The organism is Legionella stuttgartensis, assembly GCF_977063405.2.
This window is the reverse complement of record NZ_CDRUHA020000055.1, coordinates 173014-230684: the sequence shown is the minus strand read 5'-3', so window position 1 is coordinate 230684 and position 57671 is coordinate 173014. Positions and strand designations below refer to the sequence as shown.

The window sequence follows — 57671 nt, the reverse complement described above, 5'->3', positions numbered from 1 at the left end:
AGAGGGGAAATAAATGATTTGCTTGGATACGAAGGCTTGTTTCATACAACACAATTATCTCCCTATGATGTGAATCGCAAAGTGTAATTTATTACTAATAAGCAAGCAACTAATTATGTCCTTCACTAAGCAATTTAGTAATCTTCTTTTTCAGATCAATTTCCTGCAATTCCTTTAGGTATTGAAAACGATTCAACGACAACTGGCGCTTATGTTGATAAAATTCCCGATCATGATAAAGGCGCAGAATTTTTGCACAAAACTCCACCTGATTACCTAAACTAAAATATTCAGCAGCCATACCTCCCACTTCAATAAGTGATGACAAGGCCGTACAGCAAACTGGAGTACCATGCTCCATTGCCTCCAATACCGGCATGCCAAACCCTTCTGAACGAGTAGGATAAACAAAGACAAAAGCATTTTTATATAATATGGCTAACTCATCCGCCGAAATATAACCCGTAATCACTACGTGTGATGATTTCTTAAAGCGGTTAACAAGGAAATTATTTTTTGTCTCACCACAAGCAAAAATTTTCAAAGGTAAATCATGCTCTTTCAACAACCGATATAAATTTTCCAAAGCGAAATAGACATTTTTTTCGATACGCCCTAAGGAAACAAGAAGAAAATAAGCTCCTGCCTCAAGATTATATTTTTTTAAAACACGCTGCTGGTTTGCTAAAGACAACATATCCTTGTTTGGAACAAGAGTTTTCGCAGAAGTATATAAAGTTTCTATACCTAGTGTTTTTAATTGAGGACACAAAGCAATTAATTTATCTCTGGTGTCGTGCGAGGTTGCGACCAATTTAACGTGTTCAGGTTTTTGGGCAAATAATTGTTGGTAATTTTTAACGATCGTCCGGCGCATAAAATACCTCATAAAATAATTTTTAAGGATAAATACTTTATCTCTTGGACGATTAGGTAGAAAAATATCTTTAAAATGTACGGTCAACTCATATCGACGTATTCCATGGATCACGATCATCGTATGTTTTGATTGTAATTGACGCCGATAAACCCATTGTAATCCTTCGATTCCACTAGAATAGATTCCTGCAAAAAGTTCTTTTTTCCTTAAGTCATCCAAATCCTTATCTGAAACCAATTTAAAATTAGAATAAGTGCTTTCTAAAAAATTAATATCATGGGTAAATGCAGCACCCTGCACATAATGACCATATACTTTCCAATTCGATTTATTACCTATAGCATTGAGCACAGCCAGTAATACCGTATAATCATTTTCTCCTCCACCATGATAAATCGCCCACTTTTTCGACTGCATAAACTGTATATCAAATAATATTATATTCATTAGCATTCAATCTCAAAAAAATTGGAACGTGTTGACAAGTCATACTCCACCGCTACGTGCCGCGACTAGTTCGCGGCGTCCCGCTTAACTAAATTAGTGGCAAATTCCTTAGCTATAAAGATTCCAACATAGCAAGAATTTCTGAAGGATGTTGTTTGGGTCTGATATGCGTAATCCTTTGCTTTAGCTGCTGATAATCTTCAATATGATTAAGCCAGTGATTTAATATAGTGCATAAATCTTTTGGCGTTCGCAAACGGGAAGAAATTTTATGTTTTATAGCAAAGCGCTCATTAATCATTTCTTGAGGCATTAAGCCGTTTAATTTATTAATAATCAGTGGGCAACCCGCTTGAATTGCTTCATTACTCAACCCAGCCCCCGGACGTCCTACTATTGCCATAGCACCATGCATCAAAAGCGACATCTTATTGGTTGTTGTTAACGGACGAATCGATAAATCAGAGGATTGATTACGCTGCGCATATTGAAGGATGCTCTCTTTCTTTTTTTGTGACTTCCCGCACAAAACGACGAGTTGTAAAGGAGCCTTAAAATTTTGAATTGCTTTTAGAAGTGGAAGATGATGGTTTGCACCATTTGCTCCCGTTCCTAAAATCACCGTATTGATAGAGGGGTCCAATAGCAGTTGTTCTTGCCAAAAACTGGAGCGTTCTGCGGCGGTGGGAGGATTATAAAAATCAGGATGTAAAAGAAAGCCACCTAAGCGGATTCTCTGTTCGGGCATACGAAGCCGAATTGCTCCTTCGATTGTTTCTGGCAGGGAAGCGATAAATAAATCTGCATCTGGATTTACCCAGTGTCGACTCATCCCATAACCGCCATGCATTTCCGAACAATAAATAACACATCGTACTTTAGTACCCAAGACCTTTCGTGCAACTTCAAAAAAACAATGATTCGTTGAATCGTGTACACTAAAAATAAGATCCGGCTTATATTCTTCTAAAAGTTCAATATAACGCGCTTGACCAAGCATGGCTTTCCCACTACTCATCACGCCCGCTAACTCAAGAAAATTATAATAAATATGATGTAAGGGAGGCCAGGTACGTTGAATGAAATTATATAATTCAACGCCAAATTTATAGACCCCGTGAGAGTCTTCCAAGGCATGGTGAATCTTGGTAGTCCAGGAAGGTTTTGTGGTACGAATCCACGCCTCTAGGGCACGAGCTCGCATATCATGCCCGCCACCTGTTGCAGAAGTAAGAATTAAAATACGCATGGGAATCCTTTAATTACTGTATCTTAGTTTACTTAGTATCCACTGAGAAAATCCAGGCCTTAAGATGGATAAACACCATGCACCAAAATTTAACGGAAAAGGAAAACTAAAACGTGATTTATTTTTGCTTACTGCTTTTTGAATCGCTGCAGCAGCTTGTTCTGGCGTCCATAGAAACGGCTTAGGGCCAGGCATTTTATTGCACATCTCGGAGGTCACATAACCTGGAAAAATGACATGAATTTTAATTCCATCTGAACGCACCCATCCTTGCAAAGCCTCACCATATGCTTTAATTGCCGCTTTGCTTGCAGAATAACTAGGAGTGAGTGCCAGCCCAAAATAAGCAGCTAAAGAACTCATTAAAACAATTTTGCCTTTTTTTCGTGCTCGCATAGCAGGTAAAGTAGCATGAACAGTTGCCATAACAGCTAATATATTGATGTCTACTAAAGCCTCCACTTCATCCCAAGGTTCTGGCTCTCCTTCCGGTCCAGTATGAGTATTCATCCCCGCATTGATCATCACTAAGTCAAGTTCTTCTTGCGCCATGTGCTGCAGCCAAGTTTTATATTCTTCATGACGAACATCTACGGCTTTGATGGATACTTGTGCCCCTTGGTCTTCACACAACATTTTCAATTCATCTAAACGTTCTTGCTTACGTCCTTGCAATATTAGTTTTACTCCAGGTTTGGCATAAGCCAAAGCTAAAGCGCCACCAATGGCTCCTGTCGCTCCGGTAATTAATATTGTTTTGGGTGTATCTCGTGACATATAAATCCCTATCCTTCAGTCTTGGTTCATCACATCTTCGGTATGTGCCCTATTATTGGTTGGTTATATGAAATTGATGATCACTGTTCTCACAGCGGTGCGGCGATATTTAAAAACAGTTCATGCTATTTGCAATATATTCATGTAGTAATCGCGATACCAGTTAACAAAACGTTTGATTCCTAAAGCAATGGGGGTACTGGGTTTAAACGCAACCCACTCCTCAAGTGCTGAAATATCCGCAGCAGTGGCAAATACATCTCCAGGTTGCATAGGCAAATAATTTTTTAGGGCTACAATACCAAGCTCGTTTTCTAGCGTCTCGATATAAGTAATTAAATCAATAGGATGATTATTTCCTATATTAAAAATACGATATGGGATGCCAGTTTCAGCAGAGCTTTTTTCTGTGACCCTTACAATTCCCTCCACTATATCATCAACATAGGTAAAATCGCGCAGCATTTCTCCATTGTTATATATATCGATAGGTTTTCCTGTAGTAATCGCCTGCGTGAATTTGAAGAACGCCATGTCGGGTCTTCCCCAAGGGCCGTATACTGTAAAGAAACGTAGCCCTGTTGTCGGTAACTGATAGAGATGACTGTATACATGGGCCATTAGCTCATTAGATTTTTTTGTTGCGGCATAAAGACTGATAGGGTGAGATGTATCACATGACTCATCAAATGGAATGAGCTTGTTATTGCCATAAACACTAGAGCTACTGGCATAAACTAGATGCTCAATTGAATGATGTCGACAGGCTTCTAATATATTCATAAAACCTTGAATATTTGAGTCGATATAGGATTGAGGATTTACGAGTGAGTACCGTACTCCAACCTGAGCAGCCAGGTGCACTACGAGGCATGGTTTTTCTTCAACAAATAATTTGCTGATTAACTGATAATCTCCTATATCAAATTGATAGAATTTAAAATTGGAGTGAGAAGTAAGTTTTGCTAAGCGGGCTTTTTTTAATCTAACGTCATAATAATTTGTTAAATTATCCACGCCAATCACCTCTACCTCTCGCTCTAGAAAGCGTAGGGCCGTATGCATACCAATAAACCCTGCACAACCTGTAACTAAAATTCTCATCTTCTTCTTTTCTTCCTTCTAGAGTTCTTTCCAGGAGCAGAATCAAACTTTGAACGTTTAATTAAGCAACGAGGCAAATGACCATATACGTGTGTGGTTTTAATGAAACTATTTAGTATAACTAAAAAAATTGCTAGACTTAACCCCATTCAAGGAGCTTCCTATTAAAGAAGTTACCAGCTGTTTGAAAATTGGTGTAATTTAAGGTTCCAGTTTATAAATACATAATCCTCATGCGCTAATTTCAATCTGACTTAATAAAAAGGGAATAGTAGGTACATGAGTAGCAAAAGGAAAAATGGAATAGCTATAGTGGGAATGGCATTTCGCCTACCTGGCGACATCTCTACAGTCCCTCAATTATGGGATGCGCTAAGTGAAGGAAAAGATCTTATTTCCTCCGTTGACGATCAGCGTTGGCCTATTAAAAATTATCTGCATCCTAGGAAAACTGAACTGGGTAAAAGTTATACCTTCAGTGCCGGCGTTTTATCAAAAATTGATGAGTTTGATGCCAGTTTTTTTAATATCACTCCCAGGGAAGCGCGTCAGATGGATCCACAACAGCGGATCCTCCTCGAAACAACATGGGAAGCCTTGGAAAACGGTTGCCAAAATGTAGAGCAATTAGATGGTTCTAATTGTGCTGTGTATGTAGGTATTGGTAGCAATGAGCACACGTTCAAATACATTAATGATTGTTCGGTCCTCTATGCTCATGCGATGCTCGGAAGCTGCGTGAGTATTGCTGCCAATCGTCTGTCTTATATTTTTAACTTACGAGGTCCTAGTATCGCAATTGATACAGCATGTTCCTCATCGATGGTTGCGTTACATCAAGCCTGTAATAGTATTTGGAGTGGGGAGTCTTCAACAGCGATTGTTGCCGGAGTTAATTTATTGATGTCACCAATTTCTTTTATTGGTTTCTCAAAAGCATCAATGCTTTCTCCTTCCGGACGTTGTAAAAGTTTTGATGCGACCGCCGATGGCTATGTTCGCTCTGAAGGGTGTGTCGTTTTATTTTTAAAACCATTGGCTGATGCTGAACGAGATGGTGATCCTATTCATGCTGTGATTCTTAATACCGGTGTAAATAGTGATGGACGAACTAGAAACATTGCTATGCCTAGTTCCGAATTACAAGCGCAATTGATCACTAAGGTTCACAAGGAAGCAAACATTTCACCAGAAGACATTGTTTACTTGGAGGCTCATGGCACGGGAACCACAATAGGTGATCCTATTGAGGCATTGGCAATTGGTACCGCTCTAGGAAAAAAACGACAAAAAAAAAATAAAACACCCCTATTAATCGGTTCAATTAAAAGTAATTTGGGACATCTGGAAGTCGCTTCTGGTCTGGTAGGAATATTAAAAACTGTATTGTGTCTGCAAAATAATGCGGTACCAGCAACTCTCCACTATAAAACTCCTAACCCAAATATTGATTTAACGGAATTGCATTTACAGGTTGTTGATCAACTTACAGATTTGTCACCTAGCGGACTTCCTCATATTATGGCCGTTAATTCATTTGGCTTTGGCGGTACCAATGCGCATGTGGTTTTGCAAGCTTATGCCTCACGTGCCAAGTCCACTTCGGAACGAGCTCAGCATTTAAACGATTTACCGCCTTTGTTATTATCTGCACATGATGAACGTGTTCTACCTGAAAGGGCGAAACAATACGCTCAATTGCTTCGCCTAAAGCCAGAGCTTTATCATGATCTGGCGTATACTTTAGCTAATCGTCATGTTTTGCTAAATAAAAGCTTGCTCATCGACGGAGCGACTATTCCCGAAATTATTGACGTGCTTGAACAAATTAGCGTTGGCCATGGAGTAGTCCATCATAATGCAATACAGGGACAATATGTGGGAAAAAGTGCCCCTGTTGCTCTAGTTTATTGCGGAAATGGTGCTCAATGGCAGGAAATGGGATGCACGTTGTTGGCGGGTAATCCCTTATTCAGAGAGACCATTGAAGAAATAGATTCCTTATTACCAGCACAAATTGGTTTTTCAATTAAAGAGGAATTATTAAATACGCAAAAAAATTCGCGTTATCTTGCCACAGAAATTGCTCAGCCTTGTTTATTTGCCTTGCAGGTAGCACTCACTCGTTGTCTTATTGCTCAAGGAGTAAAAGTTAATGCAGTAGTAGGTCATAGTGTAGGCGAAGTTGCTGCTGCATGGGCATGTGGTGCTTTAACACTTGAACATGCTTGCCAGGTTATTTTTCAACGCAGCTTTTGGCAAGGGAAAACCCATGGGCAAGGGAAAATGATTGCGCTTGCATTAAGTGCTGGTGAGGCAACAAAGTTAATTAAGGATCTCAAGTTATCTTCTTCTTTGGAAGTTTGTGCGGTCAATAGCCCCAAAGGATGTACTATTTCCGGAAAAAAATCGGCCATTAACCAAGTACACAATTTTTGCATTCAGCAAAACATCTTACATTGGCCACTGGATCTTGATTATGCATTTCATAGTCAACAAATGGAGCCTTTAAAAGCGAATTTTCTTTCTGGAGTGAATAATATCCATCCACAAGCGAATCCAATTAATTTCTTCTCCACTGTAACGGGCACTAAACGTCGGGGTAAGAAACTCGATGCAAATTATTGGTGGGATAACATTCGTCAACCAGTACAATTTGAAAAAGCAATTAATCAATTAATTGATGATGGCGTAAAAGTTTTCCTTGAAGTTGGGCCGCAACCCGTTTTAAAACGCTACATTGAAGATATTTTGCACACTAGAAAAGCATCAGGAGCAGTTTTTACCACGTTAAAACGACATGGGGATGAATCTTTTGATCTCAAACAATCCATTTATAAAGTCTTACTTAGTGGCGCAAATTTTGATAAATCATGTTTATTTCCGGTCGTAGGAAAAGCAATTTCTTTACCTGCGTATCCTTGGATTAAAGAGGTTCATCGACAACAACCAACTAATGAGAATAATAACCTGACCGATTTACGCATCGAGCATCCCTTATTGGGTTGGAGAATCCGACCTCAGGAATTCATTTGGGAAAATCATCTAGATACTCAGCTTGTGAGTTACCTTGCTGATCATGTAGTTGATGGAACTCCGGTCATGCCAGCAGCTGGTTTTGCTGAAATGGCTCTGGCTGCTTCTCGTTTATGGTATGGCAATTACCACCATGATGTCCGAGATATTGACATCCTCGTACCTATGGTTTTTGAAGAAAAAAAATGTCGTATTACTCGTTTTGAGCTACAACCACAGGATGGTAGTTTCAATATTAAAAGTCGTAATCGACATTCAGATGAATCTTGGATTGTTCATGCGGTCGGGCGTTTAATTAATGAACCTGTAGTTTCTGAACCTGATCATATCGATATCATGCATTTGCGGAAAGCGGCTAATTCCCCTATTGAGGGAGAGGTTCTTTATGCCATGGCTCGTTCAATAGGGCTAGATTATGGACAAACCTTTCAAGGTATTTTGTATCTTTGGTTACAAAAACGATGTGCTTTAGCGCAAACCACAATTCATCCGAGTATATTTGCTGGTCTCGAGCAATATTGTATCCCACCAACTATTCTTGATAGTTGTTTTCAGCTACTTATTGGTGTCCTACATCGCCAAGGCTATTCAAGCCAAGCAGCACTTCCCGTACGAATAGGCCGTATTCGGATGTTCGCTCAGTTACCTGAACAAATTTATCTTTACGCTGAGATCTTAACGATCACCAAACAGGGAATTCATGCCCAATTCAAGATTATTGACAATTTAGGTAGGTTAATTGCTTTAATTGATGATTGTCGCTTTAAAAATATATCTTTTTCGAGGCAAGGGGATGCCATGAAAATGTATGTTAATAAGGCCCATTTATTATCCTGTGCTGCACCCTTAAGCATCGATTTCTCAACATTGACCATGATTAGGCAACACGTGCAGGATATTGCCTACACAAAAAAAGAAGATCGGGTTCGCCATTTTGAAGAGGTAATGCCTCTATTTGATGTGATGATTGCCCAGTTTATTTATCGTGCAATTAAAACAATTGCAGCACAAAAACAAACCTTCTCCTTAGACTCTTTATGTGATTATGGAGGAGTGATTAAGTCGCAACAACCTTTATTAAAGCAATACCTGAGAGTTCTTGTTGAAGATGGCTTATTATTAAAAACACAATCTCAAGAGTACACTTTTGTTGAACCCAAAGAACAATATGATGCAGAGTTCATTTGGAACGCACTTTTAAATCACTATCCAAATTACCTCTCGGAATTATCAATTGTTGGTCGCTGGAGCTTGCATTTAACATCCCTTTTGCAAGGGAAAATTACTACCGAGGAGTTTTTACCTTCATTACACGATGATACTTTTCATTATTTTCTAAACAGCGCTCCTTCTGCAGATGGGATTCATATTCTTGTTAGAGAGTCTATTCAAGCAATAGTAGCTCGTTGGCCCAGTGAACGACGACTTCGTATTCTAGAAATTGGTCAAGGCTTCAGTAGTTTAACTCTTAATCTATTAGAATCTCTCCCTGCAGAAAGAACGGATTATTTAATCGCTCTAGGAGATGAAACAGCGTCTTACGAAGCAAAACATTATCTAAGTAAATATTTGTTTGCGAAAACGACAACACTAGCTCTTGACTCTGATTTCATTAATCAGAGCTCTTTGGCAGAGCAATCGTTTGATATTATTTTACTCCGCAATTGTTTGCATGCAGTTGACAATGTATTGCATCCTTTGACGATGTTGCGTTCTTTATTAAGTAAGAACGGTATTTTACTTCTCATGGAAAGACATAGCGATCGTCTTTATGATATGAGTTTAGGGTTGAGGCCAGAATGGTGGCGTCTTAATGACGAAAATGAACCCTTATCTCGTTTTTATTCCTTGCCAACCTGGGGCAAGCTCTTGCAGGATGCTGGTTTTCAATATACGGAAGCGTTACCTGAGCCAGGGGCAGCTCAGCGAGAAGGCAGTTTTTTATTTTTGGCTCAACCCCTTAGTGATACCACGACGGTTTTCGCTCCTCAAATAAGGCCGCAACCGATAGATATTATCGTAGTTACATCTCAGCATAAAGCCAAGGACTATTTGACTCAGGCAATAGAGAACAAAGGAGCGATAGCTGACATTTATTTCGTCAGCAATGATAACGAAGCGTTTGATTGTTCCTCGAAACTTTTGCAACAATCATTAGCGCCTTTTATTAAAAAATCAACCCGATTACGACTGGTGGTTCTTCTTGATGCGCGCATTGAAATGGAGCAGGCTGGGGTTAAGTGTAATGAAGTGATTGATTTAATCAAAACGATTGAACGTTATAATTGGACGGTGCAACCTCAAGTTATACTGGTAACTTCCAATGCTGCTCCTTGTGATCTTATCCCCACAACAATCGCTGATAACCCGGTACAGGCCACTTTGTGGGGGCTGGGCCGTGTGTTAATTAATGAGTATCCAGGCTTTGACTGCAAGCTCATTGATTTACAAGGTGATATCACCCCAGAGCTGGCAGCCAATCTGGCAAATGAATTGGTCCTAAATGATGGCGAAGATGAAATTATTCTTACTGCAACCGCCAGATATGGCATCCGCCTTATGATGCCGACGGCAGCTCATTTAGAGCAAAGTGTTTTACAAGAGTATCGTCTTGATTTCGAGCGCTCTGGTTCGCTTCATCATTTAAAATGGTTTCCAGTTCAGGAGATAAAACTTGCAGATGACGAGGTGCAAATTAAACCTCATGCTACGGGACTTAATTTTCGCGACCTCATGTACACAATGGGTTTTATACCTGATGAGGCGGTACAAGATGGATTTTTGGGAGCAACCTTAGGTATGGAGTTTGCCGGCGAAATTCTTGCTACGGGAAAAAAAGTTTCCAACTTTAAAGTGGGTGATCGGGTAATGGGATTTGCTCCGGCAAGCTTTAGTACCACGACCAGTACCAAGGCATATGCCATAGCCCATTTACCTTCTCAATGGGATTACTCAGCAGGAGCAGGTGTCCCCATTGCTTTTTTCACAGCCTATTATGCTTTGCATCATCTCGCTCATTTACAACCTGGTGAGCGGATTTTAATCCATGGAGCGGCGGGTGGTGTAGGGATTGCAGCAATTCAACTTGCTCGCAACATTGGTGCGGAAATTTATACTACGGCGGGTTCAGCATCAAAAAGGGATTTTCTTCGCCTTCTAGGAGTTAGGAATATTTTTGATTCCCGTTCACTCGTTTTTGCCGAGCAGATTATGCAAGAAACCGCCAACGAGGGGGTTGATGTCATTTTAAATTGCCTGTCAGGAGAGGCTATCAATGCAAATCTAACTATTTTAAAACCTTTCGGCAGATTTTTAGAGTTAGGGAAACGAGATTTTTATCTCAACAGTAAAATTGGTTTAAGACCATTTAAAAACAACATCGCATATTTTGGGATTGATGCCGATCAATTAATCATTAAAAATCCCCAATTATGTTCCCAGATTTTTGGAAATATACTGGTTTTATTCGAACAAAATGTACTTTCACCTTTGCCCTATCGCGAATTTGCTAATAACAGTATTCATGATGCTTTTCGGTACATGCAGCAATCAAAACATATAGGCAAAATTATTGTTCGTTTTACAGAAAAACCAAATGATCATTTATTAAATTTCAAATCGCTTTCTTCATTATCCTTATGTCCAAATTCTGCTTATTTAATCACCGGAGGTTTTAGTGGATTTGGCTTGAAATCGGCGCAATACCTGGCGGAAAAAGGTGCACGGCATTTAATTCTGCTGGGAAGACAAGGACTCGTAAAAGAGGAAGCTAAAAACGCAGTTTCGCGTTTGACTGAGCAAGGAATTAAAGTCGATATCCATGCACTGGATATCAGTGATCCTATGCAAATACAACAGCTTATTAATTCATTGCAGCAGAACAAGGTTTTATTGAAAGGCATCATTCATGCGGCAACCGTGTATGAAGATGCATTGATTAAAAATCTGGATACGCAAAAAATGAATAATGTTTTTGCTGCTAAAGTAAAAGGGGCTTGGAATTTGCATCACAGCACCAAGAATTTATTATTAGATTTTTTTGTGGTTTATTCATCGGTTACTACTCTTTTTGGTAATCCAGGACAGGGTAATTATGTTGCAGCAAATCATTATTTAGAAAAACTGATCTCCCTTCGTAGAAAACAAGGTTTAAGTGGTTTATTTGTTGCCTGGGGACCAATTTATGACGCAGGCTATTTGGCCAGAAATGAAAAACTTAGAGCTTTATTGATGACCCAAATGGGCGGTCAGATTTTTACTTCAGAACATGCTTTGAATTGGCTGGAACAATTAATTCTTAATAAAGAAATGGGCGCGGCTATTGCTGATCTTAACTTGAGAAAAATGCAGCGCGCTTTTCCCAAGATGAATGCTCCCAAATATAGTAAACTGCTTAGCATAGAGGAGCACAAAAACTCAAAATATACGAAACAAACAGACATTCATGAGCTCCTTTCTGGCAAATCAACCCAAGAAGCTTTGGAAATTGTTAGTAATATTTTAGCCGATGAAGTAGCACGAATTTTGCGGTTACCTAAAGAAAAAATAGATAGAAAAGAATCCTTGCTTAATATTGGCCTGGATTCTTTAGTTGGGGCTGAGTTAAGCAATGCTATAGAGCAGCGCTTTAATTTTCCGCTACCCATGATGACCCTTTCTCAAGGGTTTTCATTAGATACTTTAACAGAACGCATTGTTAGCCAATTAAGTAATCAAAATGAAATTAACGAAGAACATGAGAGTCCTGTACTTAGGGTAATGCATGAGGCAGCACGCCACGGTGAGATTATTTCTGTTAAAGAAGCAATAGAACTCGAACAGGAATCAAGAATAATTGAGAGTACAGTCCAATGAGCAAGATAAAGGATAGTCTAATCAAAATGGCGTTAGGTCAACGCCAACTTCGTTTAAAAGACTCTGCTAATACTACTCAGAATGAGTTGCTTCAAGCTCATAATTCAGCTGTTCAAATTCCTGAGCGATTTTGTAATTTTGAAGATTATCCAAACTACCAAACAATAAAACAAAAACAAATTTATTTGCGAAAATTAAAAATTGACACTCCATTTTTTTTAACGCATGAAGGAACAGCCTCAGCGACTTCGATTATTGATGGAGAGTCGTTCCTTAATTTTTCCAGTTACAATTATCTGAATTTAAATGGCGATTCTCGAGTCAATGCCGCAGCACAAGAAGCCATCCAACGTTATGGAACTTCTGCATCTGCCAGTCGACTGGTGTCTGGAGAGAGGCCTATTCATCAACAATTGGAGAATGCATTAGCGAAAATGTATGGAGTTGAAGATGCATTGATTTTTGTTAGTGGGCATGCAACTAATGTCACCACCATTGGTTATTTATTTGGCCCCAAGGATTTAATTATCCATGATGAGTTAATTCATGATAGTTCCTTACAGGGGATCAAATTATCCGGTGCCTTTAGAATGTCGTTTCCTCATAATAATTGGCAAGCTTTAGAGCATATATTAATAACACGTCGCCATCAGTTTGAGCGAGTACTTATTATCATTGAAGGCTTATACAGTATGGATGGTGATTATCCGGATTTGCCAGCGTTCATAGAAATAAAAAAGCGGCACAAAGCTTTTTTGATGGTTGACGAGGCTCACTCAATAGGCGTCCTTGGAAAAAGTGGCAAAGGCATTCATGAGTTTTTCGAGATAAATGGGCGCGAAATTGATATTTGGATGGGGACACTGAGCAAAACTTTAGCCGGTTGTGGCGGATACATTGCTGGAAGCCATGCATTAGTGGAGCATCTTAAATTCTCCGCCCCTGGTTTTTTATACAGCGTAGGTATGGCGCCGCCGCTTGCTGCTGCGTCCTTAAAAGCCTTGGAAATTATGTTAGATGAACCTGAACGAGTTACTGCTCTGAATGCGCGTTCAACGCAATTTTTAGAAGAAGCGAAGGCATTAAATCTGAATACAGGATTTAGCCTAGGATTGGGAATAATTCCAATCCTTTGTGGTAGCTCTAAAAAAGCAATTATATTATCGCGTCAACTTTATGATAAAAAAATCAACGTGCAACCTATTATATATCCTGCGGTTCCTGATAATCAGGCTCGATTAAGATTTTTTATAAGTAGTGTCCATAGCTCAGAACAAATAAGTTATGCAGTCAATGAAATAGCATCTCACGTTTAGAATCATCTTTGACCCACTAGATACATTCAACCTTCGCGGTAGCCGTTGCGGTAACGGCGGCAGGACGTCCTACTGAATAATAATTAAATTGCAGCTTGTTCATCATGTCTAAGTTATAGCAATTACGACCATCGAATAAAGGCGTGTCTTGTAAATGTTCTTTTAATTGTACTAACGGATACTGAACAAATTCGTCCCATTCAGTCAGCAGAAGCAATGCATCAATGTCATATTGAAACACCTCATCGCAGTGTTCAAGCCACGTAATATTATCGTAACAACCTAACATTTCTTTGGTATTAGGTATGGCTTTAGGATCATAGATGAGTAAATCAACCCCAGCTTTACTTAATTCATGGATGGTGACTAAACTACTTGCTTCACGAATATCATCTGTTCCAGGTTTAAATGCGATACCCCAAATACCGATATGTAATCCAGTAAGTTGCTTTTTAAAATATTGATTGAGCTGTGTCATAACCCATTTTTTTTGATGGTGATTTACCTGCTCAATTGCTTCAAAAAATGAAGCGTCTATGCCTGCTGATTTAGATGTTTGAATAAGAGAATGTATATCCTTTGACAAACAGGAGCCACCATAACCAATTCCGGCTTTTAAGAAATGTGGTCCAATGCGATGATCCAAAGAAATACCTCGAGCAATCTGATTAATATCGGCATCAAATGCGTGCGATAATTCACTAATTTTATTAATAAAACTAATTTTGCATGCTAATAAGATATTGGCAGCATATTTGGTAAGTTCAGCAGAACACGGATCCATAGTTAATAATGGTATACCCAAATCACTTAATGGTTTATAAATATTTTTTAATATCGCAGTAACTTGCTCATCACCACCGATAACAATACGATCCGCATTTAAAAAATCATTAATCGCTGTCCCTTCACGTAAAAACTCTGGATTTGCTCCTACTGAGATAGTAATTTTTTTAGAGTGTTCCGATAGAAATTTCTGAATTGTATGTTTAATTTGATTGCTAGTTCCCACAGGAACCGTAGACTTGATAACAATAGAACACGACTGGGTAACACGGTGTGAAATATATTCGATTACGTCAAACAATTGGGTTAAGTCAGTGCTGCCATCAGGTAAACGGGGTGTGCCTAAAGCAATAAGGTGTACGGTAGAAAAATGAACTGCTTCCTCTAAATCTGCAGTAAAAAATAATTGTTTTTTTTCTAATTGTTGCTGTAACAGTAAATCGATGTCTTTTTCAAAAATAGGAGAATGTCCTTTTTTAAGTAACGCAATACGTGCTTGACACTTATCCATACAACACACTCGGTGGCCTATTTTGGCAAGACATAATGCTGTAACTAATCCCACATAACCAGCACCATACACAGTAATATCCATAATACTCTCAAAATTAAAGCTAATTAAAAAACAATACCAAACTTAGACACATCTATTTGTAAAAAAGCATTAGTACTGTGCTCCTCCTGGAACCCTTCAGCTATATCATAACAATAATGATAATTGCTGAATATAATTTACTTCATCGTATAAAAGTAAAAACCTTAAATAAATCGCTATAGGATGGTATTAAGATGACTTCAATATTCGAAAATCATCTTCAAGAAAATGCAGCTAAAGATGCTTTAATTCGCTCATTGTCCTTAAAAAAGCAGTCGTTTGAACTTTAACTGAAATTCTTTAGATTCAAGGAGGCGAGTTCTTAATCGTTCAAATGATTTATATGATTTTTTAATGTTCTTCAGCTCATCTGGTTCAGGATCTCGAGCAAGGATTAGGTTAAATGCAAGAGTAATATCTTCTTCTTGGGGGGCGTTGGAACAAAGCGTGTCAGAAAATACGCTGAACTTATTTTGTAATAATTGATTTTTAAATTCTTCAGACGTAAACAAGCATTTTCTTAACTTTTCGACGGTTTCACAAGCTGACTGTTGATATTCAATTGCATATTCACTTTCGGGCTCGCGTCCGAGAATAAAGCGATAGCCAGCAATGACATGTTCTCTGGTTGGCGCATTGATTCGTGTTGATTGATAAAAATCGTAGGCTTCATTTATTTTATCGAAAGAATAGAGTCGGCCTTTGCTGAGGACCGCTGCTGATTCACAATGTGTTTTTATATAAGTTGGATCATGAGACACTATAACAAGTGCCCGGTCTTTTCTTTTTTCAAATAATTCTTCATAACACTTTTTATGAAATCGATCATCACCCACCGCAATCACTTCATCAATTAAGAAACAATCAAACTCGACAGCCATTGAAATTGCGAAACTTAAACGCGCACGCATTCCAGATGAATAGGATTTAATGGGTTCATGAAAATAGAGGCCAAGCTCGGCAAAATCATTTACAAACTCGATCTTATCGTGCATGGCTTCTTTTTTAATGCCATAAATTCTGCATATAAATCGAAGACAATCGAGTCCTGTTTGATTGTCTTGAAATGCATCACCAAAAGCGAGGGGCCATGAAACGCTCATGCCCCGATGTATTTTTCCGGCACTAGGCTGTTCGGCGCCACTAATGAGACGGATTAAGGTTGACTTCCCAGAGCCGTTGCGTCCTAAAATCCCTATTTTTTGACCGGGGTCAATGGTTAAATTGATCTTATCAAGAACAGTACGTACGCCTTGGCGAATAGGGTAAATCTTGCTGATATTATGAATATGAATCATTCTGAGCCTACGCGTCTACTCGCTTCTTTTACCATAGCAAGACTAAAAAGGCTTAAGACCAGGCAAAAAGAGGACATATATTGAATTGAGTAATGAGTATGTAACGCGGATCCAAAAAATCCCTCCCGCACTAATTCAACCCCATGAATCATTGGTAACCATAAAACAACTTCCTGTGCTTTTTGAGGCAGCCAGTCGACCATGAACGCAGCACCTGACATTGGAAAAAGTAAGTATGCTACGGTATGCCATAATCGCTCAACTGTTTCAAAGTGTTCGCTAATCGCACCAATCATCAATGCCAGGGCGATAGCAAACCACATAAGCAAGAACCAGCCGAATAAAATTGTTAAAATATTATCTGGGAAATCCATTAAACCCATGCTGATAAATGCTATGGATAAAATCAAAAAGGACATCGTTACGCTGCTAATCTCAAGGATTATGCGGGCTAAAAACAAGTGCAGTACTTTAATATATCGGTGATGCAACAGACTGCGATTTGAACGTACCGCCATAGTACATCGACTTACTGTATTTCGCCACACAAGAACCGATGAATACCCTGTGAGTGCGAAGGCGGTGATGGGTAAACTGGAGCCGTGGGTGAGCTTGGTTAATGTCCATAATGTAGTGACTCCCAAGGTAAATAGCATGGGCTCTACGATGATCCATAAAAATCCAATATTGTGTCGGCCATAGCGAATCAAGATTTCGCGCATAAGCAGTGCGCCTATTACCCGAGCTTGTATTTTGAGTAATGAGTCTTTTGGCAATGACATAAAAAATCCTATTTAATGGCACGTTCCTAACGATAAATAGAGGGGATAGAGTCTTTAACTTCGAGCTAAAACGATTGTTATTTTTAATTGAAAAAGTATAATGGATTCACAAAAACAGGACAAGACTTATACTTTTGAACTCTTTTGAAAAGGTTTAATAGTATCTGTCGGAAGAAGTCAATTTAACGGCTTGGCATTAAATTAAAGGGATTCTTATGAGCTTCGTGTCTTTTGCACAAAATTTTGAAGACATTATGTTATGGCGGGCACTAAAACATGTGCAGAAGGGATTTTATATTGATATTGGTGCTCAACATCCGGTAATCGATTCGGTTAGTAAAGCATTTTATGATAAAGGTTGGCGGGGTATTCATATTGAACCCGTTCCTGAATTTGTTGAGCTTTTGCGACACGCACGACCTGATGAAACAGTATTACAGATCGCCCTATCAGACCATAATGGATTACTTGATTTTAATATTATTCCTGGAACCGGCTTAAGTACAGCCATTGACCACATTGCAGAAACTCATTCCAATGAATTAGGCTTACCTTGCCATAAAGTACAAGTGCCAACGCTCACATTGCAATCAGCAATGAATACTTTAGCTGAGAATGACATTCATTGGATGAAAATTGATGTTGAAGGGTTTGAAAAAGAAGTGCTTAACGGCTGGGATCCCACACGGTTACGTCCTTGGATAATATTAATTGAAGCCACAGTCCCTAATTCACCTGAAACAAATCATGCTCAATGGGAATCATTACTTATCTCCGCCGACTATCTCTTTGTGTATGCTGATGGGCTTAACCGTTTTTATGTTGCGAAAGAGCACCCGGAACTTCTCGATGCGTTCACTAGTCCGCCTAATATATTTGATAAATGGCAGATTACCGAGAATTCATGGCTTTGCCAAGAATTAGTCGCCAATTATAAAGTAAAAATTAATATGTTACTGGAGCAAACAGCAAGCGAACTTAATTTAGCAAAAGAATATCAGGCACAACAGCAAAACGATGCCTATCGTGTACAACAAGAAAAGAATGCATTAGTCCAAGAATTGAACTTACAAAAAGAATACCGCGTTCATCAGCAAGGATTTGTTCAAAATTTACAAAATGAATTAAATAAGCTTAATCAACAATTAGGTTCTTTAAGCGAAGAGCTGATTACCATTAAAGAACATCGTAGGGAAGAGCATATACATACTCAAAATTTACAGCTTGAATTAAATAAGGCCAACCAAAAATTAGTTGTTCTTAGCGATGGGCTTATTGCGGAAAAAGAATTTCGTAGAAAAGAACAAGCACATATTCAAAATTTACAGAATGAATTAAATAGCGCCAACCAAAAACTGGACTCCTTAAATGCAGAACTTATTGAGGAAAAAGAATCGCGTAGAAAAGAGCATGCACTTACTCAAATGCAACAGCAAAATCAGCTCGTTCAAGCTTCAATAAAGAACTCAAGCGATATCAACTTACTTTTACATCGACAAGGAGAGGATTTTATTTACCATGCCTACCTTGCCGCATTGAATAGAGAACCCGATCCCGAGGGTATGCAGTATTATCTGAGCCATCTATCTGCAGGTCGGAATAAGACGTTAATAATAAAAGATTTATTAAAATCACCCGAAGGACAGAGTAAAAAAATTCGCATCAAGGGACTTAACAAGGCTTTTCGTTGTTATAAAAGACAAAATTGGCCGATGATTGGAGCGTATTTTAGAAAGGTTTATGAAAAGCAAAATAATAAAATCAAGCAACATTTATTAGCTACAGGTACGAATGAAGTTGAGCCCGAATTACATCATTTATCGGAACATGAACGTCATGTTTTTTATCAACTCAAAAAATGTATTGATTAGATGCTTAATAAAAGCACCTGCAGAAAAACTTCGTAAACTATTTAAATTGGATGTTAACAAAGGATTGCAATAATGTTAGAAAATGCCAGTAGTTGGAAAACGGATTTGACAGAAAATCAGATTTATTTAGGATATACCTTTGACGATTTAAAACGACTCGAAAAATATCAGGCCCACTCAGAATTGGAAAAAGGGTTTTATACCGACTATTTTGGCATTAAAACCGATTTATCTTTTTTTTCACTTAATAATACCCACCATGAGCAATCTATTGGTAGGCTCCCTTTCCCTTGCGACACCCTTCATGCTGAGGCCCTTGAATACATTGGCGCCGTTAAGGCCATAGAGGCTGCTAAAAATCGATTCGTAGGCATTGAATTGGGTGCAGGTTATGGGCCGTGGCTGGTGTTTGCTGCAAAAATTGCGCAACAAAATGGAATAAATGACATTACTCTTGTCGGAGTTGAGGCCGATATAGAACGGCTTGCCTTGATGAGAGCCCATTTTATTAAAAATGGTCTGCCTATTTCGGAACCTGATAATATTAAAACCGAAAACCAGATCAATACGCGTTGCATTTATGGTGGAATTAGTGAGAGCAAAGAGCCTTTATTTTATGGCGCGAGTGGAATTGCTGATTGGGGCGGGGCCGTCTCGAATGATTCATCTGCAATGGATTATCGTGGACAAGAGCTCTCCAAGAGTCAGATCCCATCCTATACGATCGAAGACATTTTAGATGATTTTAACTATGTTGATTATGTCCATATGGATATTCAAGGTAGTGAATTTAAATCACTAAGACATTCAATTGGATCAATTAATAAAAAAGTTCGTTTTATGCTTATAGCAACCCATAGTCGAAAAATCGAAGGTGAAGTATTGGAACTGTTCATCCAAAATAAATGGACTTTACTTCATGAAAAACCCTGTAAATTTGATTTCAATCCAAAACTTTCTAATCTAACGGGCATGACAACCTTGGATGGGATTCAGGTCTGGTTCAACGAAAATTTATATGAAGATATGACGGTATATTAAATTAAGTGGACCAATCTGTACTCGAGTTTCTAATTTTATTTTAAATTAAAAATCCATTTGGATTGTATTGAAGGAGTTGTTTTATGCGTATTGTCTTGGATCTGCAAGGAGCACAAGCACCCAATACTCGTTTTCGTGGCATTGGCCGTTATGTACTTTCCCTCGCCTTAGCGATTGTCAAAAATCGCGGAGAACACGAAATTTTTATTGCGCTCAATGGACAATTTCCAGGTAGTATTGAACCGATACGCGCTGTATTTGATGGAATATTGCCGCAGGAGCATATTCGTGTGTGGTACAGTACAACTGAAAATGATGAAACAGCCGAACTGATACAAGAGGCATTCATTGCTCAACTAAAACCTGATGTAGTCCTGATAGGTAGTTTTTTTGAAGGAACAAATGGAGGCGGGGTTGTCACGAGTATCGGCCGACTCAGCAAAATAATACCTGTAGCTGTTGTGATGCACGACTTAATTCCTCTTGTTTATGCTGAGCATTACCTACACGATTCAAAAACAAAAAAATGGTACTTTAAAAAACTCGACTCTTTGGGGCAAGCGGATTTACTGTTATCTAACTCCGAGCACTCCAGACAGGAGGCGTTAAAATATTTAAATTTTTCAGAAGACAAAGTTGTTAATATTTCTTCAGCTGTGGATAATTATTTTAAACCCATAAAAGTAAATAATGCAGAGAGTTTGAAAAAACGATATGGATTAACCCGTCCATTTGTTTTATATACAGGCGGAATTGATTTTCGCAAAAACATTGACGGATTAATTCGCGCTTATGCGAAATTACCATTCGATGTTCGTGATCAGCATCAATTAATGATTGTGTGCTCTATAACACGTACAGAAAAGAAAAATCTTCTTTCATTGTCGGCCTCGCATGGTTTAGCTACTGACGAATTAATACTCCCCGGATTTATACCCAACGATGATCTGCTGAGCTTGTATAATTTATGCAAAATTTTTGTTTTTCCTTCATTGCATGAGGGATTTGGCTTACCTGTTCTTGAGGCAATGTCTTGCGGTCAAGCGGTAATTGGCTCTAATACAAGCAGTATCCCGGAAGTGATTGGAAGAGAAGATAATCTTTTTGATCCTCGCGACGATGAATCAATTGCCAACATGCTATTAAAGGTCTTGGATAATGATGACTTCCGATGTGAGTTGCGACATGCAGCACTTGAGCAAGCTAAATTATTTTCCTGGGATATTAGTGCCCGCAGAGCAATTAAAGCACTGGAATCCTTAGATGTTGAACAAAAAAAACAACAAAGTCTCTCATTGAATTCACACCAACGACCGAAGTTAGCCTATGTTTCCCCCCTTCCTCCAGAACGTAGTGGAATAAGCTATTACAGTGCGGAGCTTTTACCCTTCTTGAGTCGATTTTATGACATTGAGGTTGTTGTCGCTCAAAATGAAGTGAGTGATCCTTGGATTTCCGCCAATCATCGTATTCGATCAGCAAGTTGGTTCCAGGAGCATGGCCTTGGTTATTACGATCGGGTTATTTATCATTTTGGTAACTCGATGTTTCATCGACATATGTTTGAGTTGATTCAAGAAATACCGGGTATTATTGTGTTGCATGATTTTTTCCTTTCAGGTGTCGTTGATTATATTGCTTATCATGGTAAAGCTAAGAATTTTTTAAATTTAGAATTATATTATTCCCACGGCTATAAAGGGTGTCTGGATAGAGTAAATGATCATGATGCTGCGATCTCTAAATATCCTTGTAATCTTCGAATCCTACAACAGGCAACAGGCATTATTGTTCATTCAGAATATTCTCGTTATTTAGCGAACCATTTTTATGGTACCAATACCGCAAGGGATTGGGCGGTTATTCCTCATTTAAGAAAACCTGTCGAACTCATTGATAAAATGGCAGCGCGCGAACAATTAGGTCTTAACCCTGATGCATTTATAGTCTGTAGTTTTGGCATTTTAGGCCCTAATAAAGTAAACCATAGGTTATTAGAGGCTTGGTTGGATTCCAAACTCGCGCACAGTAAACAATGCAAACTTATCTTTGTAGGAATAAACAATTCTAAAAGTTCTTATGGGAAACAATTATTAGCCACCATTAATGCTGGTGTGGGAACCAATGTAACTATTACTGGATGGTGCGATGAGCCAACGTACCAGTTGTATCTAGCAGCTGCTGATCTAGCGGTTCAACTTCGGAGCAACTCGCGGGGAGAAACATCTGGAACAGTGTTAGATTGTATGAATTACGGTGTTCCTACTATTATCAATGCGCATGGAAGTCTCTGCGAATTACCTGATAACTGTGTGTGGAAGGTACCAGAAGATTTTACTGATCACCAATTGAAGGAATCCCTAGAACTTCTTTGGAACGATAAAAATCGTCGATTAGCACTAGGCGATTTAGCACAAAAACATATAAGAGTTCAGCATGCACCTTATGATTGTGCACGGAACTATTATCATTCTATCGAAAAAATGTATGACCTCGCTTCAGCTGATATGTTTTCTTTAGGTAGGTCAATAGCGCAACTTACATCTTATTCTCCAGATACGCGCGATTTAATGCAATTAGCCAGAGATGTAGCTCAGTCCATTCCTAAATCAATTCCTACCCGACAATTTTTGATTGATGTGTCATTGCTCATTGTTAAAGATGTGAAATCAGGGATTCAAAGAGTGACACGAAGTATTGTAAAAAGTTTATTGGAGTCCCCTCCATCCGGTTATAGAGTAGAGCCTGTTTATGCTTCTGAGAGTCACACATATCGCTATGCTCGCAATTTCACGCTTAATTTATTATCGTGTTCTGCTGATGGTTTTGACGACACTCCCATTGATACCAACGCAGGAGATATTTTTTTAGGTTTGGATTTAAGTCCCAATATTGTTCCTAAACATAAGGACTATTTGCTGAATCTTCATCGTAAGGGCGTTTCTATTAATTTTGTTATTTATGATTTACTACCCATATTAATGCCTGAAATGTTCAATCCCAAAACGGAAAAAATGCACCACAACTGGATGAATACGGTTGCAATGTTTGATGGTGCATTATGCATCTCTAAAGCAGTGGCTGACACGGTGTGTGACTACTTAAAGAGTTTTAAATTTGAAAATTCTCGCCCCTTCAAGATAGGCTATTTTCACCTTGGCGCCGATATTGAAAACTCGTTGCCAACCCATGGGATAAATAGTAATGAGGAGCAAATTCTTCAACAATTGAAACACGATCCTACTTTTATTATGGTTGGAACGGTTGAGCCACGAAAAGGGCACACACAAGTGCTCAATGCATTTGAATTATTATGGTCGCAAGGACATCGAGTTAATTTAGTGATTATAGGAAAGCAAGGGTGGAATGTAGAAAAACTAGTCCAAAAATTGCGAAAACACCCGGAATTATTTAAAAATTTATTCTGGCTAGAACAGGTGAGTGATGAGTATTTAGAAAAGATATACGCCTCTTCATCTTGTATGTTGGCTGCGAGCGAAGGGGAGGGATTTGGTTTACCTTTAATTGAGGCAGCGAAATATAAACTTCCAATTATAGCACGTGATCTAGAGGTTTTTCGTGAGGTCGCTGGCAATTATGCTACCTATTTTAACTCTAATGATCCTTCTGCTTTGGCAGAGGCTATTCTTTCTTGGTTGGATGATTTTAAAGAAAAGACGCATATTTTATCGGAAGACATGCCTTGGCTTACCTGGGAACAAAGTACGCAGCAACTCTTGGAGGTATTGTTTAATGAGCGGTGGTATACCCAATTAAGCTCAGATCATTGTGAATTTGATTGGAATCAATGTTTAGTGATGAATGAAAACGCATTAGAAGAGGAGGGGCAATGCAACTAACTAAATCTCCTAAAATCGCATTGATCACAGGGATAACCGGCCAAGATGGTGCTTATTTGGCTGAGTTATTATTAGAAAAAAAATACGTGGTCTATGGTGCTTATCGCCGGGCTAGTGCAACTAATTTTTGGCGAATTCAAGAATTAGGTATCGATAAGCATCCTAATTTACATTTGGTTGAATTTGATTTAACTGATTTAAGTTCCATTGTTGGTTTACTTAGGAAAAGCCAAGCGACCGAAGTGTATAACTTAGCGGCACAGAGTTTCGTCACTTCTTCTTTTGACCAACCCATTATGACCTCTTCAATTACTGCGCTTGGGGCTTTAAATATTTTAGAAGCAATTCGTATGGTGAATCCGATGATTCGTTTTTACCAAGCAAGTACTTCGGAGATGTTTGGGAAAGCGCAAACTGTGCCGCAAACTGAATTAACACCATTCTATCCTCGTAGTCCTTATGGGGTTGCCAAATTATATGCTCATTGGATGACTGTTAATTATCGTGAAAGTTACAATCTGTTTGCATGTAGCGGCATCTTGTTTAATCACGAATCGCCTCTGCGAGGCAGTGAATTTATTACTAGAAAAATAACCAACGGTATTGCAAAAATCAGACTGGGAATGCTCGATGTCTTAGAAATAGGAAACTTGGATGCAAAACGAGATTGGGGGTTTGCTAGAGAGTATGTAGAAGGGATGTGGCGTATGCTGCAAGCAGAGGAACCTGATACCTATGTATTGGCAACTCAACGAACTGAAAGTGTTCGATATTTTGTAAACTTAGCGGCACAAGCAGCAGATTTTGATCTTGCTTGGGAAGGAAGTGGTGCTCATGAAATAGCTGTTGATCAACGAACTGGGAAAACTATAGTGAAAGTTAATCCTCAATTCTATCGTCCAGCAGAAGTCGATTTGCTAATTGGTGATGCCTCCAAAGCCAAAAAATGCTTGGGGTGGGAGCCTAAAATAACTTTAGAACATTTATGTCAAATGATGTTCGAAGCGGATCTTGAGCGAAATAAGCGTGGGGTAGCCTTATAATGAAGAAGGTTATTATTACCGGCGCCTCAGGGTTTACCGGTTATTATCTGTCGCAGGAGCTGGTTCGTTCTGGAATGAACGTAATCGGTCTTTGCCAGCGTCTACCGCTTCACCCTATTCCGGATGTGCGTTATTTTCCATGTGATCTTTTAAATAAAGATGAGCTGAGCAAGATCATTAAAGAAATAGAACCTACCGTGGTTGTTCATTTGGCAGCGATTTCTTTTATAGGCCAGAATAATGCGGAAACAATGTATCGGACGAATATCATCGGTACCCGAAATTTATTAGAGGCCTTAGCTCGATTATCCAAACGTCCGGAACACATTTTTTTAGCCAGTAGTGGAAATATTTATGGTAATACAGATCGCGAATTCATTGATGAAACAGCACCCGCCGCACCGGTCAATGATTATTCAGTGAGTAAATTATCTATGGAGCACATGGCAAGACTCTGGATGAGCGAGCTTCCTATTACCATTGTACGTCCATTTAATTATACGGGAGTGGAACAATCATCTTTATTTTTGGTGCCAAAAATAGTAACTCATTTTTCCCAGCGTGCTGATTCTTTGGAGTTAGGTAATTTAGATATTGTACGCGATTTTTCTGACGTCCGTGATGTTGCACACGCCTATCGACGCCTAATTGAAGTAGGTGGGGTTGCAAATGAAGTTGTGAATATTTGTACGGGCCAAGGATACTCTTTGCAGCAGTTACTTTCTATGCTGAGCAAATTAACAGGTCATACTCCGGAAATTCGTGTTAATTCCGCGTTTGTTCGCAGCCAGGAAGTAAAGCACTTAGTTGGATGTAAACAAAAACTTGAGCAAATTATCGGTCCCTTTTCGCGTTTTACTTTAGAAGAGACCTTAAACTGGATGCTGGAAGCTTAATGTTTAAAGGTAGCAACTCATCCCCACTGCCTACATGCCGCGACGCGTTCGCGGCATCCAGATGCTTTTAATCAAAGGTAAATATCTTCAAATAGATCACGCCATTCTGGATTTAGGTTCTCAATCAAATTCAATTTCCACTGTCTGCGCCAATTTTTGAAACGTTTTTCTCGTCGAGCAGCTTCCACATAGGTTTCATGAGTCTCATAATAAACCAGCATATGAACATTGTACCTAGCAGTAAATCCAGGAGTTAAGTTATTTTTATGCTCCCAGACTCTCTTAATTAAATCTGATGTTGAACCAGCGTATAATGTACCATTTCGCTTGCTTGCCATAATATAGGCATAAAATGACCTCATCTTGCTTCCTTGTTTTTGATTAGAGTATTGGACTCAATGCGATAATATCACTTAAATTACTCTGATTACACGGAGAGCCAAATATAGGAACAGGCATTGAGGCTTAGGCTCATAATTTCTCTTTTTCAATAAGACCTTAATCTTTTACACATCGATGAAAAAACAGTCCTTCTATATTCCTATGTCCCGCGGCTTGTTCCTAAGCGTTCCGGACGAAATTTAAACCCCTACGTACCCCGCTTTATGCGCGATATCAGAACAATCTATCCTAATCAGAACTTTTTGTGCCTCAACAAACATCCTCTGGATACCGCGCATAAAGCGCGGCACGCAGGCCTCGATTGAGATGAGAAGTCAACACATCTACTTTTAATGCTTAATTTACGCACACTATGAAGGTATAATCACTTCTCTATTTGAAGCATTTTAAAGTTGTGGGAATTGTTATGCCTTTTTTGTCACGAGAACAGTTTGTAAATATATGTACAGAAGCTATTTTAAACACTAGAGGAAAAGTAGCGATCGGAAATCAAAAAAGTGGATATGTAAAATATCACTGTGAGATTAAAGAAAATGACTACTTCACTAAAAATGTCCGCACCCCTCTTGTTGCTACCAAAGAAGATGATTATATGTATCGACATGATCTTATTGGACATGTGGGTTTAGGAAATTGTCATGAGCTTGCAGATTATCTTCTGGTAGAGATTGGTAAAGAAATTATGCGTCAAGGGGCGGTTGCAAGAATTCGCATCCTTAACTCGCTCAAATATGATCATGTTTATTTAGAAATATTAATTCAGTTAAGAGGAGAAAGAAATTACTCTATCTGGGAGGTTGATGCTTGGGACCCACGGATCATTGATATCAGTACTCGACCTGATGGTTCAATTAAAAATTACGAGTCGCTTACATACGGATACTCAGCCGACGCTCATAATTCGGTATATACCGATCAGATTAATTACAATCGCAGATACACCTTTTTTAATGCAATACCAAAGCCATTAGCTGGCGGGCCTCCCGCTGGAAGTGCGACACCGGAGCGAGACATGTTGGAGAAGCACCCTACAATGTATGACGATTACACTTTAGAAGAGTCTATGGACGCTGGGATGTTTGATGCTGCTGGAGACATTCATTATTTACAAAAAGCTTCTAACTGGCAGTATTAATATAAGGAGCGTTAAAAATCCTTTTGTCACGGAGAGATGTCAAACTCTGGTTGCACGCTTAGCCAGGAGGAGTGCTGAAACTCAAGTTTGCTTTTAAGATTCAGTATCAAAAATAGGCTACCAGTTAAACTGCAGTTCGTTATCTTCATCACGCCGTCGCTCTTGAACTTCATTTTTTTTGATTTTAGTTTCAATGATGTGAATATCTTTAGCGGGTATTAAAACACCCGCTTGCTTTTTGAGTTTGTTGAAATTTTCTTGTAGGATCTGTTGGTGATTACTTAATGTATCATACTCCTGCGTCCTATCTTGCTCCATAAGTTTTCTTGTTAAAAAATCAGATTCTTTTTTAAGTTCTTGCTGGATTGCTTTAAGGCCCTTAACTTCAGCTATTAAAGTATTACGATGGTGATAATCAGTCCATGTACTTTTTGCCTCATCGATTAATTTTTTATTTACAAATAATAAGAAAAAACGTTTAAAAATACCGGGTTGTTCATCTGCAAAAATACGGACCCAAAACCCTGGTGTCTCCCGAGACAGACGGTTTATTTCTGTTTCTTTATCAGTAATCTTTTTTTCATGGTCTTTGTGCTGTTTTTCTAAAAGCTGAACCTTTGAATGGTCGCCCATCAGGTTTTTTTGGTGCTCATGAATCTGCTTAAGCTCTGACTGAATTTTGAGGAATCCTTTTTCAAATTTAAGAATGATCTCAATTAAATTATCGTCTGTTAGCGTATCTAAAATAGACTCATAGTAATTATGCTCGGCGACCATTTGAGCGGTTCTTAATTGATCAAAAGCTTCATAGCAGAGGAGGCTAACATATTCTTCCTCTAATTCTAGAATTTTTTCAACAGCATATATAATTTCTCTGCCAGCCCTTTGGTTTCCCATTGTAAGTCGATAAAGTGCCGCGCCCATTTTTATCTCAGACATTATTTCTTTATTAGTATAATTTTAATACAAAAAAATTAATGATTTATTAAATAGGCTTGGAATAATACTTGTTCTCGATCACAGAATAATTGAGCGACTCAGCCCTCAATTGAGAGCAGGGATTTATAAGGTTAAATTTACCCATTAATTATATTTTAAATTTGGATGCTATTGCTTTCTTGTTCTTTCAAAATATATAGTGGTGCTGGGGTTGGTTACAAGTCCATGGTAAACATCATCTCGTCAGGCTCCTCAGGTTTAACTTGAGCTGTTTTTTGTTTTTTATTTGCTGTCATTTTAGGAATTAAAGCACTAGCATTTTCTTCTAATTTTTCGATACTGGTTCGTAACACACTATGATACAGATCTAATTCCCCAACTTTCTTGGTTCGAGTTGTAACTTTTTCCTCACTGGCGCCGACTTCTTTTTCTAGTTGTTTCTTGGTTAAATCGAGGTCGTCATTATTTTTGATTAAATCAATGCGGTTTTGATAATCAGCACGTTTTCTCTTGGCTGCATCAATTGACTCTTGGGATACGAACAATAAGAGGAATCTTGTAATCAAACCAGGTTGTTCATCTGCAATTGTATTTTCCCAGATTCCGGGTTTCTCTGGTGATAGATTTTTTATTTTATATTGATTTGAAAGAATTTCCCTAGAGGTTTTTTCGAGCTGATATGCTTTTCTATCTCCCTCACGGATAGCTTCTTGTAGCATCTCTCTTTCTTTATTAAGCTTATTAGAAATTTTAGGTAACATTTCTTTAAATGTCTTAATGATACCCATTAATTCATCATCTTCAAGATGTTCTAAAATAGAACCTTTTTTCCTAAAGGCCTCACCTCGAGCACCTTTTAATTGTTGAAAAACTTGCTTAAGGATATCATCTATATCTTCATTCTCTAATTCCTCCAATGCTAAGATCGATGAAATTTGCCTTTCAATTTCTTTACCAGCTTCTCGATTTTTCGTAGCAAGTTTACTAAGTAAAACACCCATGTTGTTCACATCAATTATATATACTAATAGTATTATTTTAGCTCAAAAAGATTATAAATTTATTAATTTGAGCTTTAATAATACTTTTTCGCCTTAAGAATGATAAAATGAGTGAGTCAGCTCTCGATTGAGAGCAAGGAATTTATAGCTAGAATTTACCCATTAATTATATTTAAATTTGGATGCTATTGCCCTTTCTTGTTGTTTCAAAATATATTAATAGACTGGGTTCATGAATTAATGGTCACCAATGAAACTTATAATCAATAAAAAAAATAGCGGGGAGTCTGTAACCCTGGAGCTGGAGTCAACAACCGCTGTGAAGGATTTGTTGTTCATTCTTTATAGTCATAGAAGTAAAATTTATGAGCGTTTTTCTTTTCAAGAGTATCAAAAATATATTTCCGTATATCAGTGCCTTTTATATGGGGATCGATTCAAAAATAAATTGTTTCCAGAGACCATTTTGGCAGATTATCAGCTTGAGGACCCCTGTCATTTAAGTTGGGAAGAATTCACCGAGGCCCGTTGTCTTTTATCCCATATAGAGCCTAAAGATAATAGAGTTCTTTTTTGGCAAGGAAGTATAAGGGTTAGTAAATCCGATCTTGAAGAGAAAGCTTTGTCAGCTCAGAGTGAGAGTATTAAGTCCACTATGCTTTGAGATATCGTTCGTAAGTCTATGCGATATCATTTCAATAGAGATGTCTAATCAACACATTAGACATCCTCTCTCGGGTTGAACTCCATGATGAGCACCATGAGGCTCTTCTCTATTCTCAAAGAAGCCTAAACCCTTAGAAGGGGTTGTCACAGGATTAGAATTGCTTATGGTCGGTGTGGGTTCGGCGGCATAACCCAAGGTATGCAATAGATTGAAGGCCGTATTACTCCCAGTTTCTACATTCACTCCTGCATTTGCATTATTGGCTGCAGTAGACATTACTTCCTGGTGTTTAAAACGATATAAATTGGATAACACAATTGCAGACTCAAGTACCATTAATGCAACTCCCACTGCAGGATTAAGTGCAAAACCGATTGCAACAAACAATCCGGCGGCTACTAAAGTTATGAGTGAGTTATAACTCAGGCTTATGGATAAGTTTTGAACAATATTTTGTTTTGTTTTTTCTGCGACATCAAATGCAGTTGCAATGGAAAATAATATTCCTTGTTGAATGACGATACCCGCATGTTGTTGCGTGATGGTATCTCCAATACTTGATTTAACTGCAATTCCAAGATCGGAATAGGCAATTGCGCTCACATCATTGGCTGCATCCCCTACCATAGCAACTTTACAGCCTTTGCGTTTTAGCTTTTCAATATAACTAATTTTGGATATCTCATCTGGGTTCGTGACCGCCCCTACCGTATTGGCACACACATTCTGTTCAGAAATACCCAATAAAGCTGCATATTTTGCCGCAGTGGTTTTATCTGCTCCCGTACAAATATGAACTGTTTTACCAAGGTGCTGTAGTTGTTTTACAGTTGCAATAGCATCTTCGCGCAAGGGGTCAGTTAAAGCGACTTGCCCGATTACAGTGGTGCCACGCACAATATAAACGCTACCATTTTCAGGATTATCATAAGGCGTATCAATGTGAAAAATTCCATTCGCTTGGAGCATGTCTTTGTTGCCAATCATGAATGTCTCACCCTGAATTTCACCTTTTATTCCCGAGTGATGACTTTTATCAATGGAGGTGATTTCTAAAGGTTCTAAACTAAAGATTAGGTTTTCTATATAAGATCCAATAACATGTGCCGTTGGATGATCTGCTTTACTCTCTAATAATGCCACATGGGCCAAGAATTTTTTATCACTAATCCGCAGTTTCTGAACTACAATGTTTCCTTGAGTCAGGGTGCCATTTAAATCAAAAACCACGGTATCAATATCAGCAGCTGCTTGTAATGCTTTACCATTGTTAAAATGAATTCCGTTTTCGGATGCTTTTTTCATCCCAATTTTAACTGCCATAGGCGTAATCAAGCTCAAAGCGCATGGGCATGCACTCACGAGCACTGAGATCACGCACTGAATCGCTAAAGCGGGAGTAAATACCGTGCCTATGATTATGCCGGAGATGAGTGCCACGGTCAGTAAACCAGGAATAAAATATTTCAATAATTTATTTGCAAATTGTTCAATGGGCGCTTTTTCAGCATTAGCTTGCTCAATATTTTTTGCGATTAATGAGAGGTAGGAACTTTGGTACGTTTTAGTAACGCGCATTTCCAATGAGGAAAGATGATCTGCCAAACGCATCCCCGCTTTCACTGGATCACCCGGCTTAAATTCTTGTAGATGCGGTGAACCATCGATGCAGGTGGTATAAAGTAGTGCTTTTGTGGTTAATATTCCATCGACAGGAAGAACCTCTCCGCTTTTAATACGAATGATATCGTTAGGGATTAAATTTTTAACTGAAATATCTTTATTTGGAGTCCCTTTTAATAGGACTGTAGGGAGCAAACAATCTCGTACATCTAGTTTTTTACTAATTTCATCAATTAAAGTATGTTCGATGCCTTCGCCCAAATGCCAAAAACCTAAAACCAATGGTGCTGCTTCAAACATCATGGGTAATCCAGGAATAAATAGGCTGGCGAGCGATACCGCAACGATGGTCAAGGTGCTAATCGCATATAAGGTGGTAGTATCCCATTCCTTTGCAAGCAATGCATACCATGCTGATTTATAAACAGTCCGTCCCAAATATAATGTCATCAAGGCAGTAAGCCCGGTGATGAGGTAATAGGCAAGCATAGGGATATTAAAACTTCCAATAGCAATAACAAGCATCCCTATTCCCCAAAGCAACCCCAAGGCCGCTTTAAACCAATGATTGTCATCACCATCAGAATGGGCATGGCCGTGACCGTGGCCGTGAGAGTGACCATGACCGTGACCGTGAGAATGGCCATGAGAATGGCCATGAGAATGGTCATGAGAATGGTCATGAGAATGGTCATGAGAATGGTCGTGAGAATGGTCGTGAGAATGGTCGTGAGAATGGTCGTGAGAATGGTCGTGAGAATGGTCGTGAGAGTGAAGATGTTTTGTTTTTTTTCTACTCTGTTTAATAGGAGCAGAGTAATTGGGGGGGGATATTGAGGTGTTATCGAAATGCACTATTTCTTCTTCATACTCTATGGTTTCCACTTCCATTTTGTCACTTAAAAAAATTCCTTCCTTTGATAAAAGCTCAGTCGCGATTGTTTGTATCATACTCGAATCTTTAGACTTGCATAGCAAACTGATGCTTTTATCTTGACTGGTTAAATCGACGGCGACTCGTACTAACTTTAAATTTTCGGCTGAATACAAAATCTGTTCGATTTGTGATGGAGTGCTTTCCAGATCAAAAGGTTCGTTACCATAAAGTTTGAATCTATAATTACAATACATTGGTTTCCTCCATTTAAAGGACAACATAAATGTTAAAGAGGAGCACGGCCCACTTCAGTTGTATATCAATTAATTTCAGACCTGTTACTGGTATTTACAGTAATTTTAAAACGGTACGACCAAATTAGTTTTTTCCGTTAAAAACCGATAAAACAGCGTCTGGTATTTGTTACGATGCGTCCTAGCCTTAGAAAGTGTTACATTGTAACATTCTCTTGCCAAAGAACAAGTCATATTAAATAATTTTTAAACCAGAAGCATTTTGCTAATATTCGGCACCTGTAATTGATAATTTTTCTGTAAAACAAGGACTGTGGTATAATAAAGTTAAGTTATTAATTTAAAATATGATTGATGAAATACAGTTTGTTGGACAAGGCTTATAAGCATTGCATGCAGCATGGCTATCGGTTTACAGAACCGAGAGAGCGTGTCCTCAAGATATTGATAGAGGAAAGAAAGCCTCTAGGTGCTTATGAAATCTTGCAACGACTCTCTACACAAATTGAAAATCCCAAGCCGCCTACAGTCTATCGTGCGATTCAGTTCTGGCATCAGGAGGGATTTATTCATTGCATTGATAGTCTTAAATCGTATGTTGCTTGTTTGCATGGACATCATGTGGGCCAAGCCCAATTCCTAATCTGTAACCAATGTGATTTTGTCAAAGAATTAGAATGCATTATTGATTTCACCTGCATTAAAGAATTAGCAAATTCACTTCAATTTTCAATTATTAATTGCACAACAGAAATCAAAGGCTTGTGCGCGCGTTGCAAACTGACCAATCGCGAAAATTAGGAGCGATTTATTGTCAAAAAACAACGCGTACGATGTTATCGGTATGGGTAATTAATAAGCTACATCAATACACGAGTGAAATCGTTCATTGGTGCTTTGGTCTCTTCCCCATTCCGCATAGATGACATGGCGTCCGGTGCGTGCTGGTACATCACAGGTCATATGAAACTTATTATTTTTCTTATCTGCCCAAATGGTACTCTTATCTCGAGGTGGATTTTTATCATCCCAAGTAAGTTCACAAAAGGGTTCTGTTTCAAAATCACTCCATTTTAGGGCTTGATTTTGATTAAAGTGATAATCAGATTTGGTAATCCAGTAACGGAAATGCTCCGTATCACTAAAATGAGGGCCATAAGAAACATCCCAGACGAATTCTTGCTGAGTTGTTGCGAACTTATTGGCTGGCCAATTAATTGTTGCATCCCATGGAGATACTTTTCCTTTAAAGGTCTCACTATCAAAACCGCACACATGCTTTGGGAGATTGCTGTTTTGATAATAACCTCGGGTGTGGCTTAGTACGCTCATAAATTGATAGACATCATGATTGTAACTTCCATCTTGTTTCGTCAAAATGGGACGACACCCTTCATAAGGCAGTTTGTTGCCTGGCTCAATATGATGTGGCTGCGTCACTTTGCCGCAGAAATACTCTCGTGACATAGGTTTTTCTATGAGTCCGTGGCTATGAGCTGGCTGTTGAAATAGCATCAAAAAGCACCCGACTAACAATGTATCTAAGCGAATAAAAAACATACCACCAATCCAATAAGTAAATAAATTGCACCATAATTTACCATATTGATGCGAAATATGCATCTTTATTGTTCATTTTTTAAATTTATTACACTTTGAAGGTGTGTCTTTAAGTTATTTTGCTCGTGGAACTTAAACGTACTAATAAAATTAGTACTATTATTAGAGTAAAATAATAAATAATCGATGGAGCGAAAACATGGCAGATGAGGAAATAACAACAACTTCATGGTTTTCCCGATTAAAAGAAGCATTCCTGGGTATTATTGTCGGTATAGCCTTAATTATTGGGGCTATTGTTCTTGTGTTCTGGAATGAAAAACACAGTTTACATATGGCACAATCTTTGGCACAAACAAAAAAGGTTGTAATTGCTGTACCCAATGCCCCCATAGACAAACAAAATAATCTTAAGGTTGTTTATTTGAGTGGTTTAGCCACGACGAAAGAGCATTTGAAAGACTCTTTACTGGGGATCACCGTAAATGCGATAAATCTTAATCGTAAGGTTGAAATGTATCAGTGGAAACAAAAAACTGAAACGAGAACCGAATCACAACTAGGGGGATCGGAAAAACATATTACCACCTATACCTATGATAAAGTCTGGTCGGAACACTTAATCGACAGCTCTAATTTCAAAACGCCTGCAGGGCATCAGAATCCACAGTCCATGCCCATTCACTCTGAGATACAGTATGCAAAAACCGTAACCCTAGGGGATTTTTTGTTGCCCGATATCTTAATTAAACAGATTGATATTAGCCAGCCAATTAGTTTGGCTCCGGTTAATAAAGAAGACCTAAAGAATCAATTTAATAAGCCCGTGAGTTTGAATAATAATGAATTGTATTTAGGGCAAGATACTCAAAATCCGCAGCTGGGTGATATGCGTCTTACTCTAACGGCTGTTGAACCGCAAACAGTCAGTATTATCGCGCAGCAAACTGGAAATACGCTGCAAGAATATCTTGCACCTGCAGGACAAAGTGTCATTTTATTATCAACCGGCCAGCATTCATCTGATGAAATGATTGAAGAAGCTCAATCAGAGAATAGGTTGCTCACTTGGCTCTTGCGGTTAGTTTCTTTACTTTTATTGATTGGGGGATTCTCTCTCATCATGAAACCCTTAGTTATTTTGGCCGATGTAGTTCCATTTATAGGCTCTATTGTAGGGTTTGGTACGGGGTTTATAGCCTTTTTATTGGGTTTTAGTGTGTGGCTTATTGTTACCGCGATTGCTTGGTTTGCTACGCGACCGTTCATGTCGATTGGTTTATTAATTATTGCGGTTATTGGTAGCTACATCTTGCTCCAGTTAAAAACTAAAAAAGCTAAAGCCTCTCTACCTGAGGCGACTCGCAATTAATACATATTGAATGTAATTGTGAGCTTGAGCGAAGGCTACATCATCACGAACCTTAGGTATTGTCACATTTCGAACAATTTAGGCGTGTCATTCCCACGCTGGTGGAATCTATCTTTCAAAATAATTCCTGACTTTGTTGTGAGATGGATTCTCGCCTGGGCGGGAATGACATGGATTTTGGAGTGTAATCCGGGAGTTTGCAGGAAAGCCCGGGTTCTGCTTCGCTTCACCCGAGCATACTTGAGAGTGTATATCCTTTAATAGGAGGGAGTATAAAACCTATGATTAGAGGATTTTGTGCCACCTGAATGTGTTAATTCACTGATTTGTTGTCGTAACTCGCCAATGGTGTCTTGCTGTTGTTCAATCACGGTTTTTTGTTTTTCTTCTTTTGCTTGCATCCGTTTAAATATAATGTAGAACACATATATGGCCATACGTTCTTTTGCAGTGATATTTTCTAATTTTTTTTGAGTATCTTTATGTTCAGTTGATAGTAAATCCAGCTCTTGTTCTTGCTCCGAGTTTATTTTGTTTAGCGCGGTATTTTTTTCCGATAGCTCGGATACTAAAAGAACATGTTGATGTTCGGTGCATATTTGTTCTGCAATGTCACTAATTCGCGCATTGGAAGTTTGGGTGCTGATGTTAAAGCGTTTTAAAACACTATCGTTTAAAATATCCCCGGAATTACATAGTTCACCGCCAATATAACCGTCGTTTTTTAAACCAGACAATCCTATAGTCCTTTCCTTGGTATCTTCAGGTTGGCTGTAACTCATTCGATACGTTTTGTGCTTTGGAGTCTCCAAAAGGACTTTAAGATCAACAAGTAATTGAAAAATTTGATTTTTGCATTCTTCTAATTTTGCAGGTTCAAGTGAGCTTTTTTTGTTCAGCAGTGTCTCTAGTAAGGTTATTTCATGCAAAATATAATATAAGAAAGGTCTGCGACCACTATCGTTGCATTGTTTAATGAGCTCATTCAAGCGTATGTTAAAATGAACATCTTTATTTTGAATGATTTCTTTAGCGCGAATTAATGATTTTTCTCGGAGTAGCTCCTCATCAGTTTCATTAACTAATTTTTTTACTTTCGGTTGACTGTCGTGATAACGCACTATAACTGCGGTCAGGGAATAGATTAATTCTTCTAGTCTCGTCATGTAAAATTCCTTTTAAAGCTAAATCCATTAGTCTAAATGTGGAACTACATACCAACTTGATATTCCACTATATTGAATGTTTGACTGAAGTGCAAGTATTCAAAATATGAAATCCAGTTCACGATTTCTCTATACTCAGTCCAGACAAGACCAGAAGCGATTGCTCCCTAGAAAGTTCATTTTAATAAATTTTTTAAAATACCTTTTGCTAGGGCACTAATCTGGATATCTTATATTGAGTAATCTGTTGATTGTTATATGCAGAAATAGAAAAGGATAAGCGTATTTAGTTTTTCGCTTTTTTTAAAAGATAACGACAGGGAATAGCATGTTTTATTTAATCAATAAGTTACGCTTTATGTTACTTTTTATGTTGCTCATTGTATTTTGTTTATTTAAAGCGATAGCCACCCAATTTCTTTGGTGGGATCTGCATGAGATTGTTTTTGCCTTACTTATTGGTTCATGTCTTTTAATCATCGGTCATAGAGAAAACTTAGTTATATTGTTGCTCACATCCATTATTTTGCTGCAAATTGTATTATTTGTATTGCAATTTTGTTGCAGTGAACAATTAATCAATGCATTAAGAATCCTTGCCGTTATTGCCTATCTGGTTATCTTGAATTATTTTTGCCTTTATTTCACATTGCAAGATAAAACGATCAGTATTACAACTTTATTTGGATCCATTGCGGGTTATTTATTTATTGGGCTCATTTTTGCTTATGTTTATTTATTTTTGGAATTATTAATCCCAACTTCCTTTTCTGGTTTAACCACAGAACATGAATCGCAAGCAGTATATTTTTCAATGATCACCTTAACGACGGTAGGCTATGGTGATGTTGTTCCACTTAAACCAATCTCACAAACGCTTGCCTGGATTGAGTCTTTAATAGGCCAATTTTATTTAGCCGTTCTCATTGGGCAAATGGTTGGGCGTTATGTTGCAAGGAAATAAAAAAGTGCTTCGTCCCCTGTCACGTTTAGCTTGAGGACAAACAAGCGGGGTCTGGATTAAAGAATGAAAAATGAACTATTTTTTCTGTTTGTAATAAGTTCCATTCGCATAAACATTATGACCAAAACCACAATCTGCATCAGAGCCTTCTTGTTTAACAGATAACATTCCTGGTTTGATGAATGTGATGGTGATGGTACATGAGCCATATTCAGAAGAAGAGTATACAGCAGTATCCCCTTTAATAATGGCGACGCCTGAGAGTTCCCCGGTATTGGCTTGAAGCTCGCCATTAACCATATAGGGGTATGTTAGTTCGAAGGAAATATTAAGTTTTCCCCCGCCCAACGCGCGAACCGTCAGTGTATTGGACATATCATTATGGGGGGTAGGGAATTTCATAATGAACGTACCATCTACTTCTTCTTTAGAGACACTGTCTCTATGGGTTTCGGTAAAACCCAATGTCGAGTAAACAGCGAATAAACTTAATACAATACTTTTTAAAATCCTGTGGTTCATAGTCGTGGTGATCCTGTGTTTATTTTATTTAACTATCATAAAGCTCTTATTTGGATGTTCGCAATTTTTTGCGACATTTCATAAGACTGCGCAAGTAATTAGTCCAATTTATCCAGATAAGTCTCTTTTGTGTATCGAGCAGCAATAATTGCGATAACGACCCAAAAAATAATGTACAACGCTGGAGCAGATTTATTTCCAGTTAACTCAACCAAGGTTAAGGAAATTAAGGGCATGGTTCCACCAAAAACTGCTTGGCCAATATTATATCCAATAGATACACCACTCGCGCGAATCGCTGTGGGGAACATCTCTGCAAGCATAGTCGGTACTGTAGCATTCAATGGGGCAAGTATGATTGCTAACCCTATTTCTCCCATAAGGACATACCACCAGTTACCGCTCAAAAAAAGAATAAAGAGAGGATAAATAAAAATAAAAATGCCAACAGCTCCGCATAAAAAAATGGGTTTCCTACCTACGTAATCTGATAATAAGCCCATCAATGGAATTAATATGGTTAATACCAATAGCGCGATAAAGTTAGTAATCAGAGCATCTTTTAATATAAATCCTTCTGATTTCACTAGAAAACTTGTTATATAAGCAATGAGTAAATAGTTAGTCATTGCTAATATGCTGGTAAAAATAATGGCTAATAATAATTTGCGCTGATGAACAAGTACCACAATCTTTGCAGGAAGCTCGGTAGTATGTTTGGTTTGTAAAAAAGTCTCGGGTTCAACACTGGTAAGACGTAAGTAAATTCCGATTAATCCAAGGAGGGCACCGATTAAGTAAGCCAAACGCCATCCCCAAGAGCGCAAAGTATCCTCGCTCAATAAAACACTGAGTAAAGAAGCTGTAAATGAACCTAAAAAAATACCGAGAAAAGCAGTACTTAATACCAAACTTCCGGCAAAACCACGTCGATGACCTGCCATATGTTCTATGAGAAAAGTGGTGGAGCCTGGAAGTTCGCCTCCAACAGCAACTCCTTGAATTAATCTAAAAAAAACAAACAGTAGTGGAGAAAGGACTCCCAAAGTCTGAAAATCTGGGATTAAAGCGATACAGGCTGTGGAAAAGGTCATAATCGACACGGAGAGAATCAGCGTTTTTCTTCTACCAATATGATCGGCATAATGTCCTAATAAGACCCCTCCCAATGGACGCATAAAAAAACCAACCGAAAATACGCCAAAGGTGAGAAGTAGGGAAACAAAATAGATATCTGATGGAAAGAATATTTGCGCAAATAAGGGAGTAAAATTGGCATAAAGAAGAAAATCAAACCATTCTAAAGTATTTCCATATAAACCGGCAAAGATACTTTTTTTCTTCGTACGATCCATAATTGTATTTTTTATAGTTTCCCTAAGTCCTTTATAAACTATTTTGCTTTATTTTGTCTCTATATTATTTCTTAGTTTGATAATTATTTGAATCGCTCGCCAAGATGCCAACAGATGAACCATTCTCAATTTTATATCAAATGTGGAGTTGACCCGAATCAACCTACAAGAATAGCTGAATTACATGTGTAATTTGAGTTTTTTTAATATTGATTTTATTTGCAAAGGAGCCGGAAGTCCTTCGCTAACAGGATTGGTGCGCGCTTGGTGTTTGAACATCCTTTAATAAGAGTGTTTTAGAGGCGCTTTTTAGTGAACCACGAAACAGTGTAGGGTGTTTCTCTTTTACTTCTTGTTCTAAAAAAATAAACTCTTCTGAGTTAATCCAAAAAGGACTCCATGCCAATCTGCCTTTGTGAGTAATACGGGTTGCTTTTTCGGAGCTCAGATCAAATGTCCATAATGCAAGTGGTGGTTCATTCCAATTGTTCCTATGAATTTCTTCATCCATATCTATATCCATAATCAGCTTTTTTCCATCTGGAGCGACGTGGAGATGCGAAGCGCTACTCATGCTTGCCTGTGGGATAATATCATTAATGCGCCATTTTTTTATTAGCCTTCCTTCAAAGTCCTGCCAATAAATTGAATCAAGGTCATGGCTAAAAAAAGAGGTTCCATTCATAGCCCATGCGGGGCTGTATTCATTTTGAGTATTCTCTATTAGGCGATAACCACTGCCATCAGCATTAATTAATGCTAAGTGCCAATCGCTGTTTATAAAAGTATTAAACAGTAGTTTTTGGCCATCAGGCGACCACACGGGATTAAAGTTGTTTGAAGAAGGGATATTCTTCAATACGGTAACTAGCCCTGTTTCAAGGGCCATAATTGCCAGGTAACGGTTTGCGGATTGGTCGCGATTGACAACATTATAGGCAATGTATTTCCCATCCGGTGAAATTTCAGGGATATACCCCTCAGTAATTTTTTTTGCGTTACTACCATCCATGTTCGCAGTCCAAATGGACCCATAGCGTTCAAAAGCAATCATTGAGTGCGCTTGGGCAAAAACGCAATGCATTAAGAAAAGCAAGAACAATAAAATTCTCATAGGAAGTAAATCTCCCCTAAAAATAAAAGCAATTACAAATAAAGAAGTGTTATTTTGACCTGACTCGCAATGGAGATCAAATTTTGTCCTAATACCATGCTCGATCGCTTGCACCGTATTCTTCACCGATACCATTATTTTGTGAGTTAGAGTTCGCACAGGAACTTAGTAAGAATAGTGTCATACAGAGATAAACAATCAGGATAATTAGTTTAAATAATTTATTCGCAATCATGTGCTTTTCCTTGTCCATAAATATTGAAAAATTAATCAATAGAGCCGTCTCTATTGTAATCTTGGGGTAATCAAAAGACGAGTGGGAATCACTCAGTCCTGGATAACCCAAAAAATCCCGCATAAGCAATCACGTATTCCTTTATTTCGCATACCTATTCTTTGGGTAAAAATGGTGGGAAAAGTCAAATTGTCTAATTGTACTATAATTTGATCAAGTAATTGCCAATATAAGTCATGCTATGAAAATTAAACTACGAATCGATAGTGATTCTGCTCGAAGACGTTCCAAACTTGAACCCCCTTATGATGCTGGCGATTGTGGTTACTATGCCTTATGCGTTGGTTTATTACATCTTGGAATGCAAGCTAAAACAAATATAGAATTGGCAGCATTGATAAATCAAAGTGCAGTTCTCAAAACAATTTTTACTAATATGCCCCAGGTAAATAAAGTAATGGGTTCTGACAACGTAAGTACTCTTGAAAATGTGCTCGAAAAACTGGGTGAACCAGGTTGGGATAGCCTTACTTTGAAAGAGGTCTTGACTGAATTTAGTAATGGTGTGCGCCGTGCACTTGTTGAGTCTGATTGGGGAACCGAATATTTTAAAACCATGCTTAAAGAGGGAGCATGGGTAATTGATAATCAAAAATGGATGGATCTGCCGCCATTTAGACGTTTAAATGTAAAAATTTTAGATAGAATGGCAGAACTTGCAAATGGCAAGAATGTGAGCCCAGAGCAAGCAGGTGAACTAAGATTCCAGGCCACACTTGAAATTTTTAAAGGATTAAGTGATTCGGTATTGGAGGATATGGCGAAAGCCGTGGTTCAAAAATATTATGGTCCTGGTTCTGAGAAAGCCTGGTTAGATGCGGAATTTTTAAAATATTTTTCGGAACAAATGTTTCCGATGGCTGAGAATTTATTCTTTGATCCTAGTAAAATTGAAATCACGAGTACTGGGCCTTCAAGCACGCATTGGTACATCGATGTTCCTAAAGATACGACTACTGATTCTCTATTGAAACTCGTAAATTCAGGTTCGAGCAAATATCTTATCGAACTTGAAGTATATCGTGTCAAAGAAAAAGGACTAAACGATTTATCTGCTTTAAAGCATGAGCACTATGATTTACTTAAAGTACAAAAAAAATTAATTGCTAAATTTAAAGAAACTGCTTCAGGTCTTTATGCTAAGCATCTTGATTCATCTTTTTCAGAAGACGTACTGTTCGGACTTTCAGCTTTAAGTCTCTTTGATAAAGAACCGCCAAGCCAAGAAACCATAGATGAAGTGTTAATGCCTATTATTTCCATTGATGATAAGAGTTTTCCAGAGTTCACTGAGCTGAGTATGACTCGAAAGTCAATTGTCGATATAAATGAAAAAATCAATAAAGTTGAAAAAGAGCTTGAATTAAAAAAACAAAAGGCGTCCGTATCCTCACTGATTCATTCTGATTTGTCTTTTAAGGGCGCTAAAAAATCAACAGTTGGTGGCAAAATGGAGAAAATTGAGGAGCATGGAACGTCGATAAAAAGTGATAAAGGTTTTCCGACATAATGTTCGCTAGTTATAGTTGAATATGGAATATCCTTCGAAATCGTTAGGATAACTTTTGATTTCGGGTTTAAAAAGGGAGCTATAACTTGATAAACTTACCTCAAGTTTGGTTCCCGGTAAAACGATAGTAAGTCCGGAGTGATAGCCTGATTTATAAATTGAAATCAATTGTTTCGTGTATTCATCATTTGGAAGTTTGATGTACCAATGACAATCACTTGGTCCTTCCCCAGTTATTTCGGCTCCATTTAGATCAAACATGAGTGTGGATGTTCCCAATAAATTGGTCACTAAGCGTTTGAGAAACTCGCTGTCTACCCAGGCTTTGGGTGCGTCTACTGTATAAAAATGAGTAATCACTTCTTGCGCTGAAGCGGTCAACTCTTCTTCGCTTAACGCATTGCACGCTTCGATTTGGGCTTGAAAGATAACTGCATATAAGGAATCAGTATCCATTTTACTGCTTTTTTCTTTAGTTGCTTGTTGATACAACTCATCTGATTTTATTTGAATTTTCTTCATTATATTTTTGAATGAAGATAACTTTTCCCAAGCTCGATTTACTTCTAACCATAAGCCGCTTTTAATTTCATTTTTAACGCGTTCTTGTAGCCAATCGGAGCTGGAATTAACTTGTTTTAATTGCAAAGTAAAATTAGATAAAATCTCACTAAAAGTAAGTTGATCAAAGCCTTTTGCAGTCATTGCATCTAAGTAACTTAATAAGCATTCTTGATTTGTTTTAAATGGTTTAGCAAGACAGCCTGTTATAGAGCTTGGCTGGGCTGCTAAAAGCTTCGTGAGCAGTTCACTGGAGTTAAGCGTCGATACTATTTTCTCATCCGCCGCGGCTTTAAGTGCTAAATAAAAGAGCCCAATGACGACTACATGATAGCCACAATCCCCTGTATTTTGAACAGGAGAAAGTTTAACTTTTTCTGCTCGTTCGATTTCGGTTTTTTTTAGCATGATGAATTAAAAGAATTAAAGGTGTTCATTATATCATAAAAATTATAAATCCATGACAAATTGGGGACTTTTAAAAATCTGTATACGGATGGATTTGCTATAAAAATACCCATTATTCGTGTTATGAGCATCTGTTTATTCAGTATGGAGGGTGATAACATCAGCAACGATTAAGGATAAGCTAAGGAAAGTGTTACCATGAATGATGGAGTTAATTCATTTATTTTTTTTATAGCCCTAATTGCTGGATTTGGAGGGTTTTTATTTGGTTTTGATTCCAGTGTCATTGCGGATGTCAAAGATCAAGTTATGGCCCAATTATCTCTTTCTGAGTGGCAATGGTCTCAAATAGTAAGCATTAGTATCTTAGGTTGTGTTCTTGGTATTCCTTTAAGTGGTTTCTTTGCTGACAGGCTAAGTCGGCGCTTCTTACTAAAAACCGTGGCGATGGGCTTTATTTTGGGGACTGCTCTTTGTGCGCTCACCGATGATTTCATCGTGTTATTAGTAGGTCGATTCATAATCGGTATTTGTATCGGAGTTGCTTCTTATATTGCTCCATTGTTTATTGCGGAAATTGCTCCGCCTAATAGAAGGGGGGCGTTGGTTCTGATTAATGGATTAACGATTACCTTTGGTCAAGCTATAGCTTATTTAATTGGTTATTTCCTTCATGATTATTCCACAAACAGTTGGCGATTGTTATTTGGAATGGGAAGTATTCCTGCCTTGATTTTATTTACTGGGATGCATTTTGTTCCTCATTCGCCACGTTGGATCATGAAGAGACATGGAGTAAATAAAACGCTACAGCTATTGAAGCGTATCCGCCCTTCAGGTTATGACATTCAAAAAGAAGTTGATGAAATTCAGGGTAATTTAAAACAAACTCACCCGCATAAGAATTTATTATCCAAAGCGCCAATTATTTTTGTTCTTGCAGTGGGCATTGCTTTAGGAGTGTTTCAGCAATTCTCGGGAATTAATGCCGTAATGTATTACGGGCCGGTTATCTTTGAAACGGCAGGTTTTTATCCAGTTACTAATGCTATTTTGGCCACTTTTTGTATGGGCGCTGTTAATTTTTTATTTACGTTACTGACTTTATTTTATATCGATAGATTAGGTCGACGCTTCTTATTGTTAAGCGGAACAATGATCGCTGCATTGAGTCTTTTTGTAGTTTGCTTGTTATTTAACACACCATTACCAGGTCAAAAATTCTGGATATTGGGCGCATTATCCATTTATGTGATGGGTTATTGTATTAGTGTCGGATCTTTATTTTGGGTTTTAATCTCAGAGATCTATCCTTTATCGGTACGAGGCCTGGCAATGAGCATTGCCACTGTGGCGCAATGGGGCGCTAACTTTGTAGTTTCTATATCCTTTTTGGCGATTTACCAAAATTTAGGAGAAGTGCTTACTTTTGCTTTATTTGGTTCATTATGCTTAGTGGCCTTTTTCTTTATTTATCATTTTGTACCTGAAACAACCGGAGTTTCTTTAGAAAAAATAGAAAAAAATTTGCGAGCGGGTAAAAAAATCAGAGACATTGGCAAGCCAGTATCAGCCATAAAAACAAATGAATTTGAATTAGTGAGAGATTAAAAATGGATAATGAAAATCAGCAACGAAAATGTCGTATAGGAATCATTGGCGCGGGACGAATCGGGAAACTCCATGCAGAAAATATCAAAAATTATTTACCACAATTTGAGTTACAAGCCATTGCAGATCCCTTTTTGAATCAAGCGTGGGCCGATAAATTATCGATTGCGGGCCAATATACTCATTTTGAGCAAGTACTGTTTCATCCGAATTTGGATGCGATTCTGATTGCATCACCTTCGAATCTCCATGTGGAGCAGATTAAAGCTGCAAGTGAGGCAGGTAAAGCGATATTTTGTGAAAAACCAATTGGTTTGCATGAAGAAGAAATTTTGGACGCGTTACACACAGTTCAAGCAAATAATACCTTATTACAGCTGGGTTTTAATCGACGTTTCGATCCCAGTTTTGCCCATCTGCAAAAACAGGTCCAAGCCGGTGAAATTGGAGCAGTTCATCTGGTTAAGATCACCTCTAGGGATCCAGCTTGTCCTCCTAAAGAGTATTGTGCTACCTCTGGCGGTATGTTTATGGATATGACCATTCATGATTTTGATATGGCGCGTTTCTTAACCCAGTCCGAAGTGGTTGAGGTGTATGCAACAGGAGCAGTCCTAATTAATCCTGATTTTGAAGCATTGGATGATGTGGATACCGCAATCATCCAAATGCGTTTTGCCAATGGTGCTTTGGGAGTAATCGATAACAGTCGTCAGGCTGTGTATGGATATGATCAACGAATTGAAGTCTTTGGCAAAGAAGGAATGTTGCTGGCAAATAATCAATTGAAACATTCAGTGATGCATTATGCCAGTACGTTTACCGAACAAGCCAATCCGGAATATTTTTTCCTTGAGCGTTATCATCAGGCGTTTAGAGCAGAATTAAGTTCGTTTTATGATGCCTGGCGACATAATCAACCCAGCCCGGTGTCTGGAAGAGATGGGTTGTATGCTTTACGCATAGCTCAAGCAGCGAAACAATCGCTCGTAACTAAATTACCTGTTTTTTTGAGTTGAGGACGGCATGATTCATCCATCATTTTATTTTGATGCAACCAGATCTGTAGATTTGATTTGTATGGGGCGTGTGGCAGTCGATCTTTATGCGGAACAAATTGGCATTGCACTTAGCGAGGCCCAGAGTTTTAAAAAATACTTAGGTGGCTGCGCGGGGAATATCGCTGTAGGCGCGGCCCGCCTTGGCCTAAACTGCATGATGTTGTCTTGTATTGGCCAGGATGAGATGGGGCGTTTTTTAAAAAAAGAGCTTGAAAGTGAGGGGGTCAATACGGATTTATTGCAGGAAACCGCTCAGCATTTGACTGGCCTTGTATTGCTCGGGATTAAGCCACCTCATGAATTTCCTTTGATGTTTTATCGCAATGATTGTGCGGATATGCAAATTAAGTCGCATCAAATAAGCCAAAATGTATTGCAGCAGGCAAAAGCTCTTTTAATTACCGGCACCGGTTTATCCACAAAGGCCATGCTGCAAACTACTGAAGAAGTTACCCAACTTGCACGACAAGCCGAAACGGCAGTAGTTCTCGATCTGGATTATCGTCCGGTTCTTTGGGGATTAACCACATTGGGCGATGGAGAAACACGATACCTCCAGAGCCAAAACGTAAGTAGAACCTACCAACGCATTTTGCCTTTGTGTGATTTAATTGTGGGTACGGAAGAGGAAATTTGTATTGCTGGTGGATGTGATGAGGTTGATCGCGCCTTAAAGAAAATAAGGGACTTAACTCAAGCGCCTGTAGTGATAAAACAAGGTGCAAAAGGTTGTGAAGTTAATTTTGCTCACAGCAGCAAGAACCTACCAACGAAACCGTTTCCTGTTGAGATACTTAATGTACTGGGTGCTGGGGATGGATTTATGGCGGGTCTTTTATCGGCTCTTCTACGAGGAAGATCCTGGGAACTTGCTACTACTTATGCAAATGCCAGTGGTGCTTTAGTTGTCACGCGACATGGTTGTGCCCCCGCCATTCCCTATAAAGAAGAGTTAGAATATTTTATTCAACATTTTGATGAGCATCCGCAAATTTGGAACAGCGCTCGTTTAGCAGAATTACACCAAAAGAAGGCGCCGCTTCCTCAGTTGCTTATTAAGAATCCACAAGGGTTTACTAGAGGATTCAATTCGATTGTCACTATAAATCCTTTATCAAATGACAGTATGAATTTTAGCTCGATTAAATTGGCTGCGGGAGAAAAATACTTCTTCAATGAGCACTATGAGTTTGCGGCGCTATTAATGACGGGATGTGTGGAGTTCCATTTTGCACAACAAAGCCAGCGTGCAGCCCGCTACGATTATTTTTCTCAAGAACCTATTGTCTTGCATTGCCCCTCAGGCCAAACAGCTGTTGTTGAGGCGTTGACTTATTGTGAAATTCTCTTGATTGAAACAGAGAATGATGCTTCATTTGCTCCTTTATTATTTAATCAGTCCAATCTTTTGGAGTTGGATAATCGAGGAAAAGACATTTTAGACGATAGTTCGTATCGCATCGTAAGGACTGTATTTGATAAGCGCAACAGACCTGAGTCAAATTTGGTTGTTGGCGAAATTATTACCTTCCAAGGGCGGTGGTCAAGTTATCCCTCCCATTATCACGATCAGCCGGAAATCTATCATTATCGTTTTTCAGAACCACAAGGCTATGCATTTGGTGAAAATGGAAACGAGGTTTTACGTATCGAAAATTATGATACCTATCGAATTGCGAACGGTCAGACCCATGCTCATTGTGCGGCTCCAGGATATGCTCTTTATACGCTTTGGTTTATTCGTCATTTAAAAGATAACCCTTATACGACACCAACGTTCATCAAAGAACATGAATGGACGCGAACACGTAAAGCAAATAATAGAGTGTGGAAAAAATAATAATCTTAAAGGGTGGTTTTTATGAAGATTAGATTGACAATGGCTCAGGCCTTATTGCGATTTTTAGCAAATCAATATGTCGTGTTGGATGGTAAATCACATCAGTTTGTTGCAGGTGTATTTGGAATTTTTGGACATGGCAATGTGACAGGATTAGGTGAAGCCCTTGAATACGATAATTATGGTTTGACTTATTATCAGGGACATAACGAACAAGGAATGGCGCATGCAGCGACAGCTTATGCGAAACAAAAAAATAGATTAAGTATTTTTGCTTGTACTTCTTCTATAGGTCCAGGTGCGACCAATATGATTACGGCAGCGGCTACCGCAACAACCAATAGAATTCCTTTATTGTTATTGCCAGGAGACATATTCAGTTGCAGACAACCGGATCCGGTATTACAACAACTTGAGGCCTCACATGACTATACTCTATCTGTTAATGATTGCTTCAAACCGGTTAGTAAATATTGGGACCGTATCACTCGCCCAGAGCAATTGATGACGGCGTGTCTCAATGCAATGAGGGTGCTTACTGATCCTGTCGAAACAGGTGCAGTCACTTTATGTTTACCGCAGGATGTGCAGTCTGAAGCCTATGATTATGACGATTCTTTTTTTGAAAAACGTTTTTGGCATATTGATAGAGCCCCGGTGAGTGAACGTGCGCTTGAGGAAGCAGCGCAACTTCTTCTTAAAGCCCAAAAGCCCTTCATTATTGCTGGAGGAGGCGTGCATTACTCATTGGCGGCAGATGTTTTATCACAATTTGCTGAACATCACAAAATCCCTGTTGCTGAAACTCAGGCTGGGAAAAGTGCTTTGCCAGCACGCCATTCCATGAATGTGGGCGGAGTAGGTGTTACGGGTTCTGAAGTAGCCAATGCGCTCGCCGCGCAAGCCGATGTGATTTTAGTGATTGGCTCACGTTTGCAAGATTTTACTACTGCGTCTAAATGGGGTTTTAAAAATAAAGAGTGCCAAATTATTCATCTCAATGTTTCTCGTTTTGATGCAATCAAAATGAATGGGTTGATGTTGAAAGGAGATGCAAAAACAGGCTTAGAGCAATTAGGAAAGAAATTGGGGGCGTATAAAACATCCCAAGAATACCAGCAACAGGTGCAGCATTATCAAAATGAATGGCAGCAGGAATTAAAACGCATTTGTACTTCGCCTCATACTGCAGAAGGTGGTTTATCCCAAGTTAAAGTTCTCGGTTTATTAAATGAGATAGTGACGGAAGATGATGTCATCATCTGTGCTGCAGGTAGTTTACCCGGTGATTTGCATCGTCTTTGGAAATCCAAAACACCTAAAGATTATCATCTGGAATATGCTTATTCGTGCATGGGTTACGAAGTCGCGGCGGGTTTAGGGGTACGGTTAGCTAAAGAAAAGACACCGGGTGAGGTGTATGTTTTGGTGGGCGATGGCAGCTTTTTGATGATGCATTCAGAACTGCTAACGAGCATTCAAGAACATAAAAAAATGACCATTATCATTTTCGATAATCATGGTTTTCAATGTATTAGAAACTTACAGGAAAGTCAGGGTAGCCAAGGCTTTGGGAATGAGTTTCGCTTTCGAGAGGCTAAAACCAATAAGTTATCCGGAGAGTATTTACCGATTGATTTTTGTAAGTATGCAGAAGGACTAGGGGCTAAAACTTTTTTTGTAGATGCTTATGAACAATTGACTGTCGCCATGAATGCGGCGCGTAATGAAAAAAATTCTTCGGTGATTGTAGTGCCGACCCTACCTAAAACGATGAGTAATGGTTATCAAACATGGTGGCGTGTCGCAGTTGCAGAAATTTCGAACTCTGAAGAAGTGAGTAAGGCACATCACGCGATGCAAGAACAATTAAAACTGGTTAGAGAATATTAAGGAAACGATGTATGAGGATAAAACTGGGAATAGCCCCAATCAATTGGTGCAATGATGATGATCCTGAATTAGGTAAAGAAATTAGTTTTGAACAATGCATTAGTGAAATGTCTGAAGCAGGTTATGTGGGAACTGAGCTAGGTAATAAGTATCCTCGTGAAGCTTCTGTTTTAAAAAAAGCGTTAAATGAGCGGGGATTGCAGTTATCGAGTGCTTGGTTCAGTACTTTTTTTACTGAGCCTACACAGTATGAACAGACTTTATCGCGATTTATGGAGCATTTAAGTTTCATGAAAGCAGTGGGGGCATCGTTTATCAATGTATGTGAATGTGGACATGCGATTCAAGGAACAGAACTACCTATTTTAAGTCCGCATAAGCCCGAATTTAGTGAGGCTCAGTGGGGAAAACTGATTCAGGGATTGCATGCCATTGGCCGTATTGCTCATGATTTTAATATGCGGCTTGTTTATCACTACCATGCAGGTACGGGAGTTTTTTATGAGCATGAAATCGATTATTTAATGGAAAACACTAGCCCTCAATTGCTTTCTTTATTGCTTGATACCGGACATGCAGCTTTTGCTGATATTGATTCGCTTGATTTAATTAATAAATATTATGAGCGCATTTTGTATGTTCACTTAAAGGATATTCGTGCTGAAGTGCTTAACCGAGTTAAGAGTGATCATATGAACTTTATGGACGCCGTACGTGCTGGGGTATTTACCGTTCCTGGAGATGGCGCTATTGATTTTGCTTCGATTATTAAGATGCTGCAAAAACATCAATATTCCGGTTGGATGATCGTGGAAGCGGAACAGGATCCTGCCAAAGCGCCTCCACTTGTGTATGCACGAAAAGCGTATGATTTTTTGCAGCAACACCTAAAAAGCGAATAAAACTCCAGAATGGATGTTATTGAAGGAGCATAACCAGGGATTATTTACACACTAATCCCTTTTCCGCTCTTCCATCAAATTCGCTCACTAAAAGCTCGATTTTTTGTCCTAATTGATTCTTCCCTACTATTTGTTCAGAGGCCTTATAAAAATAAGACATGACACTATAACTTGTTGTATTTCCTTCTGATTGGCGTCGTTGTATTTTTTGTTCTTCCGAACGCATACTTTTTAATAATGCCTTCATCAACTCCTGATAGCTAGTATCATCTTCCTTCTTGTCAAAGCGAGAACAGAGGTCTCCTACGCTTTGGATGTACTTAAAGATCAATTGTTTTTTTGCATCAAAAATATCTCTATCCACTTTATCGACCGCAAACTCAAATTCTCTTTCAAGAATATATTCATACAAAACAGCTGAAAATTGACACACCCAGGGGACATCTCCCTTGGTGCTAAATAACGATTTATCTTTAATGTCTGTAACAAGCGCAGGGCTACTTTCAAATAGATTGCGTAAGGCACTAATAAAATTGACTAAGCCATTATGAAAAAGACTTTCGTAGAGATCCGTAGTGAATTCCGTCTTATTTTCTTTATTGTATTCTTTAACCGCAGTCTTTACCTCTTTCTTCTGCGAGTTAATTTCTTTTACAATGCGATCAAAATAGTCAAGATAATCATTATCTTTAACTTCAATTTCTTTTATTTTTTTGATTAAACATTTGGCAAATTCATTCCGTTCAACCAATAGCTTTGCTTCTTTGCCTTTATACGTTTTTTCGTCTGCTTGCGTTTGATAGGTTTCCAATATTTTTTGACAATAACGGTCTGTCATATCCTTAAAAATGCCCATTATCCCTCTCTTCTTTAGTTAGCTAGAAAAATCCTCAAATTTTATTATGTGTTCGAGGACATCCATTTTTCCGTTCACAGCATGTTTTCAAAAGCACTAATGTCAAAATGATAGGCTGAAGAAAGATAATTGCATTGTTCAATTACAACAGCCTATTGTTCTAAACGCGATATATATGTCCTTATTATAAATATATTTTTTATGAAGTTTTCATAACGAATTACTCAATTGGCTCAAGAAAAAATAGAGCTCAAAATGAACGTTATGAAAATAGTTAAGATAATCATTGTGCTTAATATTAACTCATTGTGAGCTTCAGTAAAAGTTATTTTCTTGAGTAAAAAAATTCACGTTTTGATACTCAAAATATATGTAAAAAGCTCATTAATTGGTCGAGATGATTTGATTATTACCCAGTCCTATTTAAAATTTGTTGCAATTGAACTACTGTATTCATTCAAAGGGAGATTGATATGGTTAAATTTTTCAAAGATGAAAAAAAGACGGTTGATCCACCAAATGAATATTATATGGTGTTACGTAAGGCACTAGAGGCAACCATGAGCGTGTGTGTTGCGAGTACTTCTGCATTAGTTATTAATCAATTAACAACAAAAATTTGTCCCCAGCGAATGGCTCAATATAACGAAAATAGTTTCATTGCGCTGCAGGAAATGGGCAAGCTTCGATCTTTTCTGTTTAAAGTTTCACAATATATTGAGACTAAGAAAATTAATTTTCTTGATGCGCGAGCTCCCATAAAATATACAATGTCTGAATGTAGGACGGGGAACTGTGAACATCAAGCGTTCTATTTAGCTGCATTACTACGACAACAAAAAATTCCCGCATTTATTTATGATATTGAAGACATTGAACATACTGTGGTTATCACAAAAGATTTTTTGCTCGATCCATGGATAGGTACGATTTTTTCCCTAACTGAAACAGACCTCTGTACATTCTATAATTCGTCTCTCAATATGAACGCTTCATGGCTGAATCACTTATTAAGTGACAAGGAGTTTACTTATCCTGAACGGTTGGACAAAAAAAATCTAAATCATTATTTTGCGCATCAAACTAGGGAGAAGGCAACCAGTGCCAATTGTTGTATCCTTTTTTAAAGATAATCCATTAAATGCAAGAATATAAAAACCAGCAGTGCTTCTCATCCGTATTAAATGATTTTAAACACAAATGTTCAACTATACTAAGATTATAAGTGACGAGTAGAGCAATCTGGTATTTTTAATCTGATGAAAAAATAATACATTTTCTTCAAAATCGAATACATTTCAGGTGTTCGCTCATTGATAAAAACAGTTTTTATTTGAGGATCACATGGGATTTTCACTATCAGAATTTTTAGATTATGGTGCGAATGGCCAAGTCACATTTGATGCGATCATCAATGGAAAGAAGGCCACTTCCTATCAGGATTATTTACTTGTTTTAGATAATGTTACGCATATTTGTCAAAACGAAGAAGATGCTCCTTTATCTCCTGTGTATGTGAAAAATTTGGCAAAAGTTTTATTGGAAAAATTTCAAGAGCATCTTCGAGAAACGCAAAGTGATTGGTACGATAAAAACAATCCTCAAATATATATAGTAGCAAAACAGCTGGAAGCTTTTGCGTTTCTAACAGGCGAACAAGAAGCAATTAAACAAATCCTCGAAGAATTCCCCTTGTTGCAATCAGTAAAGTGTGATTATGAAGCGTATAGTTATGATAACTTTTTAAATAACCTGGACCCACTTAAATTTAAAAATTTTGATCGTAATTTACTTGCTCTCCAAATGATGATGCGGGTATTGGATCCCCGTTATATCAATCAACGAGATGAGCAGGTCTGTGGCGTCAATGCATTTGTACACAATATCGCTTTATTTAATCCATTGAAATACGTACAAATAGTATCGGAGCTTGCCTCTAAGGGGGTGTGCGATCTTAAAGAGTTTGCTGGCAAAGAAGGGGTGTTGCGCATTGAGGTCACTGATGCGGTTGCAAATAAAAGAAGTGCCCAGGACGATACGATTCGTGATGTCGATCATGTCATTTTAAATGGGATACGCTCTTCGGAAAATTCAATTGTTCGCTATAGTGCAGAAGGTGCAGAGCTGGCCAAACAGCTGTTCGGTGTTACGACTCATCAGGAAATAAATCGTTGGATGAAACAAGCAGGTTATCACCATGTGCAAAATATTCCTATCCATAATCGGGAAGCAATAAAGCAATTACAATTCCTCATCCAGGATGGTTATATGGTTGGTTTTGCAGGTACAGGAAGTCTTGCTTCATATATACTCGACCCAGAGGAAGGGGAGCCCAAGAGTCAAAATCTAGTGCAACGCTTTATGGATGGTCATTTTTTTATTATTAGAAATATTGAGTATGATGAACAAAATGATAAGGTAAATGTCCGCATTTTGACTTGGGGGCGCGAACAATCCGCCTCCATCCCCTTTGATGTATGGAAAAAGAATATAGGACTTGTGGGCACAGCGGTTGTTGGCCAAGACCCCTACATGAATTTTATGTTCCGTGCTCGCACTCGAGAGATAGATGATTTACAACGTAACACGTATTGTTCTCCTGAAGTATATTGTTTGTATGTAAAGAATATCATCGAAGATACCCCTGGATATGAAAAAATTAATAAATTATTGAAACAGGCTTTTAAGCATGGGAATGGAATAACTTGGTATAAAGCAGCCAAAGAAATTCAAGATGCGATCGAGGAGTTACCTAAAGAAAAAGCACTGATGATGCCTTCAAAAATATCTATTATTCCTATAGTTAACCTGGAGATTAAAGCAGAGTTTGACCGGATTCATCATTTACATAGTCGTACCCAGAAAATTGTGGCTTTAGAACATCTTGGAACTCAAGATAATATTGAGGTTCAACGGCAATTAATGCCATTGTACGCACAAACAGGCCAATGGGATAAGATAAGAGGGCTTTTAGCGAATGTGGAGGCGGCGCACAGTCGCACGGATCGAGAAATAATCTATGAAAGCCTAGAGCTTGGGTGTTGTTTAGTACTTGATGACATAAAAATCCCAAAAGATATAGCGGAGTTGGTAGAGCAAAATACAGAATTTAATTTTAAAGCAAAGGATTTAATTAGAGTATTAAGTGAGATTACCGGGATACCTAAAGGCGGAGCTTTTACCTATGGACTTCGAAGCAGATTGTTAGAGGTGGTCAATAATAGACTTGAGGACGAAGGAAAAGAAAAAGTTCGACATCTCAGCGAGGTTATTTTATATAAGAAAGATATTTATAATTTAGTGTCATTACTCGATAAGGAAATCCAGAGTATGGACCCGTCCCATAAATTGATGAGAAAAGATCAGCTGAAAAAATTTTGTAATGTACTGGTTCATAGAATTGAGAATGACGACGCACTGCAAGATAAGGTTGATTTACACTTTGCTTCAAGCCTAAAGCACAAATTACCCCGAGTTTTAAGAAAAATATCTGAGTTTTTTTTAAAAGTGGCCTCGATTTTTGATGATAATATCATAACTAAGGGTGTTGAAAAGACTAAGAGTTTTAAAGACAAAATGAACAATAATAGAGAAAATGATAAACCAGAACAATTGGATCCAAGTGTTAAAATACAAAACTCAATGAGTTCTTAAAACTTGGCAGGAGCCAACTAAAAATAGGTGCTGAAAAACTTCAATTTTAGTAGGTGCCCTTAATTGGGAGAAAGGATGCGCCGGATAAGGATAATTGGTACCGCAGTGTTCTTGGCGATTATTGGGGCAATTTTGCCCATGATCGGGGCACTTTTTTTTGCATGGTTATTGGCGTTTAATCAAGAGAGTCAAACTCTATATGAATATACTAGCCGAATGCTCATCCGCGCAAAAGATACGCTAAATCAAACTCGAGAGGTACTTTCGTCACTTGAAGGTCATAAATTAGTTTCAGCCTGCTCGCCAGAACATATCCAATGGATGCGAGAAGCTGCAGAAGCAAAAATAGATATTAAGGGTATTTCTTATTTTAAACATGGTGTGGAGCTTTGTAGAGGGTGTGGGGTCCCCCATACAAAAATTCGTCGTTCTAAAACGGATTTAACTCTACCGGATGGTTTAGAGGTAGGTGTCATTACACTATTATCAGTTGACCCTAAAGCATCTCTAATTACTGTGCGCAAAAAAGGAAACTATGATGTTTTTGTGGATCCGAAACGCTTCTCTGACATTATTGTACCCCGCGAAACATGGTTGGCTATTATTTACAATGGGAAAATAATCACTGAGCAGAATGATATTGAGCCTTACTTACTTAAAATAATAATCAATAAATTGAGTCATGATAATTTGAGTAAGTATTATGAACTGTTCCATGGAAAAGAACGTCTAAAGCCTGCAAAAAACCTGGAAAAAAATCAAGTAATTCTTCTTGATGGACGAATGATATCTATTAATCAGTATGGTCCATTTTACTTTATTGCATCAGAACCTGAATCGTTCGTGAATCAGAGTTATAAAAGGCTGCAATACATCTTATTACCATTAGGATTTATCACCGCTGCGTTTATTGTAGGCTTGGTTATCTATTATTCACAGAAACGTTTGTCTTTTAAATCAGAGTTGAATGAAGCATTAAAAAATAATGAGTTATTTGTACAGTATCAACCCATGGTTCATTCCGCATCTGGTGAATGTTTTGGTGCCGAGGCTTTAGTAAGATGGCAACGTCCTAATGGCCAGGTGATACGGCCTGATCTATTCATCTCTTATGCAGAGGAAATCGGAGTTACTTCATTGATAACAGAACGCGTGATTGATATCGTCTTTCGCGAAATGGCAAATTTTCTTGCGCAAAATAAGAAATTACATATTTCTATTAATGTATGGAGTGAAGATCTCTATACCGGCAGGATTTTTGAACAGTTGGAATCGAAGATAGCAAAAAGTAAGATAGCAAGAAATCAAATTTGGATAGAACTTACAGAGCGCACTTTTTTAGAAGCAGAGAAAGCAAAAAAAATTATTATTCGAGCACGAGAATTGGGATATGTCGTGGTGATTGATGATTTTGGTACAGGATTTTCCAGTTTATCTTATTTACAGAATTTACCCTTGGATGTACTAAAAATAGATAAAACATTTATTGAAAGTTTAGGAATGGAGTCGGTCATCAGTAATGTGACCGAGCATATTATTGTGATGGCTAAAAGTTTGAATTTAAGACTTGTTGCTGAGGGAGTTGAAAAGCGGGCTCAATACGATTATTTAAAGCAAAAAAATGTTGAATTTATTCAAGGCTATTTTTTCTCCAAACCACTATCTGTCTATGAGTTTATGCAATTTTGTAACCATTCCCCCCCCGATCTATAGTTTGCCTAGAATGTTTATAAGGAATAATGAGGTTTAGTTGATTTTGTTTCCATATTTTGAGCGAACTCATTAAAGGCAATTAGGAAGTCCTTGGGTACGTCTAAGGACTTTAGCATTTCATTAATTCTTTGAAGGTTAGGTAATATCTCATTAAGAGTTTTAGTATCGATTTCTTCATCGCTATCTAGTTCTTTACTACGTGCAACGGCGATAAGTAACTGAGCTATTTTAGGCGGTACATTCATTAATAAATCGTGTAAAGTGTCTTCATCGTTTGACCCATCTGTTGGATTTTTCAATTGTTCGACGATTTTTTCCATTCTTTTGAGTGTATAAGAAGTGATTTTACTTAAGTCCATTAGATTAGCTAAGGAATAAGTCAAATAATTAAATTGTTCAAGCTGTAGCACTCGTCCAATGATTTGATCCTCTTGGCTGAGGTCTTCTTCCGTATCGACCTTAGTGATGTAACTTGCAAAGTTTTCCAAATCAGATTCGGAATAACTTCGAGCTAAACCTAGATAGTAAAGATCTCGAATTGCTTTACTACCTTGCTCTGCGCTGATATGGCCGGTTCTATT

General features: G+C 38.2%; 41 protein-coding genes (1 of these 41 running past the window's edge). 21 read left to right on the top strand and 20 right to left on the bottom strand.

The genetic code is table 11. The annotated features are described in order from the left end of the window. Window positions 1–109 precede the first annotated feature (109 nt). From ACWTEW_RS13965 to ACWTEW_RS13950, 4 genes are all read right to left on the bottom strand, one after another. Window positions 110–1327 carry a glycosyltransferase gene (locus ACWTEW_RS13965; RefSeq protein WP_454782257.1) on the bottom strand — a complete coding sequence of 406 codons (1218 nt, stop codon included), beginning with the start codon at window positions 1325–1327 and terminating at the stop codon, window positions 110–112. Between the two features lie 112 nt (window positions 1328–1439). After that, window positions 1440–2576: a glycosyltransferase gene (locus tag ACWTEW_RS13960; RefSeq protein ID WP_454782256.1), complete on the bottom strand. Its 1137-nt coding sequence runs from the start codon at window positions 2574–2576 to the stop codon at window positions 1440–1442. A 9-nt stretch (window positions 2577–2585) separates the two neighbouring features. After that, the gene (locus ACWTEW_RS13955; RefSeq protein WP_454782255.1) at window positions 2586–3353 is read right to left on the bottom strand and encodes an SDR family NAD(P)-dependent oxidoreductase; all 768 of its coding nucleotides are present in this window, start codon (window positions 3351–3353) and stop codon (window positions 2586–2588) included. Between the two features lie 120 nt (window positions 3354–3473). Continuing rightward, complete coding sequence (locus ACWTEW_RS13950; RefSeq protein ID WP_454782254.1) at window positions 3474–4457, bottom strand: NAD-dependent epimerase; 984 nt, start codon at window positions 4455–4457, stop codon at window positions 3474–3476. 279 nt (window positions 4458–4736) lie between these two features. Here ACWTEW_RS13950 and ACWTEW_RS13945 point away from each other — a divergent pair, with 279 nt between their 5' ends. Both ACWTEW_RS13945 and ACWTEW_RS13940 read left to right on the top strand, forming a co-directional pair. Then, the gene (locus tag ACWTEW_RS13945; protein WP_454782253.1) at window positions 4737–12347 is read left to right on the top strand and encodes an SDR family NAD(P)-dependent oxidoreductase; all 7611 of its coding nucleotides are present in this window, start codon (window positions 4737–4739) and stop codon (window positions 12345–12347) included. Beyond that, complete coding sequence (locus tag ACWTEW_RS13940) at window positions 12344–13663, top strand: aminotransferase class I/II-fold pyridoxal phosphate-dependent enzyme (protein WP_454782252.1); 1320 nt, start codon at window positions 12344–12346, stop codon at window positions 13661–13663. The genes ACWTEW_RS13945 and ACWTEW_RS13940 overlap by 4 nt, the downstream gene beginning before the upstream one ends. 16 nt (window positions 13664–13679) lie before the next feature. Here the strand turns inward: ACWTEW_RS13940 and ACWTEW_RS13935 are convergent, their stop codons facing one another. The 3 genes from ACWTEW_RS13935 to ACWTEW_RS13925 form a co-directional block, all read right to left on the bottom strand. Next, window positions 13680–15044 (bottom strand): UDP-glucose dehydrogenase family protein, encoded by a 1365-nt coding sequence (locus ACWTEW_RS13935; protein ID WP_454782251.1) that lies wholly within the window; start codon window positions 15042–15044, stop codon window positions 13680–13682. A 263-nt stretch (window positions 15045–15307) separates the two neighbouring features. Next, entirely contained in the window at window positions 15308–16342 is a 1035-nt protein-coding gene (locus ACWTEW_RS13930) for an ABC transporter ATP-binding protein (RefSeq protein WP_454782250.1), read from the bottom strand. Next, window positions 16339–17124 (bottom strand): ABC transporter permease, encoded by a 786-nt coding sequence (locus ACWTEW_RS13925; RefSeq protein ID WP_454782249.1) that lies wholly within the window; start codon window positions 17122–17124, stop codon window positions 16339–16341. Before ACWTEW_RS13925 ends, ACWTEW_RS13930 begins: the two co-directional genes overlap by 4 nt. A gap of 215 nt (window positions 17125–17339) precedes the next feature. Here ACWTEW_RS13925 and ACWTEW_RS13920 point away from each other — a divergent pair, with 215 nt between their 5' ends. The 5 genes from ACWTEW_RS13920 (at window position 17340) to ACWTEW_RS13900 (ending at window position 25835) form a co-directional block, all read left to right on the top strand. Then, complete coding sequence (locus tag ACWTEW_RS13920) at window positions 17340–18995, top strand: FkbM family methyltransferase (protein WP_454782248.1); 1656 nt, start codon at window positions 17340–17342, stop codon at window positions 18993–18995. A 72-nt stretch (window positions 18996–19067) separates the two neighbouring features. After that, window positions 19068–20036, top strand: a complete 969-nt coding sequence (locus ACWTEW_RS13915) for an FkbM family methyltransferase (RefSeq protein ID WP_454782247.1) — start codon at window positions 19068–19070, stop codon at window positions 20034–20036. A gap of 83 nt (window positions 20037–20119) precedes the next feature. Further along, on the top strand, window positions 20120–23896 hold the full coding sequence (locus tag ACWTEW_RS13910; RefSeq protein ID WP_454782246.1) for a glycosyltransferase: 3777 nt from the start codon (window positions 20120–20122) through the stop codon (window positions 23894–23896). Further along, on the top strand, window positions 23887–24939 hold the full coding sequence (gene gmd / locus ACWTEW_RS13905) for a GDP-mannose 4,6-dehydratase (protein ID WP_454782245.1): 1053 nt from the start codon (window positions 23887–23889) through the stop codon (window positions 24937–24939). The genes ACWTEW_RS13910 and gmd overlap by 10 nt, the downstream gene beginning before the upstream one ends. Beyond that, complete coding sequence (locus ACWTEW_RS13900) at window positions 24939–25835, top strand: GDP-mannose 4,6-dehydratase (RefSeq protein WP_454782244.1); 897 nt, start codon at window positions 24939–24941, stop codon at window positions 25833–25835. Before gmd ends, ACWTEW_RS13900 begins: the two co-directional genes overlap by 1 nt. Window positions 25836–25906: 71 nt before the next feature. Here the strand turns inward: ACWTEW_RS13900 and ACWTEW_RS13895 are convergent, their stop codons facing one another. Further along, a complete protein-coding gene (locus ACWTEW_RS13895) occupies window positions 25907–26197 on the bottom strand; it encodes a GIY-YIG nuclease family protein (protein WP_454782243.1) in 291 nt (96 codons plus the stop codon). Between the two features lie 446 nt (window positions 26198–26643). Between ACWTEW_RS13895 and ACWTEW_RS13890 the strand changes: the two genes are divergently transcribed. Beyond that, window positions 26644–27372, top strand: a complete 729-nt coding sequence (locus ACWTEW_RS13890; protein ID WP_454782242.1) for a hypothetical protein — start codon at window positions 26644–26646, stop codon at window positions 27370–27372. A 117-nt stretch (window positions 27373–27489) separates the two neighbouring features. Here the strand turns inward: ACWTEW_RS13890 and ACWTEW_RS13885 are convergent, their stop codons facing one another. Further along, on the bottom strand, window positions 27490–28311 hold the full coding sequence (locus tag ACWTEW_RS13885) for a hypothetical protein (RefSeq protein WP_454782241.1): 822 nt from the start codon (window positions 28309–28311) through the stop codon (window positions 27490–27492). Between the two features lie 215 nt (window positions 28312–28526). Further along, entirely contained in the window at window positions 28527–29312 is a 786-nt protein-coding gene (locus tag ACWTEW_RS13880) for a hypothetical protein (RefSeq protein WP_454782240.1), read from the bottom strand. 250 nt (window positions 29313–29562) lie between these two features. Between ACWTEW_RS13880 and ACWTEW_RS13875 the strand changes: the two genes are divergently transcribed. Continuing rightward, on the top strand, window positions 29563–29976 hold the full coding sequence (locus tag ACWTEW_RS13875) for a hypothetical protein (protein WP_454782239.1): 414 nt from the start codon (window positions 29563–29565) through the stop codon (window positions 29974–29976). A 48-nt stretch (window positions 29977–30024) separates the two neighbouring features. Here ACWTEW_RS13875 and ACWTEW_RS13870 read toward each other — a convergent pair whose 3' ends face one another. Beyond that, window positions 30025–32733 (bottom strand): heavy metal translocating P-type ATPase, encoded by a 2709-nt coding sequence (locus tag ACWTEW_RS13870; protein ID WP_454782238.1) that lies wholly within the window; start codon window positions 32731–32733, stop codon window positions 30025–30027. 354 nt (window positions 32734–33087) lie between these two features. Between ACWTEW_RS13870 and ACWTEW_RS13865 the strand changes: the two genes are divergently transcribed. After that, complete coding sequence (locus tag ACWTEW_RS13865; protein ID WP_454782237.1) at window positions 33088–33534, top strand: Fur family transcriptional regulator; 447 nt, start codon at window positions 33088–33090, stop codon at window positions 33532–33534. Window positions 33535–33585: 51 nt separating this feature from the next. On the opposite strand, the gene ACWTEW_RS13860 is transcribed toward ACWTEW_RS13865, so the two are convergent. After that, complete coding sequence (locus ACWTEW_RS13860; RefSeq protein WP_454782236.1) at window positions 33586–34356, bottom strand: lytic polysaccharide monooxygenase; 771 nt, start codon at window positions 34354–34356, stop codon at window positions 33586–33588. Window positions 34357–34492: 136 nt separating this feature from the next. Here ACWTEW_RS13860 and ACWTEW_RS13855 point away from each other — a divergent pair, with 136 nt between their 5' ends. Further along, complete coding sequence (locus tag ACWTEW_RS13855; protein WP_454782235.1) at window positions 34493–35665, top strand: TMEM43 family protein; 1173 nt, start codon at window positions 34493–34495, stop codon at window positions 35663–35665. A 257-nt stretch (window positions 35666–35922) separates the two neighbouring features. Here ACWTEW_RS13855 and ACWTEW_RS13850 read toward each other — a convergent pair whose 3' ends face one another. Then, on the bottom strand, window positions 35923–36831 hold the full coding sequence (locus tag ACWTEW_RS13850; protein ID WP_454782234.1) for a hypothetical protein: 909 nt from the start codon (window positions 36829–36831) through the stop codon (window positions 35923–35925). Window positions 36832–37159: 328 nt separating this feature from the next. On the opposite strand from ACWTEW_RS13850, the gene ACWTEW_RS13845 reads away from it, so the two are divergent. After that, window positions 37160–37795: an ion channel gene (locus ACWTEW_RS13845; protein WP_454782233.1), complete on the top strand. Its 636-nt coding sequence runs from the start codon at window positions 37160–37162 to the stop codon at window positions 37793–37795. 75 nt (window positions 37796–37870) lie between these two features. On the opposite strand, the gene ACWTEW_RS13840 is transcribed toward ACWTEW_RS13845, so the two are convergent. From ACWTEW_RS13840 to ACWTEW_RS13825, 4 genes are all read right to left on the bottom strand, one after another. Then, window positions 37871–38317 (bottom strand): hypothetical protein, encoded by a 447-nt coding sequence (locus tag ACWTEW_RS13840; RefSeq protein WP_454782232.1) that lies wholly within the window; start codon window positions 38315–38317, stop codon window positions 37871–37873. Between the two features lie 98 nt (window positions 38318–38415). Continuing rightward, entirely contained in the window at window positions 38416–39672 is a 1257-nt protein-coding gene (locus tag ACWTEW_RS13835) for an MFS transporter (RefSeq protein ID WP_454782231.1), read from the bottom strand. A 244-nt stretch (window positions 39673–39916) separates the two neighbouring features. Continuing rightward, window positions 39917–40786: a TolB family protein gene (locus ACWTEW_RS13830; RefSeq protein WP_454782230.1), complete on the bottom strand. Its 870-nt coding sequence runs from the start codon at window positions 40784–40786 to the stop codon at window positions 39917–39919. Window positions 40787–40874: 88 nt separating this feature from the next. Continuing rightward, a complete protein-coding gene (locus ACWTEW_RS13825; RefSeq protein WP_483099569.1) occupies window positions 40875–41021 on the bottom strand; it encodes a hypothetical protein in 147 nt (48 codons plus the stop codon). A 241-nt stretch (window positions 41022–41262) separates the two neighbouring features. On the opposite strand from ACWTEW_RS13825, the gene ACWTEW_RS13820 reads away from it, so the two are divergent. Further along, window positions 41263–42591 carry a hypothetical protein gene (locus tag ACWTEW_RS13820; protein WP_454782229.1) on the top strand — a complete coding sequence of 443 codons (1329 nt, stop codon included), beginning with the start codon at window positions 41263–41265 and terminating at the stop codon, window positions 42589–42591. A gap of 6 nt (window positions 42592–42597) precedes the next feature. Here ACWTEW_RS13820 and ACWTEW_RS13815 read toward each other — a convergent pair whose 3' ends face one another. After that, on the bottom strand, window positions 42598–43560 hold the full coding sequence (locus ACWTEW_RS13815) for a hypothetical protein (RefSeq protein ID WP_454782228.1): 963 nt from the start codon (window positions 43558–43560) through the stop codon (window positions 42598–42600). A gap of 198 nt (window positions 43561–43758) precedes the next feature. On the opposite strand from ACWTEW_RS13815, the gene ACWTEW_RS13810 reads away from it, so the two are divergent. From ACWTEW_RS13810 to iolE, 5 genes are read left to right on the top strand one after another with little or no spacing between them, the layout of a single operon-like run. After that, window positions 43759–45171 (top strand): sugar porter family MFS transporter, encoded by a 1413-nt coding sequence (locus ACWTEW_RS13810; protein WP_454782227.1) that lies wholly within the window; start codon window positions 43759–43761, stop codon window positions 45169–45171. A gap of 2 nt (window positions 45172–45173) precedes the next feature. Continuing rightward, window positions 45174–46190 (top strand): inositol 2-dehydrogenase, encoded by a 1017-nt coding sequence (gene iolG, locus ACWTEW_RS13805; protein ID WP_454782226.1) that lies wholly within the window; start codon window positions 45174–45176, stop codon window positions 46188–46190. A 7-nt stretch (window positions 46191–46197) separates the two neighbouring features. Continuing rightward, the gene (gene iolC / locus ACWTEW_RS13800) at window positions 46198–48072 is read left to right on the top strand and encodes a 5-dehydro-2-deoxygluconokinase (RefSeq protein ID WP_454782225.1); all 1875 of its coding nucleotides are present in this window, start codon (window positions 46198–46200) and stop codon (window positions 48070–48072) included. A 21-nt stretch (window positions 48073–48093) separates the two neighbouring features. Then, complete coding sequence (gene iolD, locus ACWTEW_RS13795; RefSeq protein WP_454782224.1) at window positions 48094–49965, top strand: 3D-(3,5/4)-trihydroxycyclohexane-1,2-dione acylhydrolase (decyclizing); 1872 nt, start codon at window positions 48094–48096, stop codon at window positions 49963–49965. Window positions 49966–49976: 11 nt separating this feature from the next. Next, window positions 49977–50867, top strand: coding sequence for a myo-inosose-2 dehydratase (iolE, locus tag ACWTEW_RS13790; RefSeq protein ID WP_454782223.1), 891 nt, complete (start codon window positions 49977–49979; stop codon window positions 50865–50867). A gap of 40 nt (window positions 50868–50907) precedes the next feature. Here iolE and ACWTEW_RS13785 read toward each other — a convergent pair whose 3' ends face one another. Next, window positions 50908–51723, bottom strand: coding sequence for a hypothetical protein (locus ACWTEW_RS13785; RefSeq protein WP_454782222.1), 816 nt, complete (start codon window positions 51721–51723; stop codon window positions 50908–50910). Window positions 51724–52196: 473 nt separating this feature from the next. On the opposite strand from ACWTEW_RS13785, the gene ACWTEW_RS13780 reads away from it, so the two are divergent. The 3 genes from ACWTEW_RS13780 (at window position 52197) to ACWTEW_RS13770 (ending at window position 57090) form a co-directional block, all read left to right on the top strand. Continuing rightward, entirely contained in the window at window positions 52197–52850 is a 654-nt protein-coding gene (locus ACWTEW_RS13780; RefSeq protein WP_454782221.1) for a hypothetical protein, read from the top strand. Between the two features lie 217 nt (window positions 52851–53067). Continuing rightward, the gene (locus ACWTEW_RS13775) at window positions 53068–55377 is read left to right on the top strand and encodes a hypothetical protein (RefSeq protein WP_454782220.1); all 2310 of its coding nucleotides are present in this window, start codon (window positions 53068–53070) and stop codon (window positions 55375–55377) included. Between the two features lie 75 nt (window positions 55378–55452). Further along, window positions 55453–57090 carry an EAL domain-containing protein gene (locus ACWTEW_RS13770; RefSeq protein WP_454782219.1) on the top strand — a complete coding sequence of 546 codons (1638 nt, stop codon included), beginning with the start codon at window positions 55453–55455 and terminating at the stop codon, window positions 57088–57090. Window positions 57091–57104: 14 nt separating this feature from the next. Here the strand turns inward: ACWTEW_RS13770 and ACWTEW_RS13765 are convergent, their stop codons facing one another. Further along, a protein-coding gene (locus tag ACWTEW_RS13765) for a type III secretion system effector protein (RefSeq protein WP_454782218.1) crosses the window boundary here: on the bottom strand, window positions 57105–57671 show its final stretch. Its footprint extends 1035 nt past the window's final position; 567 of the gene's 1602 nt are visible here — the last part of the coding sequence; its start codon lies off the right edge, out of view; the stop codon is at window positions 57105–57107.

What these genes read in the sequence shown, in the direction of transcription:
- ACWTEW_RS13860 (WP_454782236.1), bottom strand. Translation starts at nt 34,356, where the DNA reads ATGCATATTTCGCATCAATATGGTAAATTATGGTGCAATTTATTTACT.
- ACWTEW_RS13875 (WP_454782239.1), top strand. Translation starts at nt 29,563, where the DNA reads ATGAAACTTATAATCAATAAAAAAAATAGCGGGGAGTCTGTAACCCTG.
- ACWTEW_RS13855 (WP_454782235.1), top strand. Translation starts at nt 34,493, where the DNA reads ATGGCAGATGAGGAAATAACAACAACTTCATGGTTTTCCCGATTAAAA.
- ACWTEW_RS13780 (WP_454782221.1), top strand. Translation starts at nt 52,197, where the DNA reads ATGGTTAAATTTTTCAAAGATGAAAAAAAGACGGTTGATCCACCAAAT.
- ACWTEW_RS13945 (WP_454782253.1), top strand. Translation starts at nt 4,737, where the DNA reads ATGAGTAGCAAAAGGAAAAATGGAATAGCTATAGTGGGAATGGCATTT.
- ACWTEW_RS13960 (WP_454782256.1), bottom strand. Translation starts at nt 2,576, where the DNA reads ATGCGTATTTTAATTCTTACTTCTGCAACAGGTGGCGGGCATGATATG.
- ACWTEW_RS13815 (WP_454782228.1), bottom strand. Translation starts at nt 43,560, where the DNA reads ATGCTAAAAAAAACCGAAATCGAACGAGCAGAAAAAGTTAAACTTTCT.
- ACWTEW_RS13950 (WP_454782254.1), bottom strand. Translation starts at nt 4,457, where the DNA reads ATGAGAATTTTAGTTACAGGTTGTGCAGGGTTTATTGGTATGCATACG.
- ACWTEW_RS13940 (WP_454782252.1), top strand. Translation starts at nt 12,344, where the DNA reads ATGAGCAAGATAAAGGATAGTCTAATCAAAATGGCGTTAGGTCAACGC.
- ACWTEW_RS13910 (WP_454782246.1), top strand. Translation starts at nt 20,120, where the DNA reads ATGCGTATTGTCTTGGATCTGCAAGGAGCACAAGCACCCAATACTCGT.
- iolD (WP_454782224.1), top strand. Translation starts at nt 48,094, where the DNA reads ATGAAGATTAGATTGACAATGGCTCAGGCCTTATTGCGATTTTTAGCA.
- ACWTEW_RS13935 (WP_454782251.1), bottom strand. Translation starts at nt 15,044, where the DNA reads ATGGATATTACTGTGTATGGTGCTGGTTATGTGGGATTAGTTACAGCA.
- ACWTEW_RS13885 (WP_454782241.1), bottom strand. Translation starts at nt 28,311, where the DNA reads ATGTCTGAGATAAAAATGGGCGCGGCACTTTATCGACTTACAATGGGA.
- ACWTEW_RS13785 (WP_454782222.1), bottom strand. Translation starts at nt 51,723, where the DNA reads ATGGGCATTTTTAAGGATATGACAGACCGTTATTGTCAAAAAATATTG.
- iolE (WP_454782223.1), top strand. Translation starts at nt 49,977, where the DNA reads ATGAGGATAAAACTGGGAATAGCCCCAATCAATTGGTGCAATGATGAT.
- iolG (WP_454782226.1), top strand. Translation starts at nt 45,174, where the DNA reads ATGGATAATGAAAATCAGCAACGAAAATGTCGTATAGGAATCATTGGC.
- ACWTEW_RS13930 (WP_454782250.1), bottom strand. Translation starts at nt 16,342, where the DNA reads ATGATTCATATTCATAATATCAGCAAGATTTACCCTATTCGCCAAGGC.
- ACWTEW_RS13810 (WP_454782227.1), top strand. Translation starts at nt 43,759, where the DNA reads ATGAATGATGGAGTTAATTCATTTATTTTTTTTATAGCCCTAATTGCT.
- ACWTEW_RS13900 (WP_454782244.1), top strand. Translation starts at nt 24,939, where the DNA reads ATGAAGAAGGTTATTATTACCGGCGCCTCAGGGTTTACCGGTTATTAT.
- ACWTEW_RS13865 (WP_454782237.1), top strand. Translation starts at nt 33,088, where the DNA reads ATGAAATACAGTTTGTTGGACAAGGCTTATAAGCATTGCATGCAGCAT.
- ACWTEW_RS13890 (WP_454782242.1), top strand. Translation starts at nt 26,644, where the DNA reads ATGCCTTTTTTGTCACGAGAACAGTTTGTAAATATATGTACAGAAGCT.
- ACWTEW_RS13830 (WP_454782230.1), bottom strand. Translation starts at nt 40,786, where the DNA reads ATGAGAATTTTATTGTTCTTGCTTTTCTTAATGCATTGCGTTTTTGCC.
- ACWTEW_RS13925 (WP_454782249.1), bottom strand. Translation starts at nt 17,124, where the DNA reads ATGTCATTGCCAAAAGACTCATTACTCAAAATACAAGCTCGGGTAATA.
- iolC (WP_454782225.1), top strand. Translation starts at nt 46,198, where the DNA reads ATGATTCATCCATCATTTTATTTTGATGCAACCAGATCTGTAGATTTG.
- ACWTEW_RS13870 (WP_454782238.1), bottom strand. Translation starts at nt 32,733, where the DNA reads ATGTATTGTAATTATAGATTCAAACTTTATGGTAACGAACCTTTTGAT.
- ACWTEW_RS13835 (WP_454782231.1), bottom strand. Translation starts at nt 39,672, where the DNA reads ATGGATCGTACGAAGAAAAAAAGTATCTTTGCCGGTTTATATGGAAAT.
- ACWTEW_RS13915 (WP_454782247.1), top strand. Translation starts at nt 19,068, where the DNA reads ATGTTAGAAAATGCCAGTAGTTGGAAAACGGATTTGACAGAAAATCAG.
- ACWTEW_RS13775 (WP_454782220.1), top strand. Translation starts at nt 53,068, where the DNA reads ATGGGATTTTCACTATCAGAATTTTTAGATTATGGTGCGAATGGCCAA.
- ACWTEW_RS13920 (WP_454782248.1), top strand. Translation starts at nt 17,340, where the DNA reads ATGAGCTTCGTGTCTTTTGCACAAAATTTTGAAGACATTATGTTATGG.
- ACWTEW_RS13880 (WP_454782240.1), bottom strand. Translation starts at nt 29,312, where the DNA reads ATGGGTGTTTTACTTAGTAAACTTGCTACGAAAAATCGAGAAGCTGGT.
- ACWTEW_RS13955 (WP_454782255.1), bottom strand. Translation starts at nt 3,353, where the DNA reads ATGTCACGAGATACACCCAAAACAATATTAATTACCGGAGCGACAGGA.
- ACWTEW_RS13825 (WP_483099569.1), bottom strand. Translation starts at nt 41,021, where the DNA reads ATGATTGCGAATAAATTATTTAAACTAATTATCCTGATTGTTTATCTC.
- ACWTEW_RS13850 (WP_454782234.1), bottom strand. Translation starts at nt 36,831, where the DNA reads ATGACGAGACTAGAAGAATTAATCTATTCCCTGACCGCAGTTATAGTG.
- gmd (WP_454782245.1), top strand. Translation starts at nt 23,887, where the DNA reads ATGCAACTAACTAAATCTCCTAAAATCGCATTGATCACAGGGATAACC.
- ACWTEW_RS13895 (WP_454782243.1), bottom strand. Translation starts at nt 26,197, where the DNA reads ATGAGGTCATTTTATGCCTATATTATGGCAAGCAAGCGAAATGGTACA.
- ACWTEW_RS13845 (WP_454782233.1), top strand. Translation starts at nt 37,160, where the DNA reads ATGTTTTATTTAATCAATAAGTTACGCTTTATGTTACTTTTTATGTTG.
- ACWTEW_RS13770 (WP_454782219.1), top strand. Translation starts at nt 55,453, where the DNA reads ATGCGCCGGATAAGGATAATTGGTACCGCAGTGTTCTTGGCGATTATT.
- ACWTEW_RS13965 (WP_454782257.1), bottom strand. Translation starts at nt 1,327, where the DNA reads ATGAATATAATATTATTTGATATACAGTTTATGCAGTCGAAAAAGTGG.
- ACWTEW_RS13840 (WP_454782232.1), bottom strand. Translation starts at nt 38,317, where the DNA reads ATGAACCACAGGATTTTAAAAAGTATTGTATTAAGTTTATTCGCTGTT.
- ACWTEW_RS13820 (WP_454782229.1), top strand. Translation starts at nt 41,263, where the DNA reads ATGAAAATTAAACTACGAATCGATAGTGATTCTGCTCGAAGACGTTCC.